Source organism: Denitromonas iodatirespirans, assembly GCF_018524365.1.
In the GTDB taxonomy this organism is placed as follows: domain Bacteria; phylum Pseudomonadota; class Gammaproteobacteria; order Burkholderiales; family Rhodocyclaceae; genus Nitrogeniibacter; species Nitrogeniibacter iodatirespirans.
The window spans coordinates 171,052-225,439 of the sequence record NZ_JAEKFT010000003.1; the positions used below are offsets into that span (position 1 = coordinate 171,052).

Genomic DNA, 54,388 nt, shown 5'->3' on the forward strand with positions numbered 1-54,388 from the left:
GCGGATCTGGCGGTTCGTCAGGCCGAAGTGGTGCAGGAACAGCGCCAGCGTGGAGCGCCCCTCGGCCTTGTTCACCACGGTGATGCGCCGGTCCGGGCCGCCGACCGCCTTCCAGTTGGTGAGCGCGCCGGTGTAGATGGCGCGCACCTGGTCCGCGTCCAGGGTGTGGACCGGGTTGTCGGCGTGCACGATGAGGCCGATGCCGTCCATGGCGATGGCGTCGGCGTTCAGGTCCGCCTCGGCGGGCTCGAGGGCGCGCGAGGCCATGCCGATGTCGGCCAGGCCGCTGCGGGCGTCGTTGACGCCGCGCGAGGAGCCGCCCGACTGCACGTCCACGCGCACGCCGGGGTTCTCGCGCTCGAAGCGCTTGCCGATCTCCAGCGCCAGCGGGGCGACCGTGCTCGAGCCGGTGAGCACCAGCCGCTCGTCGGCCGCCTGCGCCCCGGCGGCGAAACACAGCGCGCAGAGCAGGGCCGCCGTGCGGGTGATGGAAGAGCGCATCGGAAGCCCTCAGCAGCAGCCGCAGTCGGGGTCGTCGTCGGCGCTTGTGCGACCGAAGGGGATGGTCGCGCCGCAGCCCTCGAACAGGCCGTAATGGCGCTCGAAGTTGCCGACGAAGTCGAAATGCGGCGCGAAGCGCGTCTCGCCGAGCATGCGCCAGGTGTTGCCGCACACCGGGAAGACCCGCCCGGCCTCGATGCCGTGATGCTTGTCGAGGACGAAGCGGCTCTCGTGCCCGGGAATCGTGCCACGGTAGATCACCGCTTGGCCGTAGTCCTCGCAGGCGCTCTCCAGGCCGTCGAGCTTGAACAGGCGATAGGTGGCGGAGTAGAAGCAGACATTGCCGACCTTGGCGGCGAGCGCGGGGTCGGTGACCTCGAGCGGGCGGTCTTCGACCAAGCGTGGGTCGGCGAAGCCGCTGCGATGGGCCAGGCGCAGGAAGTCGTTCCAGTACAGCGCGCCGCCCAGGCATTCGCCGTAGAGCACCGGGTCGTTGCGCACCTCGGCCGGTACGCGGCGGTCGGCATAGACGTCGGAGAAGTAGAACTCGCCGCCGGGCTTCAACAGGCGGGACACGCCGTCGAGCACCGCCTCCTTGTCCGGCGAGAGGTTGACCACGCAGTTGGAGACGATCACGTCGAAGCTTCCCGCCTCCAGACCGAGCTCGTTGAGGCGCTCGATGTAGCCGTGCAGGAAACGCACGTTGTCGCGGGCGTAGCCGAAGGCCTCGCGGTGATGCTCGCGGTGGCGGGTGGCGACCTCGAGCTGCTCCTCGGTCATGTCTACGCCCACCACCTCGCCGCGCTCGCCCACCAGCTGGGCGAGGGCGTAGACGTCGCGCCCCGAGCCGCAGCCCAGATCGAGCACGCGGCAGCCGTCGAGCAGCGCCGGGCTCACCAGGCCGCAGCCGTAGTAGCGCGACAGCACCTCCGGGTGGATGCGCGCCAGCAGCGGCTTGAGCCAGGCGGGAAGTTGCGTGGGGTCGCAGCAGGCGGAGGTCTTGAGATCCTCGGACGAGGCGAGCTGGCGACCGTAGTAGTCCTTGACGATGTCGTGCATGGAAGCGTGGCTCCAGGGGGTGGATTTCCTGATTGGACAGACGGGGGCGGCGATTCCTTACAGGGTCGGGATGCCCGTGTTGCGGGCGGCCACGCCGGGCTCCTGCGGCGTGCCGGCCGGGGATGCGTCGGCGGCGGGGCCGAAGTCGTGCAGCACGACGCCTTCCTCGGCCGCGACCGGCTCCTCCCAGGGGCGGGCGGCGAGCGCGCGTTGGGCATCGCGGCAGCCGGCGCGCCAGCGCTCGCGCACGCGGGCAGGGGCGAAGTCGATGTCCTTGGCCTGATCCTCCCGCTCGAGGCGCGGCGCCTGCAGGCGCACGACGTGGTAGGTGCTGCGGCAACCCAGCCGGATCGCCTCGGCGACTTCCGCGTCGGCGCGCGCCGCCTCGGGCAGGCGTTCGGCAAGCAGGGAGACGCTGTGGCGCAGCCGGTGCAGCTCCTGCTCGAGGCCGAGCAGGGTGTCGGCGCGGCTGGCGTAGCGCAGCTCCTTGGCGCGCCGCAGCACGTCGGCGAGGGTGGTCGGCGCGGTGTCGGCGAGCGGCCACAGGGTGGCGAGGAAGCACAGCGAGTGGCGCCGCGGATTGTCGCGCAGCATGTGTTCGAGCGGGGTGTTCGAGTGGATGCCGCCGTCCCAGTAGTGGCGCCCGTCGATCGCCACCGGCGCGAAGGCGGGCGGCAGGGCGCCGCTGGCCATGATGTGCTCGGGACCGATCGCCTCCAGGCGCGAGTCGAAGTAGCGGATCTGCCCGCTCTCCACATCCACCGCACCGACCGAGAGCCGGATCGGCGAGTGCTTGAGGTAATCGAAGTCCACCAGTTCCTCGAGGGTGCGCCGCAGCGGCGTGGTGTCGTAGATGCCGGCACTGGCCGGCGGCACCGTGAGGCCGGCGCAGAACCCCTGCCACCAACGCGGGGCAAAAAAGTTCGGTAGCCCCGCCGTCATTGTCGCCAGCGCACGCCACGGGCCGAACAGCGAGGCCAGCCCGTCGCCGAGGCTGGCTTCGCCGGGCAGGTCGAAGTGGCCTTGGCCCATCCGGGCCCAGAACTCGTAAAGGTGTTCCAGCCGCCGCGCCGGGCGATTGCCGGCGATGAGCGCAGCGTTGATCGAGCCGATCGAGGTGCCGATGACCCAATCCGGGTCTTTTCCGGCATCATGCAACGCTTCGAACACCCCACCCTGATAGGCACCCAGCGCGCCTCCGCCTTGGAGTATGAGGACGGTCTGGTGCGGTCTGACGATCTCCATGGTCGGACTCATTTCAGTCTCCTCGCCATGAATCGCCCTTCCGCGTGATCGGAATGGCCGGTTTGCGAACGCATCGTCCTTCTCCTTGCATGCTCAGTCGCCATCCGCCTCTCGCTGGCCGCTGCGGTAGCGCTCGTCCGCACGATGCAAAAAATCCAACTGCAGACGGAAGTTGCGGCAGCCACGGCACATCAGGGTGTGCTGCCACACGCCCTAGCAATGCGAGCTTGCGCTCGCCCGCTTCGGACGACAGGCGGCTCACTTCGCGGCAGCTCAGCATGGATATTTCTCCGACTTGAACCAGTTCATGCATTCGTCCTCGTCGCACGCCACTCCGCGAGTGCGGCGCTGTAGCTCGAAACACAATACGGCACGACGAAGTTCAACACGATTTTGCTCCAGTCCAGCGGTTCCCCGGCGAACGTGGGCGCCCCCTGATTGATGAGATTGAGCACGATGCCGACGGTCAGCGAGACCTTCAGGGCCGAACAGACGATCGGCCAGCGGCAGGCGATGCATAACAGACGTTTCATGCCGGCACGTCCTCGAGCAGTCGCGGCAGGGGGATGCGCTGCGAAGTCTCCTGAACCAGGCGCGCGATGAGCGCCGAGTCCGCTTCGGCGACGAGTTGCTTTGCCGAACCGACACGCCCCGTCGGTTCGGCCTGAAGGTCACCGGACGCAGCTGAGCTCAACGCATACTCCCCGCCACAATTGCGGCAGTACAGGTGGCCGCCGGCGCGATCTTCTCGGCGCACCACCAGCGTCGGGCCGCACATCACACAATCGCGCAGGGGAATGCCGTCGTCGCTGTGCCCCGCAACATGGTTCAGCGTACCCGCGGCGCCGAGTTCGAGGAAGATCGTGCCCAGGCGTTTATCGAACTGGGCGCCGAGGTTCTCGCGAATGCGTTCGAGCGCGGCGCCCACGGGGATGCCCGCCCGGTAGGGGCGGGAGCTGGTCATGGCGTCGAAGGCGTCGCACAGGCCGACGATACGGGCGTCGACGGGGATGGCGTCGCCGCTCAGACCGCGCGGATAGCCGTCGCCGTCCGGGCGTTCGTGGTGGAACAGAATGGCGGGTCGCACCACGGTCGCCAGCGGGTGTCCCGCGAGCATCCGCATTCCTGCCTCTGGATGAGTGCGCATGGTCTCGAATTCCGTGTCCGTGAGCGGGGCGGGTTTTCTCAGGACGGCATCGGGTATGCCGATCTTGCCCAGGTCATGAAGAAAGCCGCCGATGCTGATGCGCGCGATGTCGGCATCGTCGAGGTCGGCCGCCTCGGCGAGCAACTCGGCATAGCGCGACACCCGCCACAGATGACCGCCGGTGTATGGGTCGCGCGCCTCGACCAGCCAGGCCATGACGAGCAGGCTGGACAACAGGTCGCGCGCGTGATCGTGCCTTCCTGAGTGTCTGGCTGACGCCGGGTGCAACAGGCGCTTTAGGGGAAGCCATCGCAGCATGTTCTTTTTCTCCCGGTTTGCGCGCTGCGGCGCGCAGTCATTCGGTGACGACGAGCCGGTAGTCTGGCGTCGGGTGGAGCGAGCATGATTTGGAGCGCGGCCATGGCGAGACCCGGGAGTCAGTAGGACGGCACGATCGCGCGGCCGCGCTTTGGTTGTATGGGAACCTCGTGTCGTGCGCAAGCTCTCCTGTTATTGGTCGGCGGGGCGAGGCAATCCTTACTGTCGTTCCGCGTCCTGCCCATGCACGGTCAGGCGCATCAGCTCGGGCTGTCTTTCGAAGTCGGCGGGCCGGTCGACATCCCGCAGCGTAGCCGGCCCCGATCGCTACCAGCCCAGGCGGATGAGGCGTTCTCGGGTCTGCGTCATCACCTCGCTCGAGCCCCATCCGACACCGATGAAGGCTTCGGCGGCAGCCCGCCACGCGCCGATAAGCACGTCGGGCCGAAAACACGGCCACGCCGATGCATTCGGTTGATCCGCGGCGGTTCTGGTGCATGGTCAGCCATCCGTGTCCGGCGCTGTCGCCCAAGCGAGGCGTCGGTAGTCGAATCCGCCGAGCAGGGTCGGCTTGATGACCTCGAAGTAAGGCGAGACGTCAAAGTCGCGCGGCACGAAGAGGCTGTGGTGGCGTACGCGCAGGATCTCCTCGACGCATTCCGGACAGGTACCGGGCGCTGCCGCGCGGCGCTCGATATGTGGTAGCACTGGGTAGCGAATCGCTTGGAAGCACTGCGCTACCAGGGTCGAGCAGATTGCGCGCGTGGGGTCGCCGCTGCCAAAGGCGAGCATGCGCCGCCGCCAGCGCTGCGGCACCGGTGGGGTGGGGACCAGGTAGCGCGCCAGATCGAGCACGTTCCTGAGGTCGTAGCGATGGCCGATGCGCGCGCAGGCATGCTCGATCAGGCGGCAGCGATCCACCTCGCTTAGGCCAACCGGGCGGCAGATGCGGCAGTGCAGGCCGGCGTATTCGGACACGCCCACCAGGCGCACGCCATCGACCACGTCGGCTTCGACGAAGCACAGCGGCGAGCCGTCCGGCGCCGCCCGACCTACGGCCTCGCCGACGAACAGCGCGGCGTGCGACCAGGTGGACTGGGTCAGGTACTTGATCGCCACGCTGATCCGGCTGTGGCCCTCGACCAGCAGCACGTCGCCAGGGCGCAGCGCGGCGGCCAGCAGCGCGGGGTCGGTCGGCGGCGAGGTGTCGTGCACGTGCGCTGGTCGGGTGAGCCACGTGCCCAGCCGGGTGCCGAGACGTTCCGCGATGCGTCTCATCTCCGTCGACTCACGACCCGGCACGGCCGGCGTTGTTGAGGCGCCAGTCGTAGTCGAGATGATCGAGCGCGTAGTCGTTGGCACGGAGGCATGCCGCCGCCTCCGGCGTGGTGCCGAGCGCGCCCGGGTAGTGGGCGAAGGGGGTGGGCAGCGAGTCGGAGTTCTGAGCCCCTTGCTCGACGTCTTCGCCGTACCCGTCGAAGATCCTTGATGCCCGCAGCCGGTCGCCGGCGGCCTCGAAGCGATTGCGGGACGCGATGCATGCCGTCGAAGAAATCCACCAGCACGGAGAGGAGGGCGAGAAGAGCGATTCGGTGGACATTCATGTCTGTGTCGCTTGCAGTCGTAGTCTATGCACCTGTGGACGCGCGCGGCTGGGCAATCCTTACGGTCACTACGCGCATTTCATTCGCCGTGCCTGCGCAGCGCTGCGATCATCGGACACTTGACGGCGCCGGACGCCGCGCAGCAATCGTTCACCAGGGTGGCCAGGGCGGTTTCGATGCTGCGCAACACCGCTAGCCGCTCGCGCACTTCGTGCAGCTTGTGCACCGCAAGCACGCGAGCTTCATCGCAGTGTGTTCCATCTTCCAGGGTGAGCAACTGGCCAACCTCTTCCAGGCTGAAACCCAGCCGTTGCGCCGCCTTGATGAATTTCACCCGCGCCACGTCCATCTCCGCGTAACGGCGTATGCCCCCGTACGGCTTGTCAGGCTTTGGTAGCAGCCCCTTGAGCTGGTAGAAGCGGATCGTCTCGACCGTGACGTCCGCCGCCTTGGCGAGTGTACCGATCGTCAGGTTCCCGGTTGCGATGTCCATGATGCCTGGTTCCGGTTGTGAGCTACGGTAACAAGGTTAGCGCACGCGGCAGGGTGAGTCAGAAGAGCGCGGCTTGCCAGCCCACCACCTCCAGCGGGGCGTTGACTCCGTAGCCGGCTACGGAAATAGCCTAGACGCAACGATCCTGAATGGAGTGCTTCATGTTGGAACCGCAGAGCGGGCGTGCCGCCCTCGCCACCGGCGGGGTGGCCGCCATCCTCGCTTCGACCTGCTGCCTCGGCCCGCTTGTGCTCGTCATGTTCGGCGTCTCCGGTGTCTGGATCGGCAATCTGACGGTGCTCGAGTCGTACCGGCCTGTCTTCATCGGCGTCGCGCTGGTGGCGCTGCTCTTCGCCTGGCGCGCCATCTTCCGGCCGGCAGCCGTCTGCAAGCCAGGCGAAGTGTGCGCCGTACCCGGCGTGCGGATGGCTTACAAGCTGCTCTTCTGGATCGTGGCCGCGCTGGTGGCAGTTGCGCTCGCTTTTCCCTACGTCTTGCCCTTGTTCTACTGAGAGGATATCCCCGTGAAGATGCTCGTCGCCATGCTCATCCTCGCCACCACCGTGAGCGCACCCGCTCGGGCCGCCACCCGGACGGTCACCTTGTCGGTGGTCGGCATGAGCTGCGCCGCCTGTCCGATCACCGTCAAGAAGTCACTCTCCAGAGTCGAGGGCGTCAGCAAGATCGAGGTGATCTTCGACAGGCGCGAGGCGCGCGTCACTTTCGATGACGCCAAGACCAGTGTCCAGAAACTCATCCAAGCAACCACCGATGCGGGCTATCCGTCCGATCTCAAGAGGTAGGCCATGGATAACCACACCTTGCTCAAGACCGGCATCATCGGCTCGGTGATCGCTGCCGTATGCTGCGCAACACCGATTCTCGTGCTCCTGTTTGGCGTCCTGGGGCTGTCCGCCTGGGTCGGGTGGCTCGACTACGTGCTGATCCCGGTCCTCGTCATTTTTGTTGGCATCACCCTTTACGCACTGCATCGTCGGCGGGCGCAAGCCGCCTGCTGCGATGCCCGCATGAGGCGGAACGAGGAAGAGGGAGGATGAGATGAACAGCCGCGATCTGCATGTGGCCGTGATCGGCAGCGGCGCCGCCGCGATGGCGGCGGCGCTGAAATCCGTCGAACAAGGCGCCCGCGTAACGCTGATCGAGCGCGGCACCATTGGCGGCACCTGCGTCAACATCGGCTGCGTGCCGTCCAAGATCATGATTCGCGCCGCCCATATCGCTCACGTGCGCCGCGAAAGCCCGTTCGATGGCGGCATGCCGCCCATCGCACCGACGATCGTGCGCGAGCGGTTGCTGGCTCAGCAGCAGGCACGCGTCGATGAATTGCGCGACGCCAAGTACGCAAGCATCCTGGACGGCAACCCGGCGATCACCGTACTGCATGGTGAAGCGCGCTTCGAGGACGATCAGAGACTTGTCGTGCGTTTGAACAATGGTGGCGAGCACATCGTGGCGTTCGACCGCTGCCTGGTAGCGACCGGTGCCAGTCCGGCCGTGCCACCGATTCCGGGCTTGAAAACGTCCCCCTACTGGACCTCGACCGAGGCCCTGGCGAGCGACATCATTCCCGAACGCCTGGCCGTCATTGGCGCGTCGGTGGTGGCGCTGGAACTGGCGCAAGCCTTTGCCCGGCTGGGCAGCAAAGTGACGATTCTGGCCCGCAACACCTTACTTTTCCGGGAAGACCCGACCATCGGCGAGACCATCACATCGGCATTTCGCGCCGAAGGGATCGAGGTGCTGGAGCACACCGTGGCCAGTCAGGTCGTACATCGGGGCGGCGAATTCGTACTGACCACCGAGCACGACAGCGTTGTTGCTGACAAGCTGCTGGTCGCCACCGGCCGGACGCCGAACACACGCCGCCTGGCATTGGACGCGGCGGGGATCGCGGTCGATGCGCAAGGCGCCATCGTCATCGACAATGGCATGCGCACGAGCAGCCCGCACATTTACGCCGCCGGCGACTGTACCGATCAGCCGCAGTTTGTCTATGTGGCGGCAGCGGCCGGCACCCGTGCCGCGATCAACATGACCGGCGACGACGCGGCCCTTGACTTGTCCGCCATGCCGGCCGTGGTGTTCACCGATCCGCAAGTGGCCACCGTGGGTTACAGCGAGACGGAGGCGCACCACGACGGCATCGAGACCGACACCCGCACACTGACGCTCGACAACGTGCCGCGCGCGCTTGCCAACTTCGACACACGGGGTTTCATCAAGCTGGTGGCCGAAGCCGGCAGCGGGCGCTTGATCGGCGTGCAGGCGGTCGCTCCGGCAGCCGGCGAACTGATCCAGACGGCTGCCCTGGCGATCCACAAGCGCATGACGGTGCAGGAACTGGCCGATCTGTTGTTTCCCTATCTGACAATGGTCGAGGGCTTGAAGCTCGCGGCGCAGACCTTCAACAAGGATGTGAAGCAGCTTTCCTGCTGCGCCGGGTGAGGAAACTGCGGTGGTCGATGGCCGACATGAAACCCCGACGGCTGCTTGACACCAACACCCCGATTCAGGTGCCGCTCGCTGCGGCACGCAAGCGACAGGGCTTGACGAGCACGACCGAGCGTTTGAAGGGCGAGACCGCCCCGTCGTTTTGCAATTGCCTGAATGCACGGCTGACCGTCTCGCCGGACAGGCCCAAGTGCCAGGCAATGAGCCGCCTGGACCCGGGTAACCTGACGGCGCACGGAAAATCGTCGATACACCCCGCAGCCTCCTCTGGCTCTGGCGTTATCCGGACAAGGAATGCCGCCAACCGGGCCACCGCGGTCCGCCGGAAGTTGGATACGCTGGCCAGTATGCCGTTGATGTCGCGGGCCGTCTGCGCACGCAGACGGGCATGCAGCTCGGGCGCCGTCGCGAGCAGGGTCGCCAGCGCGTCGCTGCTCACATGGTGTCCGACCAGGGGGGCCGCCACTTTCATGGTGCGGAGTTCTTTCACGCACTCGACGATGGTCAGGGGCACAAACGCCTCGCCGGGCGAATACACCGCCCCGCCCACGCAGGTTCCGCCGGGGCCGACAACACCGCCCATGAGTGCGCCATGCTCGATGAACAGCGCACCATCAAATGCCCGCTCAGGCGAGCAGAGCGTGGCATTGACCGGCAGGCGAAGCAGAAGGGCCGACGCTTCGATACGGCGGCAGACGAGCGCGTCGGCACCGTCGAACAACGCGAAGCGCTGGGTCCAGTTCGAATGCGGCATTTATCACCTCGCGTCAAGACGCGCGCGCCGCGGCAAACGTTCTGCCGCGGCGCGCGCTACGATCGGCCCAGCTTACTTCAGCGCAAGGATGAACTGCACCAGGTTTCTGAGATCGTCATCCTTGATGGTCGGGTTGGGCGGCATCGGAATGGCGCCCCAGTTACCCTTGCCGCCTTTCTTGACGGCGGTCATCAGGCGCGCTTGCGCGCCGGCATCGCCCGCGTACTTCTTGGCGACGTCCTTCCAGGCGGGGCCGACCTTCTTGGCGTTGACGTCGTGGCAAGCCAGACAGTTGGCCTTCTTGGCGATGTCCAGCGGCTCGGCGGCGAGGGCGGAGCCCGCGACACCGGTTGCAAGCAGGGCTGTGACGATGATTGTTTTCATGCAAATCTCCAGGGTTTCGGGGATGGAAAACGGGGCCCGAGGGCCCCGGTGAGTTCAAGCGGCGACGGCCTCAGACGATGTCGCGCGGTTTGAGGGTCATGCTGGTGAAGCTGTGCTTGTAGGGCGACTCGCCGACCTTGGTGAGCACACCGCGCCCGAGCTTGTAGCGGTAGTTGTTGGTCATTGGGTCGGGCACCGCGTGCACCACGGAGTTCGCGGGCGCCTGCGGGTAGTTGAAGTTGGCCATCACCACGCCGGGCCGCATCTCTTCCGACACGATCGCAACCGCGACGAACTGACCGTCGGTAGTCTTGATGTGGCCGTTCTTCATTAAGGTATCGAAGTACAGGTCGTCTTCCTTGACGCCCTGCGGTTCGCCCATCTGGATATAGACAGTGTCGTTGTAGACCTGGACGAAGTCGCCCGATTCGATGCCACGCGGTTTGGCTTCGTCCGGGTGCATGATCAGCATCGGATACGGCCAGCGTTGCGACAGATACGGCTTGCGCAGATCGTCGAAACCGGACTGCCAGGTTTCATTGACCCGCCCGTTGGTTACCCACACCTCGCCCTTTTCCTTGCGCGGCAATGCGGCCTTGTAGAACTGGCTCCAGCCCGGGTAGTCCCATGGCGTCTTGAGCAGGATCGCCTTGCCGCTGTGGGTGCCGAAGGCGTACAACCACTTGCGCTTGACCTCCTGGCCTTCGACCTCATCCCAATCGTTGGCCGGGTCGTGCAGACGCTGGGTGCCGACCAGTTCGCCATCCTTCATGCGGATCGGCGTCTGGATGCCGTCGGTGCCGTAGGTGCGCAGCAGTTCATGCCCCTTGACACCTTTTTCCTTCGCCTTGACAACCAACGGGTGATAGTTGAGCACACCATTGCGGCCGAAGCGAGCCGCCTCTTCGAACACGTCGTTCGAATTCTTCCACTGGTAGGAACCGTCCTTGTCGTAGCCCATTTTCTGGGCGAACTTGGCAATGATCCACCAGTCCGGTTTCGCCTCGCCCGGTGCATCGTAGAACTTGCTGTAAAGGCGCAGCCGGCGCTCGGAGTTACAGCGGGTGAAGTTGTCCTCGCCCCAGGTCGCGGCCGGCAGGACGATGTCGGCGTATTCGGTGCCCACCGGCACGCAGGGGTAGATGTCGGAGTTGGCGATGACCGTGCCGCCCGAGTCGACCCGCTGCTTGAGCGTCTCGAAGATCGCCTTGCGGTCGAGGCTGGAGATCTGGTGCGGGTTGCCGCGGGTGAGGCTGAACATTTTGTCCTGCAGTGCCTGTGAGGCCATCATGGCGGCCGTCCAGGTGGTACCGATGACCCAGGCGAAGCGGACGTTGCCGTTCATCATCCAGCGGTCGAGGTTGAAGCTCTTCTTGCGACGGCCCGGATATTTCTCGGGCGACAACCAGCCCGATCCGCCCCCCGCGCTCATGCCGCCGCGCTGATGGCCACCGCCGCGCGATATCATCTGGCCCGGCCGGTTGCCGGAGCCACAGATCAGCCCCAGCGATGCCAGTGAAGCGCTGTTCATGTAGTTGTTGGTCCAGTAGTTGCCCTTCTCGAGCATGAAGCTGGCCTTGACGCGGGTGCCGTCAGCCTTCGGCTTGGCGATCCACTCGGCGGCCTTGCGAATATCCTCGGCCCTGAGGCCGGTGATCTTCGCTGCGGTCTCCAACTCACCCTCTTTCTGCTTCAGGATCCAGGCCGAGTAATCCTTCCAGTCGCTCTGCCACTTGCCCCATGTGGTGCGCCACTGCCAGCCGGTGTTGCGGGTGCCACGGCCATAGCCGGAATCGACCTCCCATTTGTTGGCGACCCATTTGTCGATGAACGCCTGATCCTGCCAGCCGTTCTCAACGATGATGCGCGCCAGCGCCAGGTGCAGCACGGTGTCGGTACCCGGAATGATCGGCAGCCACATGCCGCGGCCGGTGCTCTCGGCCCAGGCCACGCCCATGGTGCGGTGAGGGGTGACGAAGATGAACTTCTTGTCGCCCGGCATCATCCACTGGGTGAACAGCGTGGTCTTGGTCTCGTACGGATCGACGCCGGACAGGAAGGCCACTTCGCAGTCCGCCCAATCCTGATCGCTGGAGGCGAAGGAGTTGACCCCGGCGTCGTCGAGACCGGTGGCATCGTTGGTGGCCGAGGCCTTGTCGTGCCAGGCGAAGGCGGGCGTACCGATGCTGGTCATGCCCAGCTTGGTGATGGCGTAGGTGTTCTCGAAGTACTGGTACGAATAGGTCTTCATCGCCCAGGCATGCTCACCGTACTTGGCGAGAATGTACTGCGAGATGTCGGCCATCACCTCGGTAGCCAGATCCCAACTCACCGGCATCAGCGTGCCGCGCACCCGGATCATCGGGTAGAGCAGTCGCTCGGAGGTGCGGTTGGACGGGTTGTAGCACTTCTGCGCCAGGGTGCCGCCGCGGATCGAGTGGTTGCCGCCGGGGTTAACCACGGTGGTGTCGCGATCGGGCAACACCAAAACATGGTGCGAGCGCCCGTTGTGATTGACGATGTTGTGCTGCGCCGGACTCGCCCAGGCACCAAAGATCTGTTGATGAGGGAAGTCGGCATTGAAAGCGTTGTCCTTGGCCTTCATGCCGCCTTCCTTGCCCACCGGCCAGCGATAGACCTTGTAGCCACAGGCCACGGTGCAGTAGTCGCAGGCGGTGGTCATCACCTCTGCGTCCTTGGGCGGCAGCGGAACGCTGTCCTGTGGCGCTTGCATGAACGTACCTGCGCCGCCTTGCTTGATGTTTTCACTCATGATGATTCTCCTTGTGCTTAGCGGCCGGCGCGGTTGCTGCTATAGCCATAGATCAGGCCCTGCACGCCGACGGCATAGATGTCGTCGCCGCGCACTTCAAGGACGATCTGCGGCAGGCTTTCCGTCGCATGCCCCGAGATGACCATGCCGTGACGCGTCAGGTCGAAGGTGGTCAAGTGCAGCGGACACGGGCCGAGTGCCTGGTGCTTCGCCTTGTACGTCCCCTGCAGCGGCCCCCCCATATGGGTGCATTGCTGGTTGAAGGCCACCACGTCGGCCTGAGGCCCCACGCCACCACCGGCTTCGGCGCCAAGCTTGACCAGGATGTTGTTCACGTCCGGATACGGGTAGGCGAATTCAAGTGGCTCCCCGGTCTTGAGTCTCGAAAGCTTGCCGATCTTGACGGCCGGATAGTCGGCCTTGAGGGCTTTGAGCGCCGCGACGGCTGTTCCGGGCAGCGATGCGAGTGTCACCATCGCGCCTCCGGCGAGCAGAAAACTGCGGCGGCTCATGCAAGCGCGCTCACCACCATGCGCAGGGTCGTCGTGATGCAGATGAATCGGATGCGTTGTCATGGTTGATCTCCTTACTGGGTGGCCAGCGGCTGGTAGTCGCCCGGCAGCTTCGGATCGTCGTGAATCAGGGGCTCGGTCATCGACAGGGCCTCGACGAAGGCCACAAGATCCTTCGACTCCTGCTCGGTCAGGCCGAGCGGCTTGAGCTTGTCGGTCTTGCCTGGCGCTGTGCCACCGCCGGCGTTGTAGAACGCCACCACCTCGTCGAGCGTCGCCAGCGTGCCGTTATGCATGTACGGGCCCGTGTACTTGACCTCTCGCAAGCTCGGCGTACGGAACTTGCCGATGTCTTTCGGATTCTTGGTCTGGTAGTAGTAGCCCTTGTCCCGATCAGCGTGGCGGTAGCCGTCCTCGGTAGTGCCTTTCTGGTACTGCTCCCAGCGATGAGTGATCTGCAACAGCGGGTCTTCGGCCAGATCGGGGTGTTCGGGCAGGCCGAGGTTGTAGAAGCGCTGATCTGAGGCAAGCGGGCCGTTGTGGCAGGCGATGCAACCGGCCTTGCCGCTGAAGAGCGCGTAGCCACGCTGGGCTTCCGCGCTCATGGCCGCCTTGTCACCGGCTTGCCAGCGATCGAAAGGCACCCTGGTGGCATCGGACACCACCGTGCGCTGATAGGCGGCAATCGCGGCGTAGGCCTGGGTCATGCGCGGCCAATCGGCACCGAACACGTTCTTGAACGCGGCGACATACTCGGGGATGAAGCGCAGGCGCATCTCCATCAGCGAGCGGTCGCCATTGCCGGCCACCCCGCCTTCGGCGGCCGAAGGCGCCTGGGCTTCGAGACTGGTCACACTGCCGGCCCAGAACAGCTTGTTGTAATAGGCGCTGTTGACGATGGTCTGCGAGTTGCGCCAGTGTTTGGTGCCCGGGTAGCCGCGCGAGATGGCGCCGCCATCGCCCCAGCCCAGGGCCGGCAAATGGCAGGAGACGCACGGCGTGGAGCCGTCCCCGGAGAGGCGGTTGTCCCAGAACAGTTGTTTGCCGAGGGCAACCTTGTCGGCCGTCATCGGGTTGTCGGCCGGCACCGGCACAGGCGGCAACGGCCCCAGCGGCGGAAATTTTGCATCGCCCGCAGCGGCGCTGGCAGCAGTACAGACCGCGGCCACGGCCAACGCGAGGCGAATGGATCGAATGTGTCCCATGGCGTTCTCCTCAGTTCTTGCCGAATTGGCGCGGCTGGTAGTCAGGAAGTGTCGGCGCGACGACATTGAGCGGCTCGCCCGATAACGCTTCGAGGAATGCCACCAGCGCCTTTTTCTCGCTGCCCGACAGGCCCAGCGGCGTCAGTTCGCTGCCCTGGCCACCGCCCTGGTTGTAAAAATCGACCACCTGATCGAGCGTGGTGAGCATGCCGTTGTGCATGTAGGGCGCGGTGTATTTGAGTTCGCGCAGACTCGGCGTGGCGAACTTGTTCATGTCGGCCGGATCCTTGGAGATGGCGTAGTGGCCGAGATCCGTGCGGGCGTTCATGTAGTTGGGCATGCCGCTGGTCGCGTAGTGACGCAGCAGGGTGACGGTGCGATTCGGGTTCTTCAGCACCTCGGGGTTCTCCGGCACGCCGGTATTGTGGACCTGCCCGTCAGAGCCCAGCGGGCCGTTATGGCAGGCCACGCACCCACCCTTGCCGGTGAAGATCTCGTAGCCGTCCTTCTGCTGCGAAGTCAGCGCGCTGCCATCGCCCTTGAGGAAGCGATCGATCGGCGCGTTCTGAGAGACCAGCGTCTTCACGTACTCGCCGACCACGCCGTACACGCGCATGCCGTTGATGTCGTCCTTGCGAAATTTCTGCCACATGGCAACGTACTCGGGCACCTGCGACAGGCGCTCCTGCATCAGGCGCGAATCCATATTCATGGTATGCGCCTCGGTGAGCATGTCGCGCACCAGAGTGCCCATGTCGGCGCCATCGAGCCGGCCGTCCCACATGAAGACGTTCTTGAAGCGGCTGTTGATCAGCGTGGGCGCATTGCGGAAATACTCGACCGACGGGTAGCCGGCCGAGAGCGGCATGCCGTCGGAAAAACCCTTGGCGGGATCGTGGCAGGAGGCACAGGACACCCCCATGTCGCCCGACAAACGGGTATCGAAGAACAGATGTTTGCCCAGCTCGACCATATCGGCGTTGCCGGCCTTGGCCTCCGGCAGGGCTTGCAGCTCGGCCTTGCCATCGGCGGCCGCGACGGTGCCGGCGACGAAGGCCAGCCCGACGAGCGCCGCGATGCGCGACAGCCTGCGGATGGATTGATGCGTTGTCATGAGTTTCCCCTTGTCGATCTCGAATGGACCTCGGAACGGGCTCAACAGCCCTATTCGCATCAGGGGTAATGCAGCTTGCGTGCCAGCGCCTCGCGACGCTTCGACGCGTGCCGAGCGAGTGCCGGCAATCCGTTAAGAATTAGGAAGTTAGCGATATGCGGCCGGCCAGATGGCTGAAACCGATGGAGATCGCGGGTGGTTAAAATTTGATCGGACGCAAGATTTATGACCGGTTAAAAATTAACCGTCTGCGCTTTCCAGCCCGTAGGCCCGCAGCTTGGTGCGCAGCGTCAGCCGGGTGATGCCGAGCACCTCGGCGGCGTGGGTCTTGTTGCCCTCAACCTCGGCCATCACGAACAGTATGTGATCGCGCTCGACCTCGGACAGTGCGCGCATGGGCGAGCCCTTGGCCGCGGGCTCGTCACTGGCCGCGCCATGTCGCAGCTCGGCCGGAAGGGCATCCAGCGTCAGGGTGTCGCTGGCACACAGGATCGCCGCGCGCTCGACCACGTTGCGCAACTCACGCACATTGCCGGGCCAGGCGTAGGCGGTCAGGCAATGCGCGGCCTGCGGGTCAATACGGGCAATGCGTCGCTGCACGACCGGTGCGATCTCGGTCAGAAAATGCTCGACCAGCGGCAGGATGTCGTCGGGCCGGTGGCGCAGCGGCGGGACATCGATGGTGCCGACGTTGAGCCGGTAGTAGAGATCTTCGCGGAAGCTGCCCGCGGCGACCATGGCGGCGAGGTCGCGGTTGGTGGCCGAGACGAAGCGCACGTCGACCTGGATTTCGCGGTGACCTCCGAGGCGCCGGAAGGCCTGGGTTTCAAGCACCCGCAACAACTTGGGCTGCAAGGCGGCGGAGAGGTCGCCGATCTCGTCGAGAAACAGCGTGCCGCCGTCGGCCAGCTCAAGCAGACCGCGCTTCATCTGCTTGGCGTCGGTGAACGCCCCTTTTTCGTAGCCGAATAATTCCGCTTCGAGCAGGCCTTCGGGCAGCGCCGAGCAGTTCAGGTCGATCCAGGCGCCGTTGGCGCGGTCTGACCGGCAGTGGATGGTTTGCGCCACACGCTCCTTGCCGGTCCCCGACTCGCCGCGGATGAGCACCGGCACCCGACCGGCGCTGGCGATACGCTCGGTGACCGACAGGCATTCGCGAAAGGCCGCGCTCTGGCCGATCAAGCCGTCGGGCCGGCAGGTGTTGCTGCGCACCCGTCGCCACTCGACCTCGTGGCGCAGCCGGCGGGTTTCGAGCGCCCGGCCGAGCGACTGGCGCAGGTCTTCGAGATCGAAGGGCTTGTGGATGTAGTCGTAGGCGCCAGCGCGCAGCGCGCCGATGGCGGTCTGCAGTTCGGGGAAGGCGGTAATGATGATGACCGGCGCGTCACACCCCATCTCATTGAGTGCGGCGAGCACGTCGAGGCCGCCCATGTCGGGCAGGCGCAGGTCGAGCAGCACCAGGTCGACCCGCCGGTGGCGGGCGATGTCGACGCCGGCCGCGCCGTTTTCGGCCTCGTACACGTGATAGCCCCTGCGCGCCAGGAAGCTGCCCACCGTCACCCGGATGGTGGTGTCGTCCTCAATCATCAAGATGGATGCGTTCATGGCGTCTCCGACAGGGGCCAGGTCAGATGGAAGGTGGTGCCGTGCCCCGGCGCGCTGTCGATATGGACGAGGGCACCGTGCACCTGCGTGATCTTGCGCACGATGGACAGGCCGAGGCCGGTGCCGGTCTCCCGGGTAGTGAAGAAGGGTTCGAACACCTGGTTGACGATCTCCGACGGCATGCCGACGCCGGTATCGCTGACATGGAAATGCAGCATGCCGTCGGCCACGTCGTCGGCCGTGATGCGCAATGTGCCGCCCTCGGGCATGGCGTGCAAGGCGTTGATGAACAGGTTGAGCAGCAGTTGCTTGAGCTGCTGCGGGTCGGCCTGCACCGGCGGCGCAGTGTCGAGCCCCAGCCATTCGACGCGCACGCCAGCGCTACGTGCCTCCTTGCGCACCCAGAAACACACGTCCTCGACCACCTCGGCCAGCGCGCAGGCACGCGTCACCGGCACTGGCGCGGCCGCGAAACCGCGAAAGCTCTTCAGGAAGCCGGCGAGGCGGTCGATCTCGGCCTCCAGCCGGCTCAGTGCTTCGGGCACACCGGTCGGCAGGTCTTCTTCATACAGCAGGGCCTGGGCGACGGCCTTCATGCCCGCCAAGGGATTACCGATTTCATGGGCCAGGCCCATCGACAGCTCGCCGAAGGAGATCAGCTTTTCCATCTGGAACATGTGCCGGTCGAGTTCGCGGCGCTCGTCGGCGAGCTGCCGCTCAACGCTGACATCGCGCACCACCAACAGCACACCTTCGGCGTAGGCGGTGACAGTCATCGCCAGCACCTGGCCCGGCGCGACGACATCTTCGCGCCATCCGCGGCCCGCTTCCAGCGCCTCGGTCGCACGCGCCGCCAGCGCAGTCCAGGGCGGCCAGACATCGGCAAACGCCGGGTGTTCGGCCGCCCGTGGCGCATCGACGCGCAGCAACTTCACGGCCTGCGCATTGGCCAGGCGCAGTCGCCCGGACCGGTCTACCGCCAGCACGCCATCGCCCAGATGCTGGATCAGCGTCGCCAGGAAGGCGCGCTCCTGCTCCAGATCGCGGGTACGCGCCTTAACCTCCCGCTCCAACCCGTCGCGCTGGCGTTCGAGTGAGTCGTACAGCCTCTGCAACCGGGCAGCCATGGCATTAAAGCGCGCGCCGAGGGCGGAGATTTCGTCGTTTCCGGGGATGGTCACGCGTCGGCTGAAGTCGCCCGCAGCGATGGCCTCGGTCTCTTGCGACAGCGCGTCCATCGGCCCGAGCAGGCGGCGTGAGATCACAAAACCGCCGATCGCGGTCACCGCCAGCGCGAGCAGCAGGACGGCGTACAGCAGGTAAAGATTGAGTACCCGCTCGAACAGGCTGCGTTCGGGAAAGGCCAGTGCCACCGCCCACTGGCTGGCATCGCCGGCCGCCCCGACCGGCGCCACGGCCAGAATCCACTCGCCCGCGGCCAGCGTGGTGATCCGCTGTGCGGCGAGCATTCGCTCGACCAGCGCTGCGTCGAACTGTGCCGCGAGGTCCGCCACCGGACGCATGCGCATGCCCTGGCTCGCTTCACCCGCCGCGCGCGCCAGGTAATGTCCGGCGCGGTCGAACAGGAAGGCGGTGCCGCGGCGGGCGTCGGCCATCTGCTGTATCTGGCCGAGCAGCACGTCGGCGTGCAGGTTGACGATCAACAGCCCGGGCGCCCGCGTGGCCGTGCCGGGCACCACGGTGCCGAGCCGGATCACCGGGCGCTCGGGCGTCTCGGTGTGGCCAAACTCGACGTTCAGGTCCAGCGGCGAGATGTAGATGCGACCGGGCGGCGTGGTCAGCGCGTCGCGCACATAGTAGCGGTCGGATTTGTCCTGCAGGCGGTCGGGCGGGGTCACGCGCACCTGGCCATCGATCCGGTCGACCCGCACCTGCTCCTGCCCCTCGGCGCTGAGGTAGCGGATCTGATAGAGATACTGGTAGATACCCGACAGCCGCGCCAGCGCCACCTCGGTGCTCGCCCGTGCGCTCGTTTCGTTGTCTGACCCAATGGCATCGCGAAAGGCGTCGAGCTCGGGCGCCGACGACAACGCCAGCAACTGCGCCGAGATCTGCTGCAGGAAGCTGTCGATGCCCTCGCCACGCAGGCTGACCTCCTGCTTGAGCCCGGCCAGGGTCTCGCCGCGCAACGCATCGACCGAAAAATACACCCCGATGATGCCGGCCACTGCCGTCGGCAGCACCGCCGCCACCAGAAAGGCGAGGTAGATGCGGCGGGTGAGGCCACCGAGGCGGGGCCAGGTCGGCATGTGGATCACACTACAGTCCAAGCTGATCTCACGGTGCGTCGATCCGTGCCTTGACTGCCGCGTGCATGACGGTCGGCCAATCCCATTCGCGATGCGTCTCGCCGGGCTACTTGTTGGGGGCATCGAGCCTCGACTCGCGGATCGGAGCCGTTGCATTTGACCCACTCGGTGTTGCCGCCGCGCAACAGACCGGCAAGCTGGTAGTCGGACCGTGTATCCAACGCCGGCATGACGGTGCCGAGGATCGCGGCCGGGTCGCAGTCGACCACCACCGCCACCGGAAAGGGCGCCGCACGCACCTCCCAGGGCGAGATATTGAGCACCTGGAAGAACATTGGCAGCTTCTTCCAGTCATCGCCCATGCTCTGCGCGACGCGCTCGGGCGTGCCGAACAGGTCGGCCAGCACCGCCATGGCTTGCGGCACGCCGCAGCTGATCAGCTTTTCGAATATCAGTGCCGGTCCGTCGGCACGCAGCACGTGGTCGGCGATCTCGGTCTCCAGATTCGTATCGACCGGCACGGTGATCCGCTTGAGTTTGCCGCGCACTTCGAATTGGTCGATGAAATCGCGCAGATCCTGATACCACATGAGGTCTTCTCGGTTGAAGGCTGAGGCAGATTATAGGCGCCCGACGCAGTACCTACGCGTGGTGCGCGTGCCCGCCGGACGGCCCGCCCCGGCACCTTATAGACTATTCACGATCTTCCAGGCAGAAAAAAAGGAAGAATGACGAGCTTGCGCTCCCAGTTCTTCCATAGCCGGTGGCATTTGTCGATCCAAGCACACGAGCGCTCGACCACCCAGCGCTTTGGCATCACGGCAAAGGTACGCAATTCGCAGCGCTTGGCGATTGGGAGCTGCGCACCGATCAGCGCTTCGTCCGCCTGTGGAAAGGGGCCACGAGCAGATCGGGAAGGATCTGGGCCGCATCGAGCATCGCCGCTGCTCTGCCTTCGATCTATTCGACTGCCTGCTCAGCGCCTCGCAGAGGCCCGATCTGAGCACTGTCGAAGTGATCGACTCCGAGCGCGCGATCAAGGGCAAGACCATCCGCGATCAGCGTTACTACATCACCAGCTTGCCGCCCGACGCGCAGCGCCCGGCACAGGCCATCTGCTTCACTGGCCGTCGAGAATCGCCTTCACTGGTGCAAGGGCGGCATCAACGTCCGCCGACTTATCGCTGCAAGATTCGACCATTACCGCGAACAGCTATTCGGCCTCGGGAGATAGCTGGTTCGAGCGATTACCCTGCAATTCTTGTAAGGATGGAACGCGGCTGACAACCGGACGCTCAGCCGCGATTCGCACCTGCTGGAGTAGCTCTCCCGTCGCGCATGCGCACTCACGGGTGTCGTCATCCGAGCCTCACAATCGTAGCGGGTCAGCGCACATCCGACCATTTTCGAGCCGCGAACATGTCATCGAGCTCGGTGTGAAAAAGGTGGTTGGAGTAGTTGCTGAGCGTTTTTACCGCGATCGCGAGCACAATCTCCAGTATCTGACGTTCGCTGTAGCCTACCGACAGGAAGCGCTCCACCTGCGCCCGCCCGGGCAGGCCGCGACTATTGACCATCGTGCGCGTGAGATCGGCCAGGGCCTGCAACTTTGCGTCGGCAAGGGGCTGGTCGTTGCGGATTGCGTCGGTGATCTCCTTTGGCACTCTCGAGGCGTTGTCGGCAAGAAAGCTGTGCGCCGAGACGCAGTATTCGCAGCCGTTCTCGCGCGAGATTACCAGAAAGACCACCTCCTGCTCCATCGGCGTGAAGCCCGAGTCCTCGCGAAACGCCGCGTAGCCATCGAGGTAGGTATTGAGCACTGCGGGCGAGTGAACCATGTTGGCGTACATGTTGGGGATGAAACCCACCTGCTTGTTGGCCTTTTCCAGCACTGCCCGTGCGCGTGCATCGGCAGTCTCAAGTGTCTGCGGCAGCAAGGTGATTTTGTATTCGGCAAGCATTGTTCTCTCCTTGGGTTGAACGGAGCCACGGCTCCGGGTTGAATGACTCGGCGACGTCTCGTGCTTCGCCCCAGTACAAGCTGTGGTATTCGGACCCGCTCGCCAGGCTGGCTTCACAATCTCGAGATACGGCGACACATCGAAATCGCGCGGGGTGAACAGGCCGTGGTGAGGCACATGCTGGGTGGGCTGGGCGCCGCCGTGAACATGGATCATGTCGACTGAGCATGCGCCCGAGCCTGTTTCCGAGGCGACCGGGTACGAGCCCTTCCTGAGCCGTCCAACTCAATGGTCGCCGCCCGTCTTTCCCTCGCGCAGCCGCGCGGTGGCCTGGCGCAACACGTCCAGATGCTTGCCATAATTGGAGCAGCCGTCGCACATCGCCGTATGCACCCGCAGCGACAGCCGTTCGCGAAGGCTGAGTGTGCGCTCGTAGCGTTCGGACATGAGTTGGGCCGCGTCCCTGCAGTTCATCATTTTCATCGGACCTCTCCCTGGAACCAGCGGTTCTCCAGACACTCGCGCAGCCCGAGCCGCGCGCGGTGCAAGATCACGAAGCAGTTGTTGTTGGTGATGCCCAACTCCGCACAGATCTCGGCGGTGTCGAGTTCCAGAAGCTCGCGCATCGTATAGACGCGGGCGATGTGCTCGGGCAGGTTGTTCATGCAAGTGTCGAACACCGTCCAGAAGGCGTCCTGCTCGAAGGAGGCCTCCGGGTCCGCCCAGGTCTCAGGGCGATCGTCGGAGTTCCAGAAGCCGCGCTGGTCGAACAGCACGTCAAAATCCGCCAGTTCGGCGTCGCCGCCTGCACGTCCGACCAGATCCGAACCGCTGATTTCGCGCGCCGACGTGCGAATGTGGTCGATGATTTTGTTGCGCAGGATCGCGAATATCCAGGTCTTGAAGGTCGACCGCCCGGCGAAGCCTTTGGCGCTCTTCATCGCTGCCATCAGCGCCTCCTGCACCATATCCTCAGCGGCGCCGCTATCGCGCAACCGCATGCGCGCAAAACGCATCATGTCGCGCCTGATCTCGGTGATCGACGCTTCATCCCAGGGCGGGCTTGCGGCCTGTGCGCTGGCATTGCTCATTCTTCACTCCCGTCGAGTGTTCCCTGCATGTTGATCCGCATGCCGCCGGGGCTGGCCGCGAGCGCCGTCATCGGCGCAGTCGGCAGATAGCGCGGATCTCGAGTGCGTGATCTTTGAATACATCCGTCTTTAGGTGCATGTGCAGCCAAACAACCCCTTCGACCTGCAGCGCGGTGGCTCTTCTGTGCCTCGCACTAGCTTGGTCGGGTTAGGGAGGACGTTCTTACAACGATATCAGCCGGTTTCGACTTCACGAGCTAAAACTGACCAAATCAGCGCAACAGGTCTCCGCAGCCACCGGACGACTCACTGCTCGAGAACGGACCGCAACTGCATATCGATCTCGTCGTAACTGACCTCACCGACTTGGCGCCATACCACTCGACCGTCCCGAGCCAGAAGGATCAAGGTCGGCGTGCCGATGATCGACCCCAGCACCGCACGGTGCGCCGCTGTTCTCATCGCCACCGGAAAACCATAGGGATTGGACGCCAGGAAGTCCCGCACATCGGCCGCATCCTTATCGACCGACAGCGCAAGTAACTCGAAGCCCTTGTCGCGGTACGCATCGTACAAGCGCGCATGATGGGGCAGGCTGGCCAGGCAATTCGGACACCAGGTCGCCCACATCAGCACCAGCACGGCTTTGCCCTTGAAATGCGCCGGATCGAGCATGCGTCCGTCAATAAGCTGCGTTTCTGGAAGATCGATGACGGGTCTGTGCTGGGCACGCGCTGGCGATGCCAGCAGCAAAGCACCGAGGACGAGCGCGGCAAGCGCAAGGATCATCAAATTCCACGTTCTGCGCGACATCATTCAGCTCCCGAAGCGGGGCGATCAATGCATCGATCGCCCCCTCTTTCAATCGGCCGGAACCCTGCAATTTTGCAAGACTCCGAGCCGCACGGATTCGACCCGCATTGATGCGGTGTCACGGTCCGGGTTTGCCGACTAACTGCTCCCAGAAGTTCTTTGCCCCTTCCGAGACTTCCTCGAACGTGCAGTACCCCTTGGTTCCTGCGCGCTTGTCAAACTGCGCACCCATGTAACCAAGGTACTCGCCCCTGTCGATCTTGCCATCCTTGTTGGTGTCCATCACCGCCACGTTGCGTGACTGCTTGGGCAGTTCCGCATGTGCCGGGCTTGCAACCAAACCAGCGCCCAGCAGCATCGCCAACACCACCATGGTGGAATTTTTTGTCATGTTCATGATCGCCTCCGTAAAGCAACTTGTTAAACGGGCTGGGGCAAGGGTTCGGGCGCCCGGCCACTCCGATGTCGCCACGGTCAAGGTGATATGTCTTCGAGACCGCATCGACACTGCTTTGTCGCCTGGTCTGCTCGATTTCTTACAGGGCTCTGTCGCAGGGGCTGACGTGGACGGAATCGACCGCATTGCCGCTTGCGACCCCTCGCCATCGGCTGGCAGGAGTGCCGATTTCCGGCACCTACTTTTCCTCCCGAACCATGCGCGGCCAAGAAGATCCCTAAGCGTCGATGTTTAGCTATGTCAGCCTCGAAGAGCGAGTGCCGCACGACCATCCGCAACGTTGACTGCGCCAACTTGTCGTCATGATTCTGGCGAACATGAGCGAGCAGTTCGACAAGGTCTACTCGCACACGGGCCGCCCGTCGATCCCGCCGGAGCACTTGCTTTGGGCCTTGCTGCTGCAAACCCTCTTCACGGTTCGCAGCAAACGACTGCTGATTGAGGAACTCGACTACAACCTGCTGTTTCGCTGGTTCATCGGCCTCGGGATTGAGGCGCTGGTGTGGGACCGAACCGTGTTCAGCATCAACCGCGACCAGTGGCTCTGTACCGAGATGGCCCGCGAGTTCTTCCTGCGCGTGCTGCGGTTGGCTGAGAGGCAAGGCTTCATCTCCGACGAACACTCAGCGTCGAAGGTTCGACGATCGAGGCGTGGGCGAGCCACAAAAGCTTCGTGCGCAAGGACGGCGGCGGCCCGGACCGGCCGCCCGGGCGCAATCCGGAAGTCGACTTCAAAAGCGAGAAGCGCAGCAGAGTTTGCAGCGCAGAAAAATGATCGAGGAGGCCTTCGGCTGAATCAAGGCCATCGGTGGCCTGCGCAAGACCCGCTACAAAGGATTGGCGAAACTCTCGGGGGAGGCAGTGATTACCTTTGCTGCCTACAACCTTACGCGCCGGCTCAATCTGATGTGGCCGAAGGCCGTGCAGGGACAAACCGCCTGTCGTGAGCCCAACGACAGGGAAACGGGGTGAAAACGCCCGGCAACACGGGCAACGGCGTGCTTCGGGTGCCGGGAAAGGCGAGCGGGAGGGTAATTCCGAAAGGAATCGTGAGTTTCTCACGACCCTGCTAATGTCGCCGGTTCTCGTCGCCGGTTGGTGGCATTGAGTCCGCCGGCGCGCGCACCGGATGCCATTCGCGCAGGCACCACAACGCCAGTCCCGGCACGATCACCCATTGCGCCAGCGGTGCGAGACCGATGCCGGCCAGCGTCGGCATTGACTCGGCGTAGGCCCATGAGCCGAGATTTTGGACGTGACGCCACTCACTGAAAGCGGTCCAGCCGAGTCCGCTCGCCCACAGAACGGCCAGGCCACTGCCCGGCGATTCCCAGGGCCAAGCGATGGAACGCACCGCGGCGCTCGCGGCCGCGTAGGTGCCCAGCGCGATCAGGCCGTCGCCCGCGGTGCAGTGGATCACCGCCCACGCGATGTACGCCGGCGTCTCCTCGCGCCACAGCGTGTACAGGGGCAACTGGGCAATCTCCCAGGCGAGGTGGAGCACGAGGGGAAACCAGCAGCCAGGCACCGAGCACGCGCAGGGCGGGCGCGCAAACCGTGCCCCATGTTCGCGCCGGGCTCATGTCCGGCCCGCCGGCGAGCGCGCTTCGAAGCGGCAATTGCGCATCATGCCGCCGTCTTCGTGCTCGAGGTTGTGGCAGTGGTACATGAAGAGCCCGGGTTCGGTGGGCGCCACCAGCAGGCGCACGCGCTCGCCGGGAAAGATCAGGAAGGTGTCCTTGAAGCCGGCGTCGACCAGCCCCTCGCGCAGGTCGGCGGGCGCATCGCCTGTGCTGCGTTCCAGGACGCGGAAGCGCACGCCGTGGATGTGCATCGGATGGGCCATCGCCATCGGGCCGCCGTCATTGGCGAAGGTCCACACCGTGCCCTCGTCGAGGGGCAGGCGCTCGTCGTCGGCGACCGCTTCCATCTTGAAGCGGCGGCCGTCGAGAAAGCCCCGCATGTGGCGAAAGGCGAGCCGGGTGTGGAGCTCGTGCCCTTCCCGCGGCGACCGGGGCGCGGGCGGCAGCCGCAACTCCTCGCCGGCAGTGCGAGCCTGCGTGCCCACGTCGAAACGCGCGACCGGCAGCGCTTCCCCCTGGCCGGGCCCCATCATGCCGCGCATCATGTCCTCCATGCCGCGGCCCATCATTCCGCCGCCCATCATCCCGCCCATCATGCCCAGGCTGGCGAACTCGCGGCTCACCAGCGCCACCTCGCTGCCGGGGCGGCGCGTGCCGAAATCTTCCAGCAGCTCGATGCGCTCGAAGGGCGCGAGCACGACGTAGGGCCGCGTCTGGATGCCTTCGGCGGCCGAGAGCAGGCCGTTGCCGCTGGCGATGACCCGCATGGGCCGGTCATCGGACCAGGCGAGCTTGTAGATGCGCGCGTTCGACGCGTTGACCAGGCGCAGCCGCCACGGCCGCGGCGCGACCCGGAACGCCGCGGCCGCCACGCCATTGACGAGCACGGTGTCGCCCAGGACGCCGTTCATGTCGTCCATCATCATCCGTTTGAACTCCAGGCGGTTGTCGCCGGCGAGGCGCCGGTCCTGGATGACGAGGGAGAGCTCATGCTCCGGCCCCGGCAGACCCCAGGCGCGCTCCTGCGCCTCGCGCACAATCAGGAGCCCCGCGAGGCCGCGATAGACCTGGGCGCCGGTGAGGCCGTGCGGATGCGGGTGATAGAGGTAGGTGCCAGCGGGGTTCGTCACCGTGAACTCGTAGACGTATTCGCCGCCGGGCCCGACGGCGAAGCGCGGATGACCATCGGCCGCCTCGGGCACGATCATGCCGTGCCAGTGGATGATGGATGGGTCGGCTAGACGATTGCGGAATTCGATCCGCACCCGCTCGCCGCGCCTGAGTTCCAGCGTCGGCCCGAGGTAGGAAGCGGACGGCCTGAGCGCGTCGGCTCGACCGCGCAGCACCTGGCCGGTGTAGCGCAGCACCGCCGTCTCGCCGCCCGGCCGGATGCGCACCGTGTCGGGCGCGGCGGTCAGCCGCAGGACGAGATCGGGTGCCGTGGCCGCCCGCGCCGTGCGCAGGGGCCACGGCGCGGCGGCAAGCCCCGCCCCGGCGGCCAGCGCCTGCAACATGTTTCGTCGTGTCCACATCGTCGTTTCTCCTTGCCGGTGGCGCCTGTGGCCGTGGAATCGGCCTGGGCTCAGGGCTTGCCCGATCTCCGCAGGCGCTCGATCATCGGAATCAGCTGCTCGCTGACGAACTCGGGCGTGATCGGCCCGATGTGCTTGTAGGCGATGCGCCCGTCGGGGCCGATGACAAACGTCTCGGGCACGCCATACACGCCCCAGTCGATGCCCACGCGACCGTCCACATCCGCGCCGGTGCGGGTATACGGATCGCCCCATTCGGCCAGCCAGCGCGCGGCGTCGTCGGGCTGGTCCTTGTAGTTGAGCCCGTGGATGGGGACCAGCCCGCGGGCCTTTAGGTCCATGAGCACGGAATGCTCTTCGCGGCAGGCGACGCACCATGAAGCGAAGACGTTGACCAGCGACACCTCGCCCTTGCCGAGGACCGCGCTCGACAGCCCGAGCGTCCGGCCCTTGACCGGCGGCAGGTCGAACGCCGGCACCGGCTGGCCGATGAGCGGCGAAGGCACTTCGCGCGGATTCAGCGTCAGGCCGACGGCGAGCGCCACGACCAGGGCGAGGAAGACGGCAAGGGGCAATAGCGCGCGCCACCGGCTCGGCGCCGGGTGTCCGCCATGGTCGCGTGTATCGGCGCTCATCGCCGCTTCGCCGCCGCGCCTTCGCGGCGATCCAGGCCTTTTCCCTCGCGTGCGATCGCCTCCCAGCGCTTGCCGCCGTCGCGGCTCAGGAAGGCGCTGCGCTTGAAGGTGGCGATGGCGTACTCGCCGCGCCGGGCTGGGTTCTGGGCGATGTACGCCACCGCATCGCCAGCGAGCGGCGGCAGGCTCACGGCACTCGCCCGGCCGCTCTTCCAGTCCACCCGCGTGAGCGTCGGTGTGCCGTCATGACCGGCGTGCCACAGATGGGTGCCATCGAGGTCGAAGGACACCGCCAGGGCCTGCCCAGAGGCCACGTGGCGGAAGTTTTCGCCGGCGTCTACCGACAGGAAGAGGGCGTCGCGCGTCCCGACCGCCACCACCTTCGCGTCCTCGGGATGCACCGCGAGGCTCATGGGTTCGCCTTCGATGCCACGCCCGGCGGCCTGCTTCCAGGTGAAACCGTCGTTGAGCGTGTAGTGCAGGCCGGCGGTCTTCATGCGCGAGTTGCGCCCGTGGTTGAACACATACACCGCGTTGCTGGCGTAGCCGGTGGCGAGCAGGTGGAAGTCGGACTCGCCTTCGAGACCGAGTTTCTTCCACGTCTTGCCGCCGTCGTCGCTGCGGATCAGGCCGAAGGGGTTGACCAGGCCCGAGTTCGGCGCCGGATGGCCGCTGCTGTAGAAGCGTTCGCGGGTGGCGGAGAAGCCCATGTAATCGTGTTGCGGCCCCGGCGCCTTGGACCACGCCCCGTTTTCATAGACCGCCAGGCCGTGGTGACTGGGGATGAAGAGGCGCGCGCCGTCGGCGCTCCAGGCGAGGCCGTGCACGTGGGTGAGGGTCACTTCGGCCGCCGCGCCCGGACTGCCGAGGACGAGCAGCATGGCGAGCAGGCCGGTGATGAAGGAAAAACGTTCTGGCAACATGAGTAAACTCCATTTGGTTGAGGAATCGGGTACGGGCGCCGGCCGGGAAACCCTCTCCCGCACGGCACCCTCGTTGGTCAGAAGGAGGCGCCGCTGCGCGGCCGACCACAGGGTCTTCAGGTCGTCGACCACGGCGCGGATTTCCGCCGGAGACAGGATTTGTCCGAACGCCAGCATGGTGAGCCGCTCGGTCTTGTTGAACGGATCACGCCAGCCGTCGCGAACGATCCGGTAGAGCATCCCGTCCGCATGCTTCCAGGTGTGACCTTCGTGGATGTGCGGCGCCGCCGGCATTTCCCCGCGTGCGTCGGGTTCGCGCCAGGCGAGCGCGCCCAGGCGCCCCAGCGCCGCACGCCTGTCGAGGGCGGCCGCTGGTTCGTCCATGCTCACTTTGCCTCCTTGACCTGATCGGCATAGCGGGCGGCGATCTCGCCGACCTTCTGCATGATCTCGGCCTGCATCTTGAGCTGCAGCTTGTCGTTGCCGGGAGGCAGCTGCGGCACCAGAGCGCCCGTCATGCCAGCTCCGCCCATCATCTTCTGGCAGTGCTGCATCATGTTCATTATGCCCATCATGCCGCCCTGACCCATCATGCCGTCCTGACCCATCATCCCCGGGTTCATCGGCATCCCACCCATGCCCCCGGCACCGGACTGTTGTTCCTGGGCCGCCAACGCGAGCCCGCCCGACACCAGGAGTGCGGTCAGCACCCCGATCACTACACATTTCTTGCTCATTTCAAGCTCCTTTGTCGAAAACGAGGGGCCGCGAGCTTCGCCGCTGCCCTTGAAAAACCCGCGCGCTTCAGCCGATGCGTCCGAGCACGGGGAACTGCTCCAGCAGCCAGTAGCTGAACGCCGTCAGCTGACCGGTCATCATTGCCACGCCCATCGCCACCATCACCAGGCCGGCGACCACCTGCAGCGGGCGTCCGGCGTGGCGCAGCGTCTTGAGCCGGCCGACCATCTCGCGCATGAACACCGCCGAGAGCACGAAGGGCACACCCAGCCCGAGGGCGTAGGCCGCCAGCAGCGACACACCGCCTGAAACGGAGCCCTGCATCGCGCTGGCGGTCAGGATCACCCCCAGCACCGGGCCGATGCACGGCGTCCAGCCGAAGCCAAAGGCGATGCCGAGCACCAGCGCGGAGGCCGGATGCCCGCTCGCCAGATGCGGGTGGAAGCGCAGGTCGCGGTGGAACCACGACACGTGGCGGAACAACCCGAGCATGAACAGCCCGAAGCCGATCACAATGGCGCCGCCGACCAGGCCGGCTTCGTGGCGGTAGCGCAGCAGCAGCTGGCCGAGCGCGGTGGCGCTCGCCCCCAGGGCGATGAACACCGCGGAGAAGCCCAGCACGAAAAACAGGCTCATCACCCCGGCGTGGAGGCGGCTGCGGGCGTCGACGTCGACTTGCGTGCCGTGCATCGAGTGTCCTGCCATGTACGAGACATAGGCAGGCACCAGCGGCAGCACGCAGGGCGACAGGAAGGAGATCAGGCCGGCTGCGGCAGCGCCGGCGAGTCCGAGGGTGGGGGCGTCGATCATGGCGGCTCGCGGAGGCGCTCACTTTCCGGTGCCGAGCACGCGCTCGACGGCGGCCCGCAGCGCAGTGGGCGGCTGCGCGCCGACCACCCATTCGGTGGCGCCGCCAAGCGCCTGCACGGCGGCATCGAATCGCTGAACTCTCGTGTTTTCCATTTGTATCTCTCCTTTACGATTTGTCATGGTTGGTCGCGCCAGCGGTGCCGGCCTCGACCGCCTCGCGGAGCTGCTCGACCATCTCCGGCGCATCCCACTCGGCCGGCCCCACGCGCCGCCAGCGCTCGCGGCCGTCGCGGTCGACCAGCACGGTGGTGGGAATGCCGACGGCGCCGAGGGTGTCGGTGACCCGCGTCGAGGGGTCGATGTAGATCGCCAGCCGGCCGATGCCGTACTCGCGGTAGAAGTCGCGCACGGCTTGGGTGCTGTTGTCGATGGACAAGGCCACCACCTCGAAGCCGGGGCCGCCGAGCGTCGCCTGCAGGCGGTCGAGCGAGGGCATCTCCTTGCGGCAGGGCACGCACCAGGTGGCCCACAGGTTGAGCAGCACCACGCGGCCATGGAAATCGGCCAGCGTGCGGGGTGCCCCGTCGCCATCCTCGAAGCGGATCTCGGGGAGCTGCGCCGATGCGCGCGGCGCGTCCGCGTCCACGGCGACCTGCCGGAAGCCGTGCAGATCCGCGATGACGGCGACGGTGAGCGCGGCGATCACGCCGGCGATCACCAGGCCGCGGCGATTCGCGAAGCCCGTCGTCATGGGCACGCATCCCGGATGAAGGCGGAGATCTCCTGCGGCGCGGAAAACACTACCTGCGCGCGGTCGCCGCCCATGCCGGCACCGACGATCACCGGCTCGCCGTGGCGCGGGCCGCGCGCAGAGGAATCGGTCTTGAAGCGCAGGTTGAACTCCCAGAACGGGAAGATCGCACCGTCCCCAAGGGTCACGCGGTAGGTGTCGCCGCAGTGGCCGATGGCGCGCACCCGCTGGCCCGTGTCGACCGCCTTGAGGTCCGGCAGGGCGCGTGTCTTCGGTGGCGCGAGCTTGCCCGCGGAGACCGCGCGCAGGTAGGCGATCAGGTCGGCGCGGGCGGGGGCCTCAGGCAGGCCGCGGAAGCGCATCGCGTTGCCGGGGATGACGGCGGCCGGATCGCGCAGCCAGGCATCCAGCGCCTCCTCGTCCCACACCACGGTCGACTGGCGCAGCGCCTCGGAGTAGCGGGCAAAGCCCTCCACGGTGCCGGCGCGGCGGCCGAACACCGTGGCCAGGCTGGGGCCGGTGCGGTGCTCGCCGGCCACCAGCGAATGGCAGGCGGCGCAGGCGCGAAAGGCCTGCGCGCCGCTTTCGGCGTCGCCGGCCGCGTGGGCGAGCAGCGGGGCACCGAGCGCGGCCAGCGCCGTCAGGGTACGCAAGATGGTCATTTCGGAGGTCTCCTCGGTAGGGGGGGGTGAGTTCATCACTGCAGCAGGATCCGCAGGTCGTGGGCGATCACCTGCGCCGCGGTTTTGCCGCGGAAATACAGGCGCAGCCGCCCCTGCGGGTCGAAGGCGAGGACCGCGGCCTGGTGGTCGACGGTGTAGAAGCCCGACGCGTCGGGCGCCTGGCGGGCGAAGAACAGCTTGAAGTCCCCGGCGGTGCGTGCCACCTCGGCCTCGCTGCCACGCAGGCCGAGGAAATCCGGGTGAAACGCCGGCACGTACTGCCCGAGCACCGCAGCGGTGTCGCGCGCCGGGTCCAGGGTCACGAACAGCCCCTGGACGCGCGCGCCGTCTTCGCCGAGCAGTTCGACCGCTCGCGCCATCTTCGCCAGCGTCGTCGGGCAGGCGTCGGGGCAGTGGGTGTAGCCGAAGAACAGCAGCACCGCCTTGCCGCGAAAGTCGGCGAGGGTGCGCGGCCTGCCGGTGTGGTCGCCGAGGCGAAAGTCGCGGCCCCAGTCCACGCCGGTGATGTCGGTGCCCTGGAAGGGTTCCTGCTTCTCCGCGCAGGATGGCAGCGCCAGCGTCAACGCCAGCAGGCCGCCGGCGCGCAGCAGCAGGCGACGGCGCGCCTCATTCATGGCCGCTCCCGTGCCGCCAGTCCACCACCGGCAGCGTCACCGTCACCACACGGCTGGCGCCGCCGGGCTCGCGCACGGTGAGGCGCAGCGCCACGGTGCCGCCGGGGTGCAGCGGCTGCGACAGGCCGGTGAACATCAGGTGCACGCCGCCGGGGACGAGGCGCAGCGCGCGTCCGGCGGTGAGTTCGAGTTCGTCGACGCGGCGCATGCGCATCACCTCGCCGTCCATCGACATGCGGTGGAAGCTCACCGAGGCGGCCGCGTCGGAGGCGGCAGCCACCACCCGGGCAGCCACCGGGCTTTCCATCGTCAGGTAGGCCGCGGCCACGCGCTGCCCCGGCACCGTGGCCAGAATCCGCGCATCGCGCACCGCGAGCGTCTCTGCAGCGGCGGCCGGCAGCGCTAGCGCCAGTGCGCCGAGCAGGGCCGCCATTGTTCCCCTTGCTTGCATCGTCATGCCATCTCCTCGCTGCCGCGTCCGCGCGCAAAACGCCGTTGCGGTGGCATCGAACCTGTCGAACCTGGATTGATCGCTTGGATGTGCCCGAGCGCGCGGTCAGCCATGGAATCCATGGTTGAACCGGGTTCAGGGCGAGCGGAACGCCTCCGGCGGACGCATCGCGCGTGCCGCAGGGGCGTTTCGCCAGGGACGGGTCAGCGGCTGCGGGGTGGCCGCCAGATTCCGGCGGGACTGCGAGAGAGCAGGGGGGTTGGGGTGAAGGCGACGATCGTCGCGGGCGCGGTGTGCGCCTGCGCCGTTGCGGGCAGGTACGGGGGATGGATGCTGCCGGCCTTGCACTGCTGGCCAGGCTTGCACGGCGTGCGCTTGGTCGGCTCCGAGGATGCATCGTCGTCCGACTCGGCGCTCGCGCAGCAGTCGTTCCCGATCTGGCCCGCCTGCGCCACCGCCTCGACCTGCATCGGGCAGGCGTCCGGCAGCCCGAGCGCCGCCCACGCGTACACGGGCAGCGTGACGATCAGCAGCAGGGCAATCAGTCGTCGGATGAGATGCATGGCTTAAGGACGGATCGGTATTGTTCGAAGATTCTACGCCGGCATTCTGGATGCAGCGCCCGGGGCGAGCATCGCACAGTCGGGTTCCAGTATGTGCGACGCCCGGCGAGGCCGGAAGTTCAACAAGCGAACCGCCGACCCCGCCTCTGGGGCCTCAGCGCACGACGGTCACCACGTAGCCGGCGCCCTCCTTGACGAAGTCGAACGTCACCTGCGCGCCGACGGCGAGCTTGTCCAGCAGCGCCTTGTCCTTGACCTTGAAGCCCATGGTCATGGCCGGCCATTCGAGGCTCGCTACCGGCCCGTGGGCCAGGGTGACCATGCCATTGACGGCATCGACCTTCTTCACCGTGCCGCTGGCATGGTGGACCTGACCCTGGGTGGCGCCCATCGGCATGTCCTTCATGGGCATGGCCTTGTCGCCGCCCATCGGCATCCCCTTCATGTCTTCCATCTTCTGCTGGGCCAGCGCGGCGCCGGCACCGAGGGTCAGGGCGACGGACAGGGCGAGTTTCGTGATGTGTTTCATGTGTACTTCCTTTGCTTGCGGTTGAAAAAAAAGTGTGCCGGCGCATCCACGTTCAGCGCCGGTATTCGCCATCCTTGCGTCCGCGCCGGCGCATCAGCAGATAGGCGGCGGGGATCACGAACATCGACAACAGCGGTGCGGTAATCATGCCGCCCACCATGGGCGCGGCGATGCGTTGCATGACTTCGCTGCCGGTGCCGGCGCCCCACATGATGGGGAACAGGCCGGCGAGGATCACCGCCACTGTCATCGCCTTGGGGCGCACGCGCAGCACGGCGCCCTCGCGGATCGCCTCGAGCAGGTCGGCCTCGGTGGTCTTGTTCTCGTCGAGCCGCTCGAACCACGCCTGCTTGAGGTACAGCAGCATGATCACGCCGAACTCGGCGGCCACCCCGGCGAGCGCGATGAAGCCGACCACGCCGGCCACCGACAGGTTGTAGTCGAGCAGGTAGAGCAGCCACACGCCGCCGACCAGGGCGAAGGGCAGGGTGGTCATGATCAGCAGCGCCTCGCCGAAGTGCTTGAAGGCGAGGTAGAGCAGCACGAAGATGATCAGCAGCGTGAAGGGCACCACCAGCGTGAGCTTGGCGGTGGCGCGCTCGAGGAACTCGAACTGCCCGGACCACGACACCGAGTAGCCCGGTGGCAGGTCGATCTGCTCGGCCACCGCGCGCTGCATGTCGCGCACCGCCGAGCCCAGGTCGCGGCCGCGGATGTCGACATACACGTAGCCGGCGAGCCGCGCGTTCTCGCTGCGCAGCATCGGCGGGCCGTCGTCGATGCGGATGTCGGCGACGTCGGCGAGCACCAGCTGCTGCCCGCGCGGGGTGACGATGGGCAGCGTGCGCAGCTGCGCCAGCGAATCGCGGATCTCGCGCGGATAGCGCACGTTGATCGGGAAGCGCTGCAGCCCCTCGACGGTCTCGCCGATGTTCATGCCGCCCACCGCCGAGCTCACCACCGACTGCACGTCGGCGATGTTGAGGCCGTAGCGGGCGGCGGCCTCGCGGCGGATGTCCACGTTCACGTAGCGCCCGCCGGTCAGGCGCTCGGCGAAGGCGCTGGTCACGCCCGGCACCGGCTTGAGCGCGCGCTCGATCTCGCCGGTCAGGCGGTCGATGACGGTCAGATCCGGCCCCAGCACCTTGACCCCCACCGGGCTCTTGATGCCGGTGGCGAGCATGTCGAGGCGGTTGCGGATCGGCGGCACCCAGATGTTGGTGAGGCCGGGCACGCGCACGGTCTTGTCAAGCTCGTCGACCAGCATGTCGGGCGTCAGGCCCGGGCGCCACTGCTCACGCGGCTTGAACTGGATGGTGGTCTCGAACATCACCAGCGGCGCCGGGTCGGTGGCGGTCGCCGCGCGGCCCGCCTTGCCATACACGCTTTTCACCTCGGGCACGCTCCTGATCAGGCGGTCGGTCTGCTGCAGCAGCTCGGCCGCCTTGCCTGCGGACAGGCCCGGCAGCGCGGTGGGCATGTAGAGCAGGTCGCCCTCGTCGAGCGGCGGCATGAACTCGCTGCCGATGTGTTGCAAAGGCCACAGACTCGCGAACAGCAACATCACGGCCAGCGCCAGCGTCGCCTTGGGGAAGCGCAGCACGGCGTCGAGCAGCGGGCGGTAGGCCACGATCAGCCAACGGTTGAGCGGGTTCGCCTGTTCGTCGGGAATGCGGCCGCGGATGAGATAGCCCATCAGCACCGGGATCAGCGTCACCGCCAGCCCCGCCGCGGCCGCCATGGCGTAGGTCTTGGTGAAGGCCAGCGGCGAGAACATGCGCCCCTCCTGGGCCTCCAGCGTGAACACCGGGATGAAGGAGAGGGTGATGATCAGCAGCGAGAAGAACAGCGCCGGGCCGACTTCCACCGCGGCATCGCCGATCACGTGCCAGCGAGCCTCGCCCTGGAGCTTCTCGCCCGGATGCGCATGCGCCCAGGCTTCGAGATGCTTGTGGGCGTTCTCGATCATCACCACCGCCGCATCGACCATCGCGCCCACGGCGATGGCGATGCCGCCCAGCGACATGATGTTGGCGTTGACGCCCAGCCGCTGCATGACGATGAAGGCCATCAGGATGCCCAGCGGCAGCGAGACGATGGCGACGAAGGCCGAGCGCAGGTGAAAGAGGAACAGCGCACACACCACGGCGACGACGATGAACTCCTCGACCAGCTTGTGGGTGAGGTTGTCGATGGCGCGCTCGATGAGGCCGGAGCGGTCATACACCGGGACGATCTCGACCCCCGGCGGGAGGCTTTTCTGCAAGCTGGCGAGCTTGTCCTTGGCCGCCTGGATGGTCGTCAGCGCGTTCTTTCCCGAGCGCATCACGATCACGCCGCCCACCGCTTCGCCGATGCCGTCGAACTCGCCGATGCCGCGCCGCATCTCGGGGCCGAGCTGGATGCGCGCCACATCGCCGAGCCGCACCGACACGCCCGCATCGGTGGTCATCAGCGGGATCGCGCGGAAGTCGTCGAGGCTTTGCAGATAGCCCGAGGCGCGCACCATGTACTCGGCCTCGCCCAGCTCCAGCACCGAGCCGCCGGCCTCCTGGTTGCCGCGGCGGATGGCCTCCACCACCCGCGCATGCGCAATGCCGTAGGCGGCGAGCTTGTCCGGGTCGAGCACCACCTGGTACTGCCGCACCATGCCGCCGATGGTGGCCACTTCGGCCACGTCGGGCACGGTCTTCAACTCGAACTTGAGGAACCAGTCCTGCAGGGTGCGCAGCTGCGAGATGTCCTGCGTGCCCGACCGGTCGACGAGCGCGTACTGGTAGATCCAGCCCACCCCGGTCGCGTCCGGCCCGATCGACGAGCTGGCCCCCGGCGGCAGGCGCGACTGCACCTGGTTGAGGTATTCGAGCACGCGCGTGCGCGCCCAGTACAGGTCGGTGCCGTCCTCGAACAGCACATAGACGTAGCTGTCGCCGAAGAAGGAGTAGCCGCGCACCACCTTGGCGCCGGGCACCGACAGCATGGTGGTGGTGAGCGGGTAGGTGACCTGGTTCTCGACCAGTTGCGGCGCCTGGCCGGGGAAGGTGGTGCGGATGATGACCTGCACGTCCGACAGATCGGGCAAGGCATCGAGCGGGGTGCGCGACAAGGCCACCACGCCCCAGGCCGTGACCATCACGGTCGCCAGCAGCACCAGGAAGCGGTTGGCGATGGACCAGCGGATGAGTTTGGCGATCATTGCGCCGCCCCTTTCGCCGCCCGGATGGCGACGATCTGCGGTGCATCGCCTTCCTGCATGCGGAACTCGATGTCCACCGCCGCGCCCGCCGCCAGCGCTGGCTGCGCCAGTCCCGGTGCCAGCTTGAAGTCCATGGTCATCGCCGGCCAGCCGAGGCTCTCGATGGCCGGATGGCTCAAGGTCAACAGGTCACCGTCGATGGCTTCGATCCGCGCGCCGGTACGATGGGTGTCGGCGGCTGCGGTCTCGCCCAGGCGCGCCTCGATGCCCTTGAGGCTGGCTTCGGAGTCGATCAGGAACTGCCCCGACAGCACCACCCGCTGCCCGGCCTGCAGGCCCTGCCGGATCTCGGTCCGGCCGCCGGCCTCGACGCCGGTGAGCACCTCGGCGGGCCGGAAGGCGCCGTCTGCCTCGGCCAGCATCACCAGGGCGCGCCGGCCGGTGTGGATGATCGCCTCGGTGGGCACCAGCAGGCTCTTGCGCGCCATCTGCTCGGCGAAGCTCATGCGCACGAACATGCCCGGCACCAGTTGCCCGCGCGGATTGGCCAGCGCCAGGCGCGCCTTGACGGTGCGCGTGGCCGGATTCACTTCCGGCAGCAGCGCCTGCACGCGGCCGGCGAAGGTCTCGCCCGGCAGCGCCGGGGTGGTGGCGCTCACCGGCGCGCCGGGGGCGAGCTGCGCCGCCTGGCTCTCGGGCACCTCGGCGTGCGCCCACACCGTTTCCAGGCCGTTGATGCGTGCCAGCGTCATGCCCGGCATCACCGTCATGCCTTCGCGCGCCATCAACTCGGTGACGGCGCCGGCGATGGGGGCGCGGATGGTCAGCCGTGCCTGCACCTTGCCGCTGGCTTCGACCAGCCGGATGTGCGCCGCGTCCATGCCGGCCTGGCGCATGCGGGCGCGCGCGGCGTCCACCAGGCTGTCCAGCCCGGTGCCGCGCATGCGCCGCACCGACAGGAATTCCTCCTGCGCCGCGACCCAGTCGGGCACGTGGATGTCGACCAGCGGCTGCCCCCGGGTCACGCGGTCCAGCGTCGCGCGCACGTGCAGTTTCTCGACGTAGCCCATGGCGCGGGCTTGCACGATCGCCTGATCGCGCTCGTTCCAGGCGATGGCGCCCACCGCGCTGATCGCCGGCGATGCCGCGCCTTCGGTCACTTCGGCGGCGCGCAGGCCGATGTTCTGCTGAATGCGCGGGCTGACGGTGACGGTGCCGGCATCGGCGCCCTCGCTGCCGGCATAGGCCGGCACCAGCATCATGTCCATGAAGGGCGACTTGCCCGGCGCCTCGAACTTCTTCCCCGGCACCATGGGGTCGTGGTAGTAGAGAATTTTCCGCCCGGTGAGCGGGTCGTCCATGCCGGCCGCCAGACCGGTGTCGATGTGTCGGCGGGTGGCCGCCTCGCCCTCGGGGATGCCCCAGGTCGACGGGTCGACCGGGGCGGCGGTGGCGGCGGGCGCCTGCGCCGGCGTGCCGGCGACCATGCCCATGCCGCGCGCCATGCCGACGCGGTAGAGCGCGACGCCCGCGGCGCCGAGCATGCCGGCGGCCGCCAGGCCGATCAGGATGTGCTTGAGTTTCATTGTTGTTGCTCCGCAACCAGGTATTCGAGTTCGACCCACAGGCCGGCGGTTTCCATTTCGATGCGCAGCCGTTCGATGCGCGTGTCGATCTCCATGCGGCGTGCCTCCAGCACCGCCGCCAGCGCGCCGCCACCACCGCGATAGGCGGCCAGTGCGGCGCGGGTGCGCTCGGCGGCGAGCGGGATCAGCGTCTTGTCGTAGTCGTCGAGCCGCGTCAGGTGGCTGCGCCAGGTGGTGAGCCAGCGCTCGGTCTCGGCCAGATGCGCGCGTGTCATCTCCTCGCGCTCGGCGCGTGCCTGCTCGGCCTTCGCCAGCCGGGCGGCCAGTTCGCGCTCCTGCCGGTTCGCCTGGTCCCACTGCAGCGGCACGCTGAGCGCGATCGTCGCCATGTTGGAGAAACCGTCGCCACGCTGGCCATACATCAGCGACACGCTCCAGTCCGCACGCTTGTCCTGGCGGGCGAGCTCGGCCTCGGCCCGGGCCACGGCCTCTTTCGCGGCCATCAAGGCGATGTCGGGGTGGCGGTCGAGCTGGTGCGCCACGGTGTGCGCCGCCAGTCGGGTCGTGGACAGCGGCGGCGGATCGCCCAGCGGGGCGGCGGCAAGATCCCCCACCCAGCGCGCCAGTTGCGTCGTCGCGTTGGCCTCGCGCGCCTGCGCCTCGCGAATGCGGTCCTCGATCCGCGCGACGCTCGAGCGCACCGCGAAGAGGTCCGCCTGCGGGCCGCGGCCGCCGCGGTAGGCCGCTTCGGCGGCGTCGATCTGCAGCGCTGCCTCGTCGCGCTGGCGGGTGAGCAGCGTGACCATCCGCTGCTGGTAGTAGCGGTCGAACCAGGCCAGCGCCGTGCCGCGCCGCAGCTCGGCCAACTGCATGGCGCGCGCCGCAAGTGCCGTGTCGGCCTCGCGCTCGAAGCGCGCCGCACGGGCGCGGCGCTTGTCCTTGCGAACGAAAGTCTGGGTGAGGCCGACTGAGCGCATGGTCATGAAGTCCTCGGTCAGGCTGAAGCGCATCGGCCCGTCGACGGGCAGGTTGTCGACCGACAGGCGCAGCACCGGGTCGGGCAGGCGAGCGGCGGCGACGGCCATCTCGCGGGCCGAACGGGCGGCGGCATCCTGCGCGACGAGGGCGTGCGAGCGCGCCTGTGCCGCGCGCAGTGCCGCCGGCAGGGTCAGGGGCTGGGCGGGCGGTGTTGCTTGCGCGATGGTCTGCGCCGCGGCCCCACCGCAAAGACCGGCCGCAAGCAAGGCGGCGCCGAGCGCGCGCAGGACGCCGGGCCGGCACGCGAAGGTGTTGTTGTTCTTGCGGGGCACGCATGCGCGCACCCCTTCCGAAGGAAGTGGCATATAGGCTGAATCCGAACGAGTCGATGGACCCCCGGCGCTGCGCACCGCCCCCCGCGGGGGCGAGGCCCGGCCTTGGGGCGGCCCGGCAACCGGGCCTCAGGCGTCGCCGCAATGCGGCGCGCACAATCCGTCGCCACGGGCCAGACGCGTCAAGGCGCGGCCCGAAACGACACATGGGAGAGCGGAATCAGACGGCGCGGGGCGGGCGCCAGACCCCGGTGGGGTCGCGGGAGAGGACGGGGGATTCGAGGGCGGAAACAACCAGCGCGCTAACTGGGAACGGTCGTGCCAAGGGCGGGAACACCGGCTGATGAAGATTGCTGCTCTTGCACTCCTGGCCGGGCTTGCACGGATGAGGCTTGTCCGGCTGGCCGTGGTCGCCGTCGGCGGGGTCACAGCAGGCGTCGCCGGTACTGGCCATCTCCACCATGGGCGTCGACTGCATGGGGCAGACCTCCGGCAGAGCGAGGGCCGCCCAAGCGTACGCGGGAAGCGTCACCATCAGGAGCAGCGCGATCAGTCGCCGGAAGAAGGGCATATACACAATGAATCTGGAAATGGCCGACTGATTCTACATGCGGGTCGGACGAGAAGGGAAGCTCGCATTCCAGCGCATCAGGGCGCGATTTCCATTTCTCCACCTTGTGCTCCGCCGTGAATGCGTCCGATGGGCGCTACATTTATCCACAGATCGGCGGGAACAACCCTGTGGAAAACTCTTCGATTCTCTGTCGCGCCGGGAGACGAGGCAACTGCCTCAATTTAAGTCATGTGCGCGCACATGCCTCGCAGATGGGCCCCGAGATCGAAGAATCCCGCCCCGCGTAGCACATGCGCAACCGTTGCCGACCGCGGCTCCGCAACCGGCAACAGGATGGCCCGATGCGTGTCCGTGTAGGGTAAGGGCAGGAACTGCCAGAGGTAGGTGGCACGAAAACGCGCCATGGCCTCACGGAACGCATTGGTGGCGCAGGGGGTGTCGCCGATGACGAACATCTCGTAGTCACGCTGAAGGCTGGCCAGGGCCATCTCGTTAATGCCGTAGGTGCGCAACGTGCCGCGCAATGGCACCGAGGTGCCGAGCCGCGCGGCGAGGTAGCGGGCCGCGGCGAAGTGGTGGGAGCCGCCGGCATTGATCAGGAAGAGGCGGCCGTCCCACACGTAGCGAGCGAAGAAGTCGCTCGTTTCCGGCTTGAGGATGCGGACCTCGCGCCATGCGAGGTTCTCCCGAAGCTTTTCCTCGGTCACTGGATCGATCAATTCTGGCGCCTTCATCTCGACCATCGCGTCGAGACTGCTGAAGGATGCCAGGTCGGACTTGGAGGCCGACAGGCCCACTACATCCTGGATGTCGCATTCCCACTCGTCGTCGCGCCTGCAGTAACCGAAATGCGCGAATTCCTCGCGCATGAGATGGAAACTCGAATACCGGCCGGCCTGGTAGCGCCATCCCGTAATCCAGCCGCGTGCGCGGGGTGGCCAGTGCAGTGCCGAGGCCGCGCCCCATTCGTGCCAGCGGGCCACGCATCCGGCCGCCAGCACCCGCGGCAGTTCCTCGATCGTAACGCGCAACTCGGGGCGCCTCTCGATGACCCGGAGCAGCGAGGCCGAACGGCCAAAGCCGTTCTGGATTCCGCCGATGACGCGTCGCAGTAAGGTGTCCATGGAATCACTCGCCAAGGTTCGGATCCGCTGGCACGGCAACGCTCAGATCCCCCGCCTGCCAGCGCGTGAGCGCCTCCGGGCAGGCCGAGCACACTCCCAGCCCGGTCTCGCGATCCACCATGAGCCAAGTGCAGGGTTCGGCCGCCGCGTCGTCCCAGCAGGCGCACAGGTCGGTGTACCCGCAGGCGATGCTGGTGGCGTTGTCGAGCATCGATCAGGTCTCCGACCAGCCGAGCTGGCGCCGTGCGCGTTCGAGCCTGACATGCGCCCGCTCGATCACTTCCGAGTCGATCGCCCCATCTCCTCGAGCGCGAATAGCAACTGAATGGCCCGGTGGGGCTGTCGGCCTTTTTCGTAGCGACTGCCACCGGACTGGGTGGCACCGTAGCGCGTCCAGAACTCGGTCTGATTCATGCGCAATTGCCAGCGATATGCGCCCACGTCCGAGAGCAGGCGCGCCAGGCGCGAAGGGTTCCGACGATTCACCTGGGTGGCGGGGTGTGCATATCTAGGCAGTGGATGGGTCATCGAACGATCCTCTTAATCAGGTATTGCAGGGGGTACTGGTGTGCGGTCCGGCGGGACTCATCCATGGAAATGACACGGATCGCCCGAGCCGCTGAAGCAGGTCGGGCACGCGTTCATCTCTTCCAACGCCTCGTCGAGGCGCACCTGCGCCCGCGCGTCCATCCGCCCGCTCTCCCATTCCTGCCGAAGGATGTCCTCGCCGGACAGCAGAGGCGAGATGGCCGCGCCCGTGTGGAATGCGTCCCACCCGAGCGAGTGCGCCAGGCAACCGGCCCGCAGCTCCTCGAGCTCTGCGTCGTCCGGATCGGCCAGAAGGCGGGACAAGGCGAGGGCGCAGCGCGCCTCGACGGCTTTTTGGAAGGCCTTCATTCGGAGGAGCCCTCCTGCCGGGTGCCATCATGCATGGTGGGGCTCGCTTGGCCGCTGAGCGAGAAGGTAGTAGAGCAGTTGCCGAAGATGGTCTCGGCCACTTCGCGGGTGCACACCGGCGGCACGGCGCCGGTCATCGCAGACGGGCCGGACGTTGCCGGGCTATTCGTACCGGTCATGAATTGTCTCCTCGCATCACTGCAGGATCACCACGAAGATCAGCACCACCAGCACCGCGCGCATGATGATCTGGCCCATGTCGTAGACCGCCACATTGCCCGCGGTGTAGCCGCCGAAGCTCTTGAGCGTGATCGTGCCCAGCCACAGGAACAGGCTGGCGGCAATCAAGGAGACGATGAAATCGCGCACCTGACCCATGCTGTAGCCGGCCCCAGCCTTGAAACCCTGCTGGGCTGAGCCATACTTGGGCGCGACCGGCGCGACCGGCGCGACCGGCGCGACCGGGCCGGAGACCGCGCTACCACCGTCGACCAGCGGCGGGGCGGTGTAGGTGTAACTCGAACCGTTGCCGGCGACGATCGTGCTCGCGCCGCCGGTGGGCGTAGCCGCCGCGACCGCCGCGAAGCTCGGAGCGGTAGCGGAGAGGCCGTAGCCGGCGAAGCGCTGCAGGTATTCGGTCATCTTGGTGGCGTTCTGGTCCTGCGGGTCAGTCGCACCGCCGGACGCCAGCCATTGGGTGACCTTGCCGTGTCCCACCAGATGTGCCGCGGCGATCAGGCCGCTCTGCGTGATCTCGATGCCGTTGATGGTCTGGCCGATGTAGTCGGCCGCGCCGCCGCGGCCACCATTGGTCAGATAGTTGTTCCAAACCAAGTTGTGGTAGCGGGTGATCGCCTGCGTTTGCGCCTCGGGGTCGGCGAGGAAGTCGGACAGGGAGTTGACGCCATACTTGCCGGTAAAGCTGCCCGTGTAGTCGTTTTTCTTGGTGCCGTCGCCTGCGTATACGCCAGCGTCCTGTAGCGACAACTCACCCATCTGATACAAGCCGACATACTTGGTGTCCCGGCTTACAGCCGAGGTGTCCATGGACGACTCGCGCTGCCCGAGCGCCTTGAGGAAGTCTGTGTAGGTTGTGCCGGCGAGCACGACCGTGGCCACGGCCAGCGCTGCGATGCCCAGGAAGCGTCGCGCCGGCCGCGCGATCAGGGGGTGCATGGCGAACCGCTCCTGTCGATCGAGCGCGCATAGCCGTATTTCCCGCCCTGGTACGTCCACACGCCAATGCAGTGGCTGCGCCCCTGCATGTGCAGATCCGCCCACCCGTCGGTACGTGTTGGCGCGACATCGACGATGGCAGTGACTACGTCGATCTCCAGCATCCAGCGAGCGCCGTGTTTGACGACCATCCACAGCGTCTGGCCCGTGGTACCGCTCGAGCAGGTATCTCCGCCCAACACCAGCACTTCCGCTCGACCATCACCGTTCAGATCCTCGAGTCGGACCTCCGGTCGAATATCCCGGCCGGCACACACCTCATTGTCGAACTCGACGTGTCCGTTGCGGAACACCATCGGCAGCGCCTCGGCGATCTCCCGCCGGTCCTTCGCCGACAGCACCTGCGCCGGTACGGACCCGAACAGCGCGTCGGCCAGCGTCTTTAACCCTGCAAAGGCGCCCGTGACTACCACCATCGCGGTTAATGCCACCACTATGGCGGACATGGGTGAGCGTTTTCTCATAACCTTCTCCATGATGTAGGCGTAGTTCGCCTGCGTTACCCGAACGCTATTTCGACAAGTGGCGCAAAACGAGGCTGGAAACACTTTCGATCGTTCCGTCGATCCCGAACCATTCGACCTGGGGCGCATCGATATGGAAATGCCTTTCGACCTCAGCAATGAATACAGACAGGTCGTCGGTGTCGACGTGAAGATCCTTCGCCGGGTTAGTGGCGCCGGAGAGTTGCTCTCGCTCGTCGAGTCCGGTGATGCGAACCAGGATGTCGAGAACGGTCTCGATTACTTGATCCTTCGACGGCATGTCGCCATTGTCATTTCTCATTGCGCGCCTCGTACACGCACATACCGATGCTGATCGCATCGAATACGGCCAATCCCACCGCGGCGAACGGCAACGCACGCCCAACGATGCCAAAGACCCGGATCGTGCCGAAGGCGCTCTTGGCCACACGTGCGGCAACCGAGCCGTGGGGGAGCGTTGTCATAGGAAAAAATTTGAGACCGAAGTGACTGACCAGATTGGTATACCTGCTCGCGCCCGGATAAACCTTGTGCCCCAGACGTAGTTTGCTGATTGGAATTCCGCCCGCACCCGCCACCGCTGTTGCCGCAGTCAGCCCGTAATGCTCCTTCGCGCATCCCCAGATATCACCGACCGTAATGTCGTGCTGCGGTACCGCGGGGGGCGAAAGCCTCACCAGGTCATATCCCTTACGGGCGCCAGTTTGCGCAGCTTCCGGAAGCAAGGCCAAGACTCCGCCGCTTCCCGAGGCCATGCTGAAATCCACGAACAAGCTTGAGGTGTTCGGCTGGAACCGAACCCCTCGGTTGTTGAGTTCAGTGACACCGAGATGAATCGCATGAGACAAATGCATTGAGTTCACAAGGCCTCCATATCGCAGCGTGACTGAGGGGAGTCACGAAACCGTGAATGACAAAGGCATCATCGTATTTCGATTGGGTGGTGAATTCAAGCCGGTTACCCTTACTGCGAAATCTCGCCGTCGGCCGAGATGAGCAGCGGCCAGACGGCGACACCGAGCCGCTCGAGCAGCGCGTCGCCGCTGGCCGGCGCGAAGGGCACGTCGGCCAGCACGCGCAGCGTCGCGAAGCGCGCCTCGGACGCCACGCGCACCACCATCACCGCCGCGCCGATCTCGCGCAGCCGCGCCGCGTTGGCTTCGAGCCAGGCGCGCGAGGGCGTGTCGTCGCCGACGATGGCGATCGGACGACCCGGCCCGCCGGGCAGGGCGGGGCGCTGCGGGTTTGGGGCGAGCGTGCCGGGGCCGCCACGCCGCGTCACCACCGGAAAGACCAGGACATGGGCCGGCACGGGCATCGGCGCGCGCGCGACCGTCGACAGCGCGGGAACGTCTTCGGTCTCAGGGTTGATCAGATCGAGGATCGGCACGCCGCCGCCATCGAAGATGACCACCGGCGCCTCCGGTGACGGTGGCATCGCCTCGGCGTACGCGTCTGCCAACGGCAGGGCGCTCAGCCAGGCGATCAATGCGATCTGTCTTGCCCCCATCACCACATCCCCCACCGAATGTCGAACAGAAAGGAGCCACGCTTGCGACAGCAGGCGTAGGGTCGCCACAGCGTGAAGGCATACGACATCGACCCGCTGGTCGAATAGTCGCCATAGGACAGCGGCCCTAGGTCCGCGTAGCCGAAGACCGTGCACGAGGCCGCCGCGGCCGACACCATCGGCGCGGACAGCTGCCACAGCCCGCCGATCATCACGTTTTCTTGCGCGGGCGGCGGATCGAAGACCTGGTAGCCGTTGCGCGACGTCGTTCCCCCAGAGGGCAGCTGGGTATAAACGTGTGGCTCGCCGCGCCGCGTGGTGAAGTCCGCGATGCGCTGCGAAAGCACCGCCGCGCCTTTGACCGGGTGCTGCTGCGTGGTCTCGCCGGTGCGCGGGTAGACATTGCCCCAGGTGTTGATGAGATTCGTGCCACCGGTGCACACCTCGCGCAGCCCCGGCAGCCAGGCGGCCGGGTGGAGCAGTTCCACCGGTAGAATGCCGCGCCACACATAGGTGTCGAGCACGCTCTGGTAGTAGGGCTGGAAGCTGTTCACGCCGCTCGGGCAGGACACCGGAAAGAAGCCCATGCCGGCCGCCGGGTGGCCGATCACGTCACCGTCCTTGTAGATTCGCATGCGGTCGGTTCGTTCGGTACGGGTGCGCGCGCCGGCGTTGTCGAACAGGCCGCCGAGGATGCTGCTGCCTACCGGGGCGGCCGCCGTGGCCAGCGGGATGCCGATCATCGGCCACGGGTGCGAGGCGGTGTCGTGGTAGGTGCTCACCACCGCGTCCGGATTCATGTGGCTGTAGCGTGTGCTGGTCTTGATCTTGCACCCGAACATCGTGCACAACAGGAAAAAGCAGACCCCCGACACATGCCACTGTCCACACTGCAGTGCGCTGCTCATCGCCTGCGAGATCAGCGCCGGGGTTGTCGTTGTATCGCCAGGGGCGGCCTGCGCCAGGGGCGCGCGCACTGAGAGCACCGTCACCAGAACGGCTACCATGGCTCGAACCCGGATCATCGCGCAGCCTCCCCGGCATGCCAGCGCCGATAGATCGTCAGCGCCTGTGCCACGTCGTTTACCCCATAGATCACCGCCTTGCGATCGATCACGATCGCCGGGGCCTTCACGATTCGGTAGTGCGCTGCCTGGCCGACCACGCGCGCGGCCAGTTGCAACGCCGCCTTGTCCGCCATGCTCATCGCCGCGAAGCGTGCGCGCGCCATCTCGGTGGCTACCCCCGGCGCGCTTGGCAGCCCCGCCGAGAGCCGTTCGGTGATCGCCTGCAGGGCATCGACGTCGTACACCGTCGCCCCCGGCACCGTGTGCACCGACTGCGCCGCGAGCCTGAAGACCTCTACCTGCTCGGCGAGCACCACGGGCGAGAGCAGCGAGAGCACTGCGAGCAGGGCAGGGCACAAGCGCATCACCGACCCGCCCGATTCAGCGCCTCGGCCAGCTGCGCGGCGGAGAACTCGCCGACCAGGCGCGTGCCGTCTGCGAGGAACATCGTCGGGGTGTTGGTGATCGCGTGCGCCTGGCCGAATTCGACGATGCGCCCCACGGCATCGCCTGCGTCGCGGCACTCAGGTGCAATTCCGAGCGGCAACGGCGCGCCGCGCATGAAGGCCGCCCACTGGCCGGCGCGCGAGGCCTCGGGTGCGCACCAGGTGGCCACCGCAGCCGGGATCGAGGCCGGCGCGATCACCGGATAGGTGAACACGTACAGCGTCACGTCATCGAGGCCGGCCAGCGCATCCTGCTGACCCCGGCACACAGGGCAGGAAGGGTCCTCGAACACCGCGAGCTTGCGCGAGCCGTCGCCGCGTATTGTCTTGATCGCCAGATTGAGCGGCAGTGCCTTGAAATCCATATGCTGCAACTCGGCCAGCCGTTCGGCCGTCAGGTCGCGCCGCTCGCGCATGTCGACCATGCGCCCGTCGATCAGCGCATAGCGACCCGAGCGATCCACGTAGAACACCTGCTGGCCGCTCACCACTTCATAGATGCCCTCGGCCGGCGTCTCACGCACCGCGTCGGCCCTCACCCCACCACCGGTGTGTTCAGCGATCCCGGCCTTGATGCGCGCTTCGAGCGTCTCCGCGTGAGCCGGAAGCGTCAGCATGAGGAGCGCGGACGCGGCGAGTTGGAGGATATGCCTGCTGTTCATCGTTGTTCCTTATCTTCAACCGTCGCCGACGTCATCACAGTGCGAAGGTGATGAGCTCGACCCAGTCGCAAGCCAGAGTGCGCACCCACCGAAGCGCTGACGAACCGTCGGCCAGGGTAGGTGATGACAGCGACACCAAGCGAAACCACGACGAGGACGCCATAGACCGTCCAGAAGGCGGCCATGCTGCGTGCGATCGCCTCGTCGGCACTGATCGTGGTCGCTTCGGTCCGCTCGCACACGAGGGACGGCGTCGGCACGCTGGACGGCGTCACGCGCTCAGCCGGAGGCGTGACGCACTCGCGCACCAGCACGTGCCCCGGAGGCGCGGCGCGAATCGCCGCATCGACGCTTTGGTGGAGGTCCGCAAGAAGGGCCTGTGGGGGTCTGCCGTCGGCAAGGATCGCGGCCAGCGCGACGGTTGCCGCCAGGGTAGCCGGGACCGCCACCGCGACCTGAAAGAACCGCCACACCAGGGTGGCCACCACAGGCAAGACGCCGGGAAAGCCGATCAGAAATGCCTGAAGAAGTGCACCGTGCTTCGGCGACTCGAACCGTTCAGTCATGGGAGTTGCTCCTTGGCGGCGGGCTGTTGGGGAGTGACCTCGTCGGACACGCGCTCAAAGGGCTCACCGTCCATCACGAGCGCACCGGTCTGATCCAGCGACACGGACAGGGACATCGACAAGGGCACCTGATCGATGGCCGTGATGGCCAGCGTGCGCCCCTCGACGACGCCGAGGAGGCGCTGCACGACAATCCTGCTCCCGCGTCCCAGATAGATGAAGCGGCCCTTCACCTGTTTGCCGAACGGTTCGATCTGCAGGACGGGGTAGGGGCGGCTGATGGATTGCCAGATGCCGACGAACGGGTTGTTCGACGATCCCGGCCCCTCAGGCTGCGTGCAGCCGGACAAGGCTGACAGCGTCGTGGCAACGGCGAGCGCTTTGAGGAACGGCAGGGGTTTCATTGATCTCTCCAGGTAAATGTGCTTGACGTCCCAAGCGTCATATGCAAACTTGCAAGAGAGCACAGGAGGCCGACCGGCTTCGTGCGCCCGGGAAGAACGGAGGATTCGTCATGACCACGACCCAAGCCCTGAAGATCACCGGCCGCGTCCTGAAGGGGATCGCACTGGGCCTGCTCGCGCTCATGGCGGGGGTGTTGGCCTTGCTGGGGGCGGCATCGCGGGCGGAGCACGAGCGGGCGCGGCGGGGAGAAGATGCGCTTCCTCAGTACGATCCGTGGGCGCGCCACACCGAGCACTGGACCCGCTATGACGATGACGGGCACCGCATTTGGTAGAGTGCGCCGCTTCATTTCTTTAGCCCTCGCGCCAAACCCCGGCCAGCGGCGCCTGCGGCGCCGCGGGCGGCAGTGCCGGCGGTGCGTGCTCCCGAGGCACCCGCTTCTGCGCCAGTGTTTATTGGCCCTCGAGCTACACCATCAAGCGATCCGGCAACTCGATACCCCACCCACCCCAACATCGCCGTCCAAATCAACGGAAACCCGATGTACATGGACACCAGCACGGTATTTACCGCCATTTGCTTGGTCTCCTTGACGATCGTCATGTCCGGGTCGCGAATGCCGGGTGCCTGAAGCACCACGTCCAGCAGGCCCAGCGAGGTGGGGTACATGGCGACCAGCATGTGGTCGTAGAACCAGGAGGCGATGTACCACATGGCAGCCCAGCCCTTGACGGTGAAGATGGCCAGGGCGCCGAGGAACATCACCTGGAAGGAGAAGCGGCCGATGACCAGGATGAGCGGAAGGAACATGTAGATCGCCAGCAGGATGATCGGCTGCACGATCTGCGCGAACATCTTGATGGTAGGCGCGGCGAACCAGGTCTCCAGGCGTTTGAGCCCGACGCCGATGGCTGCCGAAACCGCCTGCGCGCTCTTTGCCGTGGTTCGGCCGATACCGCCGCCCGACTCCTCGATGACCCCTTCGGAGGCGACGAGCGGGACGGTGGCGCGGCGCACGTAGCGGGCGATCTCGTCGTCCTGGCGCACGGTCGACAGGCCGACGAGGCGCGGCACGGACGGGATGAGCGAGCGCAACTCCGATCCGGCGGTCGATTGCGTGATCATTCGCTCCTTGAGCCCATTCGCGCTGTCGGTCCACCAGCGCTTGCAGTTTGGCCGGCTCCAGTTGGGCTTGACATCGTTGAGCGCCATGTCGGCGTCGTCGCCGTTCAGTTGCAGCGCGAAGCCGGGCACCTCGCTATGCGCCCAGGTCTTGGCATAGAGGTTCGGATCGTCCAGGAAGGCGTGCGAGCCGATCCAGTCCGGATCGCTCGGGCCGTAGCTGGTGATGGCCGCGGCCGCAGCCGCCGATGGTTTTCCGTCCATGAACTTCGTGCGTGCCGGCACGAAGCACTCGTTGTAAAAGCGGGCGATTTCGCGCCGCAGCGCAGGATCGGCGATTGTCAGCTGCTGCCCAAGCTCCTGCACCAGTGACAGATTCGAGTGCGCACCGGAGATGCCGCCGCGCACCGCCTCGTTGAAGGCGCCCGACCAGCCCATGATCGCGTACCACCACGCCGGGATGTCCACGCTCGCCGGCGGGGCGGGGAAGGCAGCGGCAAAGCCCTTGCTGTCCGGGTTCTTGGCGGTCGCGGTCGTTGGCGAGGGGTTACGCGCGTCGGCCTGCGGCGTGTGCTTGAGGCTCACGTTGCTGATCGGGAACAGCGGCACGAAGCAAAGCGCAATGACGAAGAAGGCGGTGAACAGCTCCGCTTCCATCACCCGCACCATCCAGGCCGCATCGGCGCCCTCGTAGCTCGAGGACTTGTGCGAAGTGAGCCAGGTCTCGCCAAGGATCAGGGCGAAGGGGGCATAGACCACCCCGGTGTCGATCAGGATGTCCCGGAAGACCCCTGCCAGCGCCCAGCCATAGAGCGTGGTGAACAGCTCCAGATAGGAATCGACGGTCATGCGTCAGTGCCTCCCGTGATGCGCGAGAACCCGATCAGCGCCTCGATCGCCAGCAGGCACAGCGCCACGCGGTGGCGCATGGCGAGCGCCGCACCGAGCCCGGCCTCGGTGATGCCATGGCGCGCGGCCAGCCGCTCGATGAGTGTCGGCCAGTAGTGCCACAGTGCGTAGATCGCCGACAGGCGTAGCGCGAGCAGCAGGGGGCGCGCACCGGCCAGGGCGTCGCGCAGGGCCGCGAGCCCCGGCTCCGCGCCCATCGCCCCAACCACCAAGCCGATGAGCACCAGGATCGCGCCGAACAGCGCGCCGACGATCAACACACCGCGCTTGAGGAAACCCGTGGCGTGTTTGCGCCGGCGGTTGGGGGTGACGTTCTCGTTCACTTCACGCGTCCGTTTTCCAGGCGATCGTTGTCGACCAGGCCGCCGGTCCCGGTGGCGCGTGATCTATCCTGCGAGGCCCCGTGGTCGCGCAGCAAGGTCTGGGCCGGCCCGGAGACAAGCTCGCGTCGCACCCGCACCTCGTACAGCAGGTCGTCGATGTGCCGATTGAGTTGCTCGAGCGCCAGGTCGATGCGCGCCGTGGCCTGGGCGTTGCCTTGCACCTCGGGCACGGAGCGGCCGGTGATCAGCAGGTTGCGCACGGTCAGCGCCTTGTCGACGGTGCGCGCCAGCGCCACGTCGCGGGCGATGCGCCCCTCGGCCATGGGCTGCTCGACCGGCGGCAATGCCCGGATGGCCTCGATCAGGTCGCGCGAGACCGGCACCCCGGGAGCGGAAGCCGCATCCAGGTCGCTTGCCGATGGCACCGCGGCGCCCATCACGGTGGCGAACTGCGCCTGCGCGGTCGGGATCTCGGCCTCGAACTTGGGCAGCAGGCCAAGCGCGGTGCCCGCAGCACGTGTCGGGCAGCCACCCTCGGCGCAGGTGCTGATGTACTCCTCGCCGAGCACGTCGGTGGCGAAAGCCGCCGCGTCGGAGGGGCCGGGGAAGGCCGCCGACAGGCGATTGGCCGGATATGGCCCGCTATTGGTGGCGGGCGCCAGCATCTGCGTGGCGTTGTAGCCGGCGCGGGTGGTGTCGCCGATCACGTTGATCGCTTTCTGCGCTTTGCCACCGGCCGCGCCGCCGATCCAGGTGAGGCCGTTCCTGCCATCGGCCTTGCCGACGTTCTCGGCAGCGCGGGCGATATCGCCGTTGTTGTGCTTGGCCTCGCGCTTCCAGTCCTCTCCCATGGAGAGAGATACCCAGCCTGCGTAGGGGTTCTTGTTGGCGAGGATCTCGCGCTCCATCTGCTGGCAGCTCTTGGTCGACAACTGCACCAGCTCCTCGGCCTTGGCCGCGTAGGTCTGGAAAAGCTCGTAGAGGCCCGGCTGCGCGCGCTGCAGGATGTACAGTGGCAGCGCCGAGATGCCCGCCTGAACCGCGCCGGTGATCGTCGTGCCCAGGTTCGAGAAGCCGTTCATTAGGCTCGCCCAACTCGCGCCGAAGTCGAACTGCCCGCACGAATAGTTCAGATTCATGACGCCGGACAGGCCCAGCTTCATGCTCGTCGCCGCCGGGTTCGGCGCGCGCGAGGCAGGCGAATCGCCGCCCAGGCGGTAGTACAGGTCGGATTTGCCCGACGGGATCTGCACGGCGTGGGCGGCGCCGGCCGACAGGGCGGCGGCCATCGCCAGGACGATCAGGGGGTGTCTCATCGGTTGCGCTCCAGTAGCCGGTTGATCAGATCGACGGTCTCCTGGCGGGCGGGGCCGCTGTGGACCTGGTTGTCGACGCGATCGACGCCGACCGGCAGATGCGCCAGCTCGGGCGAAGCTGCCCATATTTCAGGGCGCCGAGTGGCCAGCATGGTGAGCGGCACGTTCGTGCCCATCCAATCGAGCCACTCGAACAGCGCGTCGCGCCGCAAGGCGCCCAGCGCCGTGTCGATGCCGTGGATGCAGAGCAGCTCGATCTGCCGCAACGCTGCCTTTAGCGCCGCCGAGTGCATGTCAGCACTGGCCGGCAGTCCAGCGTGGATCATGCGCACCCGGCCGTCGTCCAGAGTGCACAGATCGATGACCGCCACCGCGTGCGACTCGAACGCGGCCCCTGCGCCCCAGGTGGCCAGGTCCGCGCGCCCCGGCGTGGCCACGAACAGCAGCCGCCGACGCCCCAGTGCCTCCTGATAGAGGCGCGCAAGGTGTGCGGCCACGCCCACGCCAGTGGTCTGTTCCCAGGCGGCGCTCATTGAATTACCCTCCTGTCGCTGACGCGACATCCTCCCCGAGGGAGGTTCGCGCGCCCTTCGGGCGGCCGTGCGGGCGCGCTCACGAACGCTTCTCCTTTAGCCGCCGGGCCACCTCATAGGCGGCTTCCAGCTCCGAGCAGCCGCGCTCGCGCATGATTCGGCCACGCTCGGCCTTCTCGTGCTGTTCGGTCATTGCCAGGGCCAGGGGCAGGGTGGGCGGCACGTTGCGGAACAGGTATTCGCCCATGGCGTTGAGCAGTACGCCCTCGGTGTATTTGGGCGCCGCCTTGCGCGCGTCCTGGATCATCTTGCGCTGCGCCTCGGTCAGTGGCCGAAAACGTGCGATCTCGTCGATTTCGTTCGGATTGCGTAGCGTCAGCACCAGCCACCACTCGCACATGTTGAGGATGCGCGCGGCCTGGTCCGGGAAGTCCTCCATGTTCTGCGTGGCGAGCCAGAACCACGCGCCGAGCTTGCGCCACATCTTGGTGGCCTTGACGAGGAAGGGGCTGAGCAGCGGGTTGCGCGTGACGATGTGCCCCTCGTCGGTCAGGAAGATCGTCGGCCGCCCCTCGTAGTGGCTCGCCTCGATCACACTCTGTACCCGGTTGACCAGCGAGGTATAGGCGATCGCCAGCGCGTCCTCGTAACCCTCGCGGGCGAAGTGGCCCAGCTCGACGATGATCACGTCCGCGTCCGGCCAGTCCTCGCCGTAGCCGTTGAAGACTTCGCCACGCAAGCCTTCGTCGCAAAACACCATCATGGCCTGACCCATCTCCTCGGCGCGGGCGCGGCGTGCCTCACCCAGGTCGGTGGCCTTGCGCATGGCCATCAGGCAGCGCGCCACATCCTCGACGCGCGGATGCGGCTTGCCGTCGCGCTTTGCCTCCAGGGCAGCATTGAGGATGGCCTGTGCAATGAGGTATTGGTCCGCGCGGCTCATGCGCGCCTCTTCGGCGCTCTCGCCACCAGTGATCATCAGGCGGGCCTGGATCACCATTTCGCCAAGGTAATCGCGCCGCTCCTCGTCCCCTTCTTCGTCCCCCTCGCCTTGCTCGTCTTGGGCCGCCTCCAGCGTCTCCGGCGACATTCCCGCATCGCGCTCGAGCAACTGCATGGCGTTGGCGAAAACCGGCAGCGAGACCGGCTTGCCCGGCGCGATGTGCTGCCGGTGGACGCGCAAGCCGTGCGCCGCGAAGAAGTCGCCCAGCAGCTGGAAGCTCTCGCCGGCATCAACGATGATCATGCGAGGGCGGTGCACCGCCATGGTCGTCATGCACAGGTAGTTGAGCGTGGCGCTCTTTCCGGCCCCGGTGGGGCCGAGCACCAGCAGGTGGCCATTGGCCTTGCGATCGTTCCGGTTCAGCGGATCGACCAGCAGCGGCTCGCCACCCCGGTTCCACAGCATGAAGCCGGGGCTGCCGGTGCCGCGCGCGCGCCCGTACAGCGGCAACAGGGCGGCGATCTGCGAGGCGAACATCAGCCGGCTGCGGCGCATGTGTTTCTCATCGAAGACCGGATCGAAGCACAT

64 protein-coding genes and 1 pseudogene (2 of these 65 running past the window's edge) are annotated in these 54,388 nt (G+C 66.6%); 6 read left to right on the forward strand and 59 right to left on the reverse strand.

Features of this window, described 5'->3' with window-relative positions:
• From I8J34_RS03710 to merR, 8 genes are all read right to left on the reverse strand, one after another.
• On the reverse strand, nt 1–501 hold the 5' portion of the coding sequence (locus tag I8J34_RS03710) for a phosphate ABC transporter substrate-binding protein (RefSeq protein WP_214360023.1). 315 nt of this gene lie to the left of the window's left edge; 501 of the gene's 816 nt are visible here — the first part of the coding sequence; it begins with the start codon at nt 499–501; the stop codon falls past the left edge of the window.
• Nucleotides 502–510: 9 nt separating this feature from the next.
• Entirely contained in the window at nt 511–1,560 is a 1,050-nt protein-coding gene (locus I8J34_RS03715) for a methyltransferase domain-containing protein (RefSeq protein WP_214360024.1), read from the reverse strand.
• Between the two features lie 57 nt (nt 1,561–1,617).
• Nucleotides 1,618–2,817, reverse strand: a complete 1,200-nt coding sequence (locus I8J34_RS03720; RefSeq protein ID WP_214360025.1) for a patatin-like phospholipase family protein — start codon at nt 2,815–2,817, stop codon at nt 1,618–1,620.
• 293 nt (nt 2,818–3,110) lie between these two features.
• Nucleotides 3,111–3,338 (reverse strand): nitrate/nitrite transporter NrtS, encoded by a 228-nt coding sequence (gene nrtS, locus I8J34_RS03725; protein ID WP_214360026.1) that lies wholly within the window; start codon nt 3,336–3,338, stop codon nt 3,111–3,113.
• Nucleotides 3,335–4,186, reverse strand: coding sequence for an HD-GYP domain-containing protein (locus tag I8J34_RS03730; RefSeq protein ID WP_230411697.1), 852 nt, complete (start codon nt 4,184–4,186; stop codon nt 3,335–3,337). The genes nrtS and I8J34_RS03730 overlap by 4 nt, the downstream gene beginning before the upstream one ends.
• A gap of 585 nt (nt 4,187–4,771) precedes the next feature.
• The gene (locus I8J34_RS03735) at nt 4,772–5,548 is read right to left on the reverse strand and encodes a C40 family peptidase (protein WP_214360028.1); all 777 of its coding nucleotides are present in this window, start codon (nt 5,546–5,548) and stop codon (nt 4,772–4,774) included.
• A 10-nt stretch (nt 5,549–5,558) separates the two neighbouring features.
• Complete coding sequence (locus I8J34_RS03740) at nt 5,559–5,870, reverse strand: hypothetical protein (RefSeq protein WP_214360029.1); 312 nt, start codon at nt 5,868–5,870, stop codon at nt 5,559–5,561.
• Nucleotides 5,871–5,953: 83 nt separating this feature from the next.
• Nucleotides 5,954–6,367, reverse strand: coding sequence for a mercury resistance transcriptional regulator MerR (merR, locus tag I8J34_RS03745; protein ID WP_214360030.1), 414 nt, complete (start codon nt 6,365–6,367; stop codon nt 5,954–5,956).
• Between the two features lie 161 nt (nt 6,368–6,528).
• On the opposite strand from merR, the gene merT reads away from it, so the two are divergent.
• From merT to merA, 4 genes are read left to right on the forward strand one after another with little or no spacing between them, the layout of a single operon-like run.
• A complete protein-coding gene (gene merT, locus I8J34_RS03750; RefSeq protein WP_214360031.1) occupies nt 6,529–6,879 on the forward strand; it encodes a mercuric ion transporter MerT in 351 nt (116 codons plus the stop codon).
• An 18-nt stretch (nt 6,880–6,897) separates the two neighbouring features.
• Complete coding sequence (gene merP / locus I8J34_RS03755; RefSeq protein ID WP_431193975.1) at nt 6,898–7,170, forward strand: mercury resistance system periplasmic binding protein MerP; 273 nt, start codon at nt 6,898–6,900, stop codon at nt 7,168–7,170.
• A gap of 3 nt (nt 7,171–7,173) precedes the next feature.
• A complete protein-coding gene (gene merF, locus I8J34_RS03760) occupies nt 7,174–7,425 on the forward strand; it encodes a mercury resistance system transport protein MerF (RefSeq protein ID WP_214360033.1) in 252 nt (83 codons plus the stop codon).
• Nucleotides 7,426–7,447: 22 nt separating this feature from the next.
• A complete protein-coding gene (gene merA / locus I8J34_RS03765) occupies nt 7,448–8,833 on the forward strand; it encodes a mercury(II) reductase (RefSeq protein WP_431193974.1) in 1,386 nt (461 codons plus the stop codon).
• Nucleotides 8,834–8,897: 64 nt separating this feature from the next.
• Here the strand turns inward: merA and I8J34_RS03770 are convergent, their stop codons facing one another.
• From I8J34_RS03770 to I8J34_RS03835, 14 genes and pseudogenes are all read right to left on the reverse strand, one after another.
• Nucleotides 8,898–9,593, reverse strand: a complete 696-nt coding sequence (locus I8J34_RS03770; protein ID WP_214360034.1) for a Crp/Fnr family transcriptional regulator — start codon at nt 9,591–9,593, stop codon at nt 8,898–8,900.
• 72 nt (nt 9,594–9,665) lie between these two features.
• Nucleotides 9,666–9,977: a c-type cytochrome gene (locus I8J34_RS03775; RefSeq protein WP_214360035.1), complete on the reverse strand. Its 312-nt coding sequence runs from the start codon at nt 9,975–9,977 to the stop codon at nt 9,666–9,668.
• A gap of 70 nt (nt 9,978–10,047) precedes the next feature.
• Nucleotides 10,048–12,750, reverse strand: coding sequence for an iodate reductase subunit IdrA (idrA, locus tag I8J34_RS03780; RefSeq protein WP_214360036.1), 2,703 nt, complete (start codon nt 12,748–12,750; stop codon nt 10,048–10,050).
• Nucleotides 12,751–12,767: 17 nt separating this feature from the next.
• Entirely contained in the window at nt 12,768–13,325 is a 558-nt protein-coding gene (idrB, locus tag I8J34_RS03785) for an iodate reductase subunit IdrB (RefSeq protein WP_214360037.1), read from the reverse strand.
• Nucleotides 13,326–13,336: 11 nt separating this feature from the next.
• On the reverse strand, nt 13,337–14,467 hold the full coding sequence (idrP1, locus tag I8J34_RS03790) for an iodate reductase cytochrome-c peroxidase IdrP1 (protein WP_214360038.1): 1,131 nt from the start codon (nt 14,465–14,467) through the stop codon (nt 13,337–13,339).
• Nucleotides 14,468–14,477: 10 nt separating this feature from the next.
• Nucleotides 14,478–15,581: an iodate reductase cytochrome-c peroxidase IdrP2 gene (idrP2, locus tag I8J34_RS03795; protein ID WP_214360039.1), complete on the reverse strand. Its 1,104-nt coding sequence runs from the start codon at nt 15,579–15,581 to the stop codon at nt 14,478–14,480.
• 240 nt (nt 15,582–15,821) lie between these two features.
• Nucleotides 15,822–17,186 (reverse strand): sigma-54-dependent transcriptional regulator, encoded by a 1,365-nt coding sequence (locus I8J34_RS03800; protein ID WP_214360040.1) that lies wholly within the window; start codon nt 17,184–17,186, stop codon nt 15,822–15,824.
• Complete coding sequence (locus tag I8J34_RS03805) at nt 17,183–19,456, reverse strand: PAS domain-containing sensor histidine kinase (protein WP_214360041.1); 2,274 nt, start codon at nt 19,454–19,456, stop codon at nt 17,183–17,185. The genes I8J34_RS03800 and I8J34_RS03805 overlap by 4 nt, the downstream gene beginning before the upstream one ends.
• Before the next feature lie 125 nt (nt 19,457–19,581).
• Nucleotides 19,582–20,046, reverse strand: a pseudogene (locus I8J34_RS03810) (UbiD family decarboxylase domain-containing protein); the annotation flags it as partial.
• A 795-nt stretch (nt 20,047–20,841) separates the two neighbouring features.
• Nucleotides 20,842–21,417: a carboxymuconolactone decarboxylase family protein gene (locus I8J34_RS03815; protein ID WP_214360043.1), complete on the reverse strand. Its 576-nt coding sequence runs from the start codon at nt 21,415–21,417 to the stop codon at nt 20,842–20,844.
• Between the two features lie 285 nt (nt 21,418–21,702).
• Complete coding sequence (locus I8J34_RS03820; RefSeq protein ID WP_214360044.1) at nt 21,703–21,900, reverse strand: zf-HC2 domain-containing protein; 198 nt, start codon at nt 21,898–21,900, stop codon at nt 21,703–21,705.
• On the reverse strand, nt 21,897–22,508 hold the full coding sequence (locus tag I8J34_RS03825) for a sigma-70 family RNA polymerase sigma factor (RefSeq protein ID WP_214360045.1): 612 nt from the start codon (nt 22,506–22,508) through the stop codon (nt 21,897–21,899). Before I8J34_RS03825 ends, I8J34_RS03820 begins: the two co-directional genes overlap by 4 nt.
• Nucleotides 22,509–22,814: 306 nt before the next feature.
• Nucleotides 22,815–23,324, reverse strand: coding sequence for a TlpA family protein disulfide reductase (locus tag I8J34_RS03830; protein ID WP_214360046.1), 510 nt, complete (start codon nt 23,322–23,324; stop codon nt 22,815–22,817).
• Nucleotides 23,325–23,439: 115 nt separating this feature from the next.
• Nucleotides 23,440–23,718, reverse strand: a complete 279-nt coding sequence (locus I8J34_RS03835) for an EF-hand domain-containing protein (protein WP_214360047.1) — start codon at nt 23,716–23,718, stop codon at nt 23,440–23,442.
• 377 nt (nt 23,719–24,095) lie between these two features.
• Here I8J34_RS03835 and I8J34_RS03840 point away from each other — a divergent pair, with 377 nt between their 5' ends.
• A complete protein-coding gene (locus I8J34_RS03840; protein WP_370661877.1) occupies nt 24,096–24,725 on the forward strand; it encodes a transposase in 630 nt (209 codons plus the stop codon).
• A 122-nt stretch (nt 24,726–24,847) separates the two neighbouring features.
• On the opposite strand, the gene I8J34_RS03845 is transcribed toward I8J34_RS03840, so the two are convergent.
• The 32 genes from I8J34_RS03845 to I8J34_RS03995 all read right to left on the reverse strand — a co-directional run bounded on the left by I8J34_RS03845 (nt 24,848) and on the right by I8J34_RS03995 (nt 48,653).
• Entirely contained in the window at nt 24,848–25,282 is a 435-nt protein-coding gene (locus I8J34_RS03845) for a hypothetical protein (protein ID WP_214360048.1), read from the reverse strand.
• 75 nt (nt 25,283–25,357) lie between these two features.
• Nucleotides 25,358–26,875, reverse strand: a complete 1,518-nt coding sequence (locus tag I8J34_RS03850) for a multicopper oxidase family protein (RefSeq protein ID WP_214360049.1) — start codon at nt 26,873–26,875, stop codon at nt 25,358–25,360.
• A 68-nt stretch (nt 26,876–26,943) separates the two neighbouring features.
• On the reverse strand, nt 26,944–27,528 hold the full coding sequence (locus I8J34_RS03855) for a DsbE family thiol:disulfide interchange protein (protein ID WP_214360050.1): 585 nt from the start codon (nt 27,526–27,528) through the stop codon (nt 26,944–26,946).
• Nucleotides 27,525–28,835, reverse strand: coding sequence for a F510_1955 family glycosylhydrolase (locus I8J34_RS03860; RefSeq protein WP_338140869.1), 1,311 nt, complete (start codon nt 28,833–28,835; stop codon nt 27,525–27,527). The genes I8J34_RS03855 and I8J34_RS03860 overlap by 4 nt, the downstream gene beginning before the upstream one ends.
• 2 nt (nt 28,836–28,837) lie before the next feature.
• On the reverse strand, nt 28,838–29,188 hold the full coding sequence (locus I8J34_RS03865) for a hypothetical protein (protein WP_214360052.1): 351 nt from the start codon (nt 29,186–29,188) through the stop codon (nt 28,838–28,840).
• A 67-nt stretch (nt 29,189–29,255) separates the two neighbouring features.
• Nucleotides 29,256–29,999: a cytochrome c biogenesis CcdA family protein gene (locus I8J34_RS03870; protein WP_214360053.1), complete on the reverse strand. Its 744-nt coding sequence runs from the start codon at nt 29,997–29,999 to the stop codon at nt 29,256–29,258.
• An 18-nt stretch (nt 30,000–30,017) separates the two neighbouring features.
• Complete coding sequence (locus I8J34_RS24805) at nt 30,018–30,152, reverse strand: hypothetical protein (protein ID WP_255553108.1); 135 nt, start codon at nt 30,150–30,152, stop codon at nt 30,018–30,020.
• 13 nt (nt 30,153–30,165) lie between these two features.
• Entirely contained in the window at nt 30,166–30,750 is a 585-nt protein-coding gene (locus I8J34_RS03875; protein WP_214360054.1) for a TlpA family protein disulfide reductase, read from the reverse strand.
• Nucleotides 30,747–31,412 (reverse strand): c-type cytochrome, encoded by a 666-nt coding sequence (locus I8J34_RS03880; RefSeq protein ID WP_214360055.1) that lies wholly within the window; start codon nt 31,410–31,412, stop codon nt 30,747–30,749. Before I8J34_RS03880 ends, I8J34_RS03875 begins: the two co-directional genes overlap by 4 nt.
• 35 nt (nt 31,413–31,447) lie before the next feature.
• Nucleotides 31,448–32,047: an SCO family protein gene (locus I8J34_RS03885; RefSeq protein WP_214360056.1), complete on the reverse strand. Its 600-nt coding sequence runs from the start codon at nt 32,045–32,047 to the stop codon at nt 31,448–31,450.
• Nucleotides 32,040–32,504 (reverse strand): copper chaperone PCu(A)C, encoded by a 465-nt coding sequence (locus tag I8J34_RS03890; RefSeq protein ID WP_214360057.1) that lies wholly within the window; start codon nt 32,502–32,504, stop codon nt 32,040–32,042. The genes I8J34_RS03885 and I8J34_RS03890 overlap by 8 nt, the downstream gene beginning before the upstream one ends.
• 197 nt (nt 32,505–32,701) lie before the next feature.
• Nucleotides 32,702–33,061 (reverse strand): hypothetical protein, encoded by a 360-nt coding sequence (locus tag I8J34_RS03895; RefSeq protein ID WP_214360058.1) that lies wholly within the window; start codon nt 33,059–33,061, stop codon nt 32,702–32,704.
• A 154-nt stretch (nt 33,062–33,215) separates the two neighbouring features.
• On the reverse strand, nt 33,216–33,590 hold the full coding sequence (locus I8J34_RS03900) for a copper-binding protein (RefSeq protein WP_214360059.1): 375 nt from the start codon (nt 33,588–33,590) through the stop codon (nt 33,216–33,218).
• Nucleotides 33,591–33,642: 52 nt separating this feature from the next.
• Nucleotides 33,643–36,786: an efflux RND transporter permease subunit gene (locus tag I8J34_RS03905; RefSeq protein ID WP_214360060.1), complete on the reverse strand. Its 3,144-nt coding sequence runs from the start codon at nt 36,784–36,786 to the stop codon at nt 33,643–33,645.
• On the reverse strand, nt 36,783–38,372 hold the full coding sequence (locus I8J34_RS03910) for an efflux RND transporter periplasmic adaptor subunit (RefSeq protein WP_214360061.1): 1,590 nt from the start codon (nt 38,370–38,372) through the stop codon (nt 36,783–36,785). The genes I8J34_RS03905 and I8J34_RS03910 overlap by 4 nt, the downstream gene beginning before the upstream one ends.
• The gene (locus I8J34_RS03915) at nt 38,369–39,715 is read right to left on the reverse strand and encodes a TolC family protein (protein WP_214360062.1); all 1,347 of its coding nucleotides are present in this window, start codon (nt 39,713–39,715) and stop codon (nt 38,369–38,371) included. Before I8J34_RS03915 ends, I8J34_RS03910 begins: the two co-directional genes overlap by 4 nt.
• 187 nt (nt 39,716–39,902) lie before the next feature.
• Nucleotides 39,903–40,160, reverse strand: coding sequence for a hypothetical protein (locus I8J34_RS03920; RefSeq protein ID WP_214360063.1), 258 nt, complete (start codon nt 40,158–40,160; stop codon nt 39,903–39,905).
• A gap of 317 nt (nt 40,161–40,477) precedes the next feature.
• Nucleotides 40,478–41,380 (reverse strand): DUF6685 family protein, encoded by a 903-nt coding sequence (locus I8J34_RS03925; RefSeq protein WP_214360064.1) that lies wholly within the window; start codon nt 41,378–41,380, stop codon nt 40,478–40,480.
• A 4-nt stretch (nt 41,381–41,384) separates the two neighbouring features.
• Nucleotides 41,385–41,591: a hypothetical protein gene (locus I8J34_RS03930; RefSeq protein ID WP_214360065.1), complete on the reverse strand. Its 207-nt coding sequence runs from the start codon at nt 41,589–41,591 to the stop codon at nt 41,385–41,387.
• Nucleotides 41,592–41,656: 65 nt separating this feature from the next.
• Complete coding sequence (locus I8J34_RS03935) at nt 41,657–41,908, reverse strand: helix-turn-helix domain-containing protein (protein ID WP_214360066.1); 252 nt, start codon at nt 41,906–41,908, stop codon at nt 41,657–41,659.
• Nucleotides 41,909–41,965: 57 nt separating this feature from the next.
• Nucleotides 41,966–42,277 (reverse strand): hypothetical protein, encoded by a 312-nt coding sequence (locus I8J34_RS03940; protein WP_214360067.1) that lies wholly within the window; start codon nt 42,275–42,277, stop codon nt 41,966–41,968.
• Nucleotides 42,274–42,456, reverse strand: coding sequence for a hypothetical protein (locus tag I8J34_RS03945; protein ID WP_214360068.1), 183 nt, complete (start codon nt 42,454–42,456; stop codon nt 42,274–42,276). Before I8J34_RS03945 ends, I8J34_RS03940 begins: the two co-directional genes overlap by 4 nt.
• A gap of 16 nt (nt 42,457–42,472) precedes the next feature.
• Nucleotides 42,473–43,453: a DUF3262 family protein gene (locus I8J34_RS03950; RefSeq protein ID WP_214360069.1), complete on the reverse strand. Its 981-nt coding sequence runs from the start codon at nt 43,451–43,453 to the stop codon at nt 42,473–42,475.
• Entirely contained in the window at nt 43,441–43,977 is a 537-nt protein-coding gene (locus tag I8J34_RS03955) for a hypothetical protein (RefSeq protein ID WP_214360070.1), read from the reverse strand. Before I8J34_RS03955 ends, I8J34_RS03950 begins: the two co-directional genes overlap by 13 nt.
• Before the next feature lie 46 nt (nt 43,978–44,023).
• On the reverse strand, nt 44,024–44,299 hold the full coding sequence (locus I8J34_RS03960; RefSeq protein WP_214360071.1) for an acyl carrier protein: 276 nt from the start codon (nt 44,297–44,299) through the stop codon (nt 44,024–44,026).
• On the reverse strand, nt 44,289–44,852 hold the full coding sequence (locus I8J34_RS03965; protein WP_214360072.1) for a hypothetical protein: 564 nt from the start codon (nt 44,850–44,852) through the stop codon (nt 44,289–44,291). The genes I8J34_RS03960 and I8J34_RS03965 overlap by 11 nt, the downstream gene beginning before the upstream one ends.
• Nucleotides 44,853–44,962: 110 nt before the next feature.
• Nucleotides 44,963–45,487 carry a PFL_4695 family integrating conjugative element protein gene (locus I8J34_RS03970; RefSeq protein ID WP_214360073.1) on the reverse strand — a complete coding sequence of 175 codons (525 nt, stop codon included), beginning with the start codon at nt 45,485–45,487 and terminating at the stop codon, nt 44,963–44,965.
• Nucleotides 45,488–45,507: 20 nt separating this feature from the next.
• Nucleotides 45,508–46,515 carry a TIGR03756 family integrating conjugative element protein gene (locus I8J34_RS03975; protein WP_214360074.1) on the reverse strand — a complete coding sequence of 336 codons (1,008 nt, stop codon included), beginning with the start codon at nt 46,513–46,515 and terminating at the stop codon, nt 45,508–45,510.
• A gap of 14 nt (nt 46,516–46,529) precedes the next feature.
• Nucleotides 46,530–46,934: a TIGR03757 family integrating conjugative element protein gene (locus I8J34_RS03980; RefSeq protein ID WP_214360075.1), complete on the reverse strand. Its 405-nt coding sequence runs from the start codon at nt 46,932–46,934 to the stop codon at nt 46,530–46,532.
• A gap of 5 nt (nt 46,935–46,939) precedes the next feature.
• Entirely contained in the window at nt 46,940–47,683 is a 744-nt protein-coding gene (locus I8J34_RS03985) for a DsbC family protein (RefSeq protein WP_214360076.1), read from the reverse strand.
• A complete protein-coding gene (locus tag I8J34_RS03990) occupies nt 47,680–48,249 on the reverse strand; it encodes a conjugal transfer protein TraP (RefSeq protein ID WP_214360077.1) in 570 nt (189 codons plus the stop codon). Before I8J34_RS03990 ends, I8J34_RS03985 begins: the two co-directional genes overlap by 4 nt.
• A complete protein-coding gene (locus tag I8J34_RS03995; RefSeq protein ID WP_214360078.1) occupies nt 48,246–48,653 on the reverse strand; it encodes a hypothetical protein in 408 nt (135 codons plus the stop codon). The genes I8J34_RS03990 and I8J34_RS03995 overlap by 4 nt, the downstream gene beginning before the upstream one ends.
• Nucleotides 48,654–48,763: 110 nt before the next feature.
• Here I8J34_RS03995 and I8J34_RS04000 point away from each other — a divergent pair, with 110 nt between their 5' ends.
• Nucleotides 48,764–48,988, forward strand: coding sequence for a hypothetical protein (locus tag I8J34_RS04000; RefSeq protein ID WP_214360079.1), 225 nt, complete (start codon nt 48,764–48,766; stop codon nt 48,986–48,988).
• Nucleotides 48,989–48,999: 11 nt separating this feature from the next.
• Here I8J34_RS04000 and I8J34_RS04005 read toward each other — a convergent pair whose 3' ends face one another.
• The 5 genes from I8J34_RS04005 to I8J34_RS04025 form a co-directional block, all read right to left on the reverse strand.
• Nucleotides 49,000–50,625, reverse strand: coding sequence for a conjugal transfer protein TraG N-terminal domain-containing protein (locus tag I8J34_RS04005; RefSeq protein WP_214360080.1), 1,626 nt, complete (start codon nt 50,623–50,625; stop codon nt 49,000–49,002).
• Nucleotides 50,622–51,008, reverse strand: coding sequence for a hypothetical protein (locus tag I8J34_RS04010; protein ID WP_214360081.1), 387 nt, complete (start codon nt 51,006–51,008; stop codon nt 50,622–50,624). The genes I8J34_RS04005 and I8J34_RS04010 overlap by 4 nt, the downstream gene beginning before the upstream one ends.
• A complete protein-coding gene (locus I8J34_RS04015; protein WP_214360082.1) occupies nt 51,005–52,324 on the reverse strand; it encodes an integrating conjugative element protein in 1,320 nt (439 codons plus the stop codon). The genes I8J34_RS04010 and I8J34_RS04015 overlap by 4 nt, the downstream gene beginning before the upstream one ends.
• Nucleotides 52,321–52,857, reverse strand: coding sequence for a hypothetical protein (locus tag I8J34_RS04020; protein WP_214360083.1), 537 nt, complete (start codon nt 52,855–52,857; stop codon nt 52,321–52,323). Before I8J34_RS04020 ends, I8J34_RS04015 begins: the two co-directional genes overlap by 4 nt.
• Before the next feature lie 79 nt (nt 52,858–52,936).
• Nucleotides 52,937–54,388 carry the 3' portion of a conjugative transfer ATPase gene (locus I8J34_RS04025; RefSeq protein WP_214360084.1) on the reverse strand. 1,350 nt of this gene lie beyond the right edge of the window, so only the last 1,452 of its 2,802 coding nucleotides appear in the window; its start codon lies beyond the right edge, outside the window; the stop codon is at nt 52,937–52,939.

Coding starts and splice junctions, on each gene's coding strand:
- I8J34_RS03855 (WP_214360050.1), bottom strand. CDS start 27,528: ATGAGCGCCGATACACGCGACCATGGCGGACACCCGGCGCCGAGCCGG.
- I8J34_RS03955 (WP_214360070.1), bottom strand. CDS start 43,977: ATGAGAAAACGCTCACCCATGTCCGCCATAGTGGTGGCATTAACCGCG.
- merP (WP_431193975.1), top strand. CDS start 6,898: ATGCTCGTCGCCATGCTCATCCTCGCCACCACCGTGAGCGCACCCGCT.
- I8J34_RS03935 (WP_214360066.1), bottom strand. CDS start 41,908: ATGACCCATCCACTGCCTAGATATGCACACCCCGCCACCCAGGTGAAT.
- I8J34_RS03975 (WP_214360074.1), bottom strand. CDS start 46,515: ATGGTAGCCGTTCTGGTGACGGTGCTCTCAGTGCGCGCGCCCCTGGCG.
- idrP1 (WP_214360038.1), bottom strand. CDS start 14,467: ATGGGACACATTCGATCCATTCGCCTCGCGTTGGCCGTGGCCGCGGTC.
- I8J34_RS03825 (WP_214360045.1), bottom strand. CDS start 22,508: ATGAGCAATGCCAGCGCACAGGCCGCAAGCCCGCCCTGGGATGAAGCG.
- I8J34_RS03960 (WP_214360071.1), bottom strand. CDS start 44,299: ATGAGAAATGACAATGGCGACATGCCGTCGAAGGATCAAGTAATCGAG.
- I8J34_RS03735 (WP_214360028.1), bottom strand. CDS start 5,548: ATGAGACGCATCGCGGAACGTCTCGGCACCCGGCTGGGCACGTGGCTC.
- I8J34_RS03830 (WP_214360046.1), bottom strand. CDS start 23,324: ATGATGTCGCGCAGAACGTGGAATTTGATGATCCTTGCGCTTGCCGCG.
- I8J34_RS03815 (WP_214360043.1), bottom strand. CDS start 21,417: ATGCTTGCCGAATACAAAATCACCTTGCTGCCGCAGACACTTGAGACT.
- I8J34_RS04005 (WP_214360080.1), bottom strand. CDS start 50,625: ATGACCGTCGATTCCTATCTGGAGCTGTTCACCACGCTCTATGGCTGG.
- I8J34_RS03895 (WP_214360058.1), bottom strand. CDS start 33,061: ATGCATCTCATCCGACGACTGATTGCCCTGCTGCTGATCGTCACGCTG.
- I8J34_RS03740 (WP_214360029.1), bottom strand. CDS start 5,870: ATGTCCACCGAATCGCTCTTCTCGCCCTCCTCTCCGTGCTGGTGGATT.
- I8J34_RS03990 (WP_214360077.1), bottom strand. CDS start 48,249: ATGACTGAACGGTTCGAGTCGCCGAAGCACGGTGCACTTCTTCAGGCA.
- I8J34_RS03900 (WP_214360059.1), bottom strand. CDS start 33,590: ATGAAACACATCACGAAACTCGCCCTGTCCGTCGCCCTGACCCTCGGT.
- I8J34_RS03860 (WP_338140869.1), bottom strand. CDS start 28,835: ATGGACGAACCAGCGGCCGCCCTCGACAGGCGTGCGGCGCTGGGGCGC.
- I8J34_RS03930 (WP_214360065.1), bottom strand. CDS start 41,591: ATGCTCGACAACGCCACCAGCATCGCCTGCGGGTACACCGACCTGTGC.
- I8J34_RS03915 (WP_214360062.1), bottom strand. CDS start 39,715: ATGCCACTTCCTTCGGAAGGGGTGCGCGCATGCGTGCCCCGCAAGAAC.
- I8J34_RS03905 (WP_214360060.1), bottom strand. CDS start 36,786: ATGATCGCCAAACTCATCCGCTGGTCCATCGCCAACCGCTTCCTGGTG.
- I8J34_RS03850 (WP_214360049.1), bottom strand. CDS start 26,875: ATGTTGCAGGCGCTGGCCGCCGGGGCGGGGCTTGCCGCCGCGCCGTGG.
- I8J34_RS03800 (WP_214360040.1), bottom strand. CDS start 17,186: ATGAACGCATCCATCTTGATGATTGAGGACGACACCACCATCCGGGTG.
- I8J34_RS03775 (WP_214360035.1), bottom strand. CDS start 9,977: ATGAAAACAATCATCGTCACAGCCCTGCTTGCAACCGGTGTCGCGGGC.
- idrA (WP_214360036.1), bottom strand. CDS start 12,750: ATGAGTGAAAACATCAAGCAAGGCGGCGCAGGTACGTTCATGCAAGCG.
- I8J34_RS03950 (WP_214360069.1), bottom strand. CDS start 43,453: ATGCACCCCCTGATCGCGCGGCCGGCGCGACGCTTCCTGGGCATCGCA.
- nrtS (WP_214360026.1), bottom strand. CDS start 3,338: ATGAAACGTCTGTTATGCATCGCCTGCCGCTGGCCGATCGTCTGTTCG.
- I8J34_RS03965 (WP_214360072.1), bottom strand. CDS start 44,852: ATGCATTTGTCTCATGCGATTCATCTCGGTGTCACTGAACTCAACAAC.
- I8J34_RS03995 (WP_214360078.1), bottom strand. CDS start 48,653: ATGAAACCCCTGCCGTTCCTCAAAGCGCTCGCCGTTGCCACGACGCTG.
- I8J34_RS03910 (WP_214360061.1), bottom strand. CDS start 38,372: ATGAAACTCAAGCACATCCTGATCGGCCTGGCGGCCGCCGGCATGCTC.
- idrP2 (WP_214360039.1), bottom strand. CDS start 15,581: ATGACAACGCATCAATCCATCCGCAGGCTGTCGCGCATCGCGGCGCTC.
- I8J34_RS03820 (WP_214360044.1), bottom strand. CDS start 21,900: ATGAAAATGATGAACTGCAGGGACGCGGCCCAACTCATGTCCGAACGC.
- I8J34_RS03805 (WP_214360041.1), bottom strand. CDS start 19,456: ATGCCGACCTGGCCCCGCCTCGGTGGCCTCACCCGCCGCATCTACCTC.
- merT (WP_214360031.1), top strand. CDS start 6,529: ATGTTGGAACCGCAGAGCGGGCGTGCCGCCCTCGCCACCGGCGGGGTG.
- I8J34_RS04000 (WP_214360079.1), top strand. CDS start 48,764: ATGACCACGACCCAAGCCCTGAAGATCACCGGCCGCGTCCTGAAGGGG.
- I8J34_RS03865 (WP_214360052.1), bottom strand. CDS start 29,188: ATGAGCAAGAAATGTGTAGTGATCGGGGTGCTGACCGCACTCCTGGTG.
- I8J34_RS03940 (WP_214360067.1), bottom strand. CDS start 42,277: ATGAAGGCCTTCCAAAAAGCCGTCGAGGCGCGCTGCGCCCTCGCCTTG.
- merR (WP_214360030.1), bottom strand. CDS start 6,367: ATGGACATCGCAACCGGGAACCTGACGATCGGTACACTCGCCAAGGCG.
- I8J34_RS03715 (WP_214360024.1), bottom strand. CDS start 1,560: ATGCACGACATCGTCAAGGACTACTACGGTCGCCAGCTCGCCTCGTCC.
- merF (WP_214360033.1), top strand. CDS start 7,174: ATGGATAACCACACCTTGCTCAAGACCGGCATCATCGGCTCGGTGATC.
- I8J34_RS03835 (WP_214360047.1), bottom strand. CDS start 23,718: ATGAACATGACAAAAAATTCCACCATGGTGGTGTTGGCGATGCTGCTG.
- I8J34_RS03720 (WP_214360025.1), bottom strand. CDS start 2,817: ATGAGTCCGACCATGGAGATCGTCAGACCGCACCAGACCGTCCTCATA.
- I8J34_RS03875 (WP_214360054.1), bottom strand. CDS start 30,750: ATGACGACGGGCTTCGCGAATCGCCGCGGCCTGGTGATCGCCGGCGTG.
- I8J34_RS03870 (WP_214360053.1), bottom strand. CDS start 29,999: ATGATCGACGCCCCCACCCTCGGACTCGCCGGCGCTGCCGCAGCCGGC.
- I8J34_RS03770 (WP_214360034.1), bottom strand. CDS start 9,593: ATGCCGCATTCGAACTGGACCCAGCGCTTCGCGTTGTTCGACGGTGCC.
- I8J34_RS04020 (WP_214360083.1), bottom strand. CDS start 52,857: ATGAGCGCCGCCTGGGAACAGACCACTGGCGTGGGCGTGGCCGCACAC.
- I8J34_RS03880 (WP_214360055.1), bottom strand. CDS start 31,412: ATGACCATCTTGCGTACCCTGACGGCGCTGGCCGCGCTCGGTGCCCCG.
- I8J34_RS03925 (WP_214360064.1), bottom strand. CDS start 41,380: ATGGACACCTTACTGCGACGCGTCATCGGCGGAATCCAGAACGGCTTT.
- I8J34_RS24805 (WP_255553108.1), bottom strand. CDS start 30,152: ATGGAAAACACGAGAGTTCAGCGATTCGATGCCGCCGTGCAGGCGCTT.
- I8J34_RS03840 (WP_370661877.1), top strand. CDS start 24,096: ATGAGCGAGCAGTTCGACAAGGTCTACTCGCACACGGGCCGCCCGTCG.
- I8J34_RS03920 (WP_214360063.1), bottom strand. CDS start 40,160: ATGCAGTCGACGCCCATGGTGGAGATGGCCAGTACCGGCGACGCCTGC.
- I8J34_RS03885 (WP_214360056.1), bottom strand. CDS start 32,047: ATGAATGAGGCGCGCCGTCGCCTGCTGCTGCGCGCCGGCGGCCTGCTG.
- I8J34_RS03985 (WP_214360076.1), bottom strand. CDS start 47,683: ATGAACAGCAGGCATATCCTCCAACTCGCCGCGTCCGCGCTCCTCATG.
- I8J34_RS03945 (WP_214360068.1), bottom strand. CDS start 42,456: ATGACCGGTACGAATAGCCCGGCAACGTCCGGCCCGTCTGCGATGACC.
- I8J34_RS03890 (WP_214360057.1), bottom strand. CDS start 32,504: ATGACGATGCAAGCAAGGGGAACAATGGCGGCCCTGCTCGGCGCACTG.
- I8J34_RS04015 (WP_214360082.1), bottom strand. CDS start 52,324: ATGAGACACCCCCTGATCGTCCTGGCGATGGCCGCCGCCCTGTCGGCC.
- idrB (WP_214360037.1), bottom strand. CDS start 13,325: ATGACAACGCATCCGATTCATCTGCATCACGACGACCCTGCGCATGGT.